The organism is Paenibacillus lemnae, assembly GCF_012933385.1.
Classification (GTDB): Bacteria; Bacillota; Bacilli; order Paenibacillales; family Paenibacillaceae; genus Paenibacillus_AQ; species Paenibacillus_AQ lemnae.
Window position 1 is genome coordinate 288358 of record NZ_JABBPN010000001.1, and the last position, 57671, is coordinate 346028.

The following is a 57671-nucleotide window of genomic DNA, read 5'->3' on the forward strand; positions in this document are numbered from 1 at the left end:
ATGTCTGTACCGGTTGAACGTGATGTGAAGGTGTTTGAGAAGATCAATCAAAAATGGAATCGCAAAAAAGTGTTACTTGTTGCGGGATCGGTGTTCTTGACGGCGCTGCTGTGTACTGCGGTATTTATGTATGTATTTTATTTTGAAAAACTGATTCCTTATTCGGAGGATTTGATTGTGATCGAACAGCAGAAAGATGGCAAGCTCATTTCTAATTATTACGGAAAAAGTCATGCAGGAATACATATGACCCATCCGATCGAGGTTGAAATTAACGGTGAGATAAAAAATATAACCTTGATGAATTATGTGCAAACCATAGGGAACTCGCCGACCAGCAATTTTTTGCAAAAAGATGAACGAATCGGTCCACTGACATTCCAGGTGCCGGAGAGCAAAAGTGTGGACGCTGTGTATTACGGACACTTTGATGTAGAAAAAGTCATGCTCACCCAAGAGCAGACCTGGAAAGAGCTGCTGCAGGAGATGACATTAATCTGGGAGAAGTAGAGTAGCTGGGTGGTTTAATTAGCAGAAGGATGTGAGGGGGCATTAACACTATCGTTAAAAAGATACTATGGATGTGTCTGATTGTAGCTGCATCTTTATATGCCCTGGTATGCTTGTTTGGCATTCTTTTCTTAGCAGGAGTATGGTATAAAGATGTTTTTATGTAATTGTGATGATTGCTCTGCTGTGCGGTGAATTGTACTTCAGATCGCAAATCGCAAATAGAGGCGAGAGAAATAAGCTTGAAAACCAAGCTTATTTCTCTCGTTTTTCTTGCTAAGTACAGTTTAAGCTTGAAAATCAGTCTTAAGTTAGCTGAAAACGTTACCAAAAGCCGAAAAATGGCTGTGAAGTGAGAAATAAGCCTGAAATTCAGGCTTATTCATATAAATGCTCCTATTTGAACAGAGATAAGCTTGAAAAACAGGCTTATTGCAAAAAATGCTACATTGCTGGGGGCGCCGCTGCGAAAAGCGCCCCCCCTAAGGCTGAAAGGGGCGGCCACTGGCCGCTGCTTTCCGGCCAGGTGCAGCCGCTTCATTGAAGTCAGCTGCCGCTGCTGACTGCAAGCCGTGCAAGTCCGTTCATATACGGCTGCAGGGCTGCCGGAATAAGGACGGAGCCGTCCTCCTGCTGATGGTTCTCAAGCAGGGGGATCAGGATGCGAGGCGAAGCCACGGCGGTGTTGTTCAGCGTGTAGCAGTACCGCAGCCGGCCCTCGTGGTCCCGGTAGCGGATACCGGAGCGGCGGGCCTGGAAATCGAGCAGGTTCGACGACGAATGGGTCTCGCCATAAGCACCGCGGCTGGGCATCCAGGTTTCGATGTCGAACTGCTTATATGTCTTCTGCGACATATCTCCGGCGCAGACAGCCACTACACGATAGGGCAGCTCCAGCAGCTGCAGCAGTTCTTCAGCATGTGCCGTCATTTCCTGATGCAGTGTCTCTGCAACCTCCAAATTGGCTTCGCAAATGATCACCTGCTCTACCTTCGCGAACTGGTGCACACGGTACAGACCGCGAACATCCCGGCCTGCCGAGCCGACCTCGCTGCGGAAGCAGAGCGATGCAGCGGCCAGCTTCAGCGGCTGGCTCACATCGACCGTCTCCCCGCTGTAGTAGGATACAAGCGGTACCTCTGCGGTTCCAACCAGCCATTTATCCTGCTCGGCCATCTGAATGGTTTGTTCCTGTCCGAGCGGAAAGAAGGCGGTATGGTTCAATGCCTCGGTGCGCACCATGAGCGGTACATCCAATAGGGTAAAGCCTTTATTCAGAAGCAGATCCAGCGCAAGCTGCTGCACGGCACGATGGAGCAGTGCCCCGTGTCCGGTGAGGTAATAGCTGCGTGTGCCTGCTGTTTTGACACCGCGCGGGATATCGACCAACCGGTGCATTTCACCGAGTTCCACATGATCCTTAAGCGTATAACCAAACAGAGGCTTCTCGCCAAATGTGCGCAGCTCCACATTGTCCTGATCACTGAATCCGTCCGGGGTATCCGGCGAGACGATGTTCGGTGCCAGCATCGCCAGCTGCTGCCACACTTCTTCAATTTCCCTGAGCTGATCCTCATAAGCAGCCAGATCTCCTTGTATTTCCTTCACCTGCAGCTTCAGCTTCTCTGCCTGCTCGCCTTGACCTTCTCGCAGCACTTTACTGATCTCGCTACTGTACCGATTGCGGTCCTGGCGCAGCCCTTCGACCTGCTGCAGCAGATTCCGCCGATCCTCATCTCTTTCGAGCCATTCTCCTACGTTGAAAGGAATTCCCTTCCGGTCTGCAGTCCGCTGCACTGCTTCCTGCAATTCCGCGTTTTCTCTTAGTTCCTTCATATCCAGCATGGTCACCGCGCTCCTTTATCATGGAAATAAAAAAAGCGTCCTCATCACTATGGGACGAGGGACGCTTTGAACGCTCGCGGTGCCACCCAAATTGACTGAACCGCAGCCAGAAGCATGAGTTCAATCCACTTTGATTTCGCGGTAACGGGCGATTGCCGGTAAACTTAGGGGTGTCATCACGATACAAGCGGGTACCAGTATGATGATCCCTTGACGAGAACGCCTCGGAGTTGGATTCTCTTCATCGGCCTGATTTCGATATTTCTAGCAGTATACCTCAAAGCGTTGTTTATATACAAGTGAGAATTCTTAATATAACGCCTCATTCTCGTTTCCCTGTGCTTCTGCTGGGCAATCATACTATAATGTGGTCAAGCAGAACCATAAGAAGTGGAGGGACGAGGGCGTGGAGACGGAGCTGAAGCGGGAGCATGAGATCATGAAAATCTGTCTGCTTGCCGGAAAAATCATGCTGGAAAGCGGTGCCGAAACCTACCGCGTGGAAGACACGATGATCCGGATCGCAGCTGCCTTCGGCCTGCATAACAGCCACAGTTATATGACGCCGACCGGGATTATTTTCTCTGTAGAGGAGCCGAAGCATATGACCCGGCTGATCCGCATCGCAAGCCGGACTACGAATTTGTACAAAATCGACCGGGTGAACTCCATTTCCCGCAGCATTCATCTGGGCGAATTGACGGTGACTGAAGCCTACCGGGCGCTCCAGGAAGCCGAGCGTCAAAAGCCCAACTATCCGCTGTGGCTCATGATATGCATGTCTGCCGTGGTAAGCGGCTGCTTTCTGATCATGTTTAACGGCACCTGGCATGATATATTCCCCGCAGCGCTTGCCGGCGGGCTGGGCTATATGTGCTCCGTCTATTTAGAGCGGGTCATTCCCGTGCGATTCTTTGCGGAGTTCTCCGGAGCCCTGGTGATCGGAATCACCGCTGTAGGACTGGTCAAAAGCGGCCTGGGCCGAGAGCTGGATATTATGATCATCAGCGCGGTGATGCCGCTTGTGCCAGGTCTGCTGATCACGAATGCAATCCGGGATCTGATGGCCGGGCATCTGATCTCCGGATTGTCCAAAGGCGCAGAAGCCTTTATTACCTCATTCGCCATCGGAGCCGGCATTGCATTTATGCTTACATTTTATTGAGGAGGAGTGTGGCCGGTATGGACCTGAACGCCTATCTTCAGCACTTCATCGCCAGCTTTGCCGCATCTGCCGGATTTGGCGTCCTGTTTAATGCCCCGCGCAGAGCGCTGCTGCAGTGCGGTCTTGCCGGCATGGCCGGGTGGATGCTGTACATCTGGCTTCAACAGATGCAGGTGCTGCCAGTGACGGCAACGGTTGTGGCCGCGTTCTGGGTCACGATTATCAGCCACTTTTTTGCCAAAACCTATAAAACCCCGATCATTGTATTCAGTGTATCCGGTATTATACCGCTGGTACCGGGCGGTCTTGCATATGATGCACTGCGGCATGTCGCCATGAATGAATACGACCGTGCCGTTTCGCTGGGTGCCCAGGCTTTTATGATCTCCGGAGCGATCGGGCTGGGACTGGTCCTGGCGGAAGTGACCAATCAAGTGACCCGCAAAATCCTGCCGGTACGTAACCGGGGATAACGATCTTCCTTACTTGATGCCGATTCGCATCCGGTAGCTGAACATCACCTGCTTCTCTTCCAGGCCGAAATAGGCTTCAACCTGCTGACGGAAGTCATGGATAGCAGCGTCAAGATCACTCAACCCCAGGCGCAGCACCGACTGGATGCCGCCCTGGCTGATGGCAAGGCCCGCATATCGATCAGCGGTACAGGATTCCATATTATGAAATACAATTTCTTTGGCAAAATGGAACAGGCCGCACTTCTGTATGTTTTTTAAATGTTCGTTTTTGTTCCATTTCCGGGCCTGATCCTGCTCCTCGACATGCTGGTCCAGCACATCCTCGGCCTGCTGAATCAGTCCATGATAAGCCTGCTCAATACCTGCATGCAGAGAAGGGGGCCAGTCACAATCATAAGCTGCGAAAATACCGCCTTCCCTGAGGATACGGGCTGCTTCCCTTAAGCTGCTGGAGGGCTCCATCCAGTGAAACGATTGTGAGCAGGTGATGATATCCGTGCAGCCGGAGGGGAGGCCGGTTTCATTGGAATACCCTGACTGAAAGGAAATATGGCCGGCGTCCGGCTTCATTTGCCGCTTTTGCTCTGCGAGCCCGCGCATATCCTCATTTGGCTCCATGCCGATGATGCGCCCCGCATGTTCCTTCCAGGCAAAGGTGGAAAGACCTGTACCACAGCCGAGATCAACGACCAGCCGGGGCTTGGCGCCAAGATACCCTGTCAGAATATCGATGACTTTCCCGGGGGCTTCCGGGCGATAGCGGTCATACAGATCCTGAAACCCGGAGAAACGGTCAATGTTGCTGACCCGGTTGCCCTCCGGGATGAAGGCTGGAGACGTCATTTCCGAAGCTTCCGGATCGGTTGAACTCTCGTGGCTGGTCTGTACATGTTTACGCATAGCGGCATCATCTCCCTGACATATTTTGATTGAATCATACCATAATGAGGAAAGTAGGAGAAACCTGTGAGCATGCATTCCAAAGCGGTTTTTTTTGATGTTGACGATACCCTGTATGATCATCTCGCTCCCTTTCGGGAAGCGGTTCAGGCGGTTGCGAACCCTGATCCTTCCTTTCCCTATGAAGAAGCGTACCATCTGATGCGGTATTACAGTGATCAGCTGTCTCTGGAGCTGGGCGGTGCCGGCACTTCGGAGTATGCAGAAGCATTGGAAAAGCTGAGAACACGCCGATTTCAGCTGACGCTGGAGAAATGGGGAATCATCCTCAGTGATCGTGACGCGCAGTCCATGCAGGCCGATTATCTGGCACGGCAGTACCAGATACATATGTTTGAGGGCGCCCCTGCACTGATTCAGCATTTGACACAGACTGGTCATGTCGTCGGGCTCATCACGAACGGTCCGCTTGAGCATCAAATGAATAAAGTCACTGCCATGAAGCTGGAGGAGATGATTCCCTCGGAGCATATCTTTGTATCCGGCGGTGTAGGCTGGGACAAGCCGGATCCGCGGATTTTTGCCCATGTGAACGAAGTGACGAATACGACCCCGGAACATAGTATTTATGTCGGAGATTCCTGGCGTAACGATGTCGTCGGTGCGCTTGCGGCAGGATGGCAGGTGATCTGGTTCAACCATCGTGGTGTTGAGCCGGAGAGTCAGCATGTTCCCCAACACACGGCGGACAGCTTCGAGGAAGTGGATCATATTATCCGTTCGCTGGTATAGCCGGGAACCAAACGTCCCCCAAGGCATATGCTGTAGGGAAAGGGGGCGTGCATCTTGAAAATTGATCTAGGATGCGGCAGCGACAAGCATGCGGACTGTACCGGGATCGATATCAAGCCGGGAGCTTCTGTAGATCTCGTCCATGATTTCGGACAGTCCATTCCTTTGCTGGAAAATGCCGTTACCTTTGTCATGGCGAACCGCAGCCTGGAGTATGCGCATGATCTGATGGCCGTGATGCGGGAAATTTATCGGGTCTGCCAGCATAAAGCACTGGTATGTATTGTAGCTCCGTATTCCCAGGCCGCCCTCCATGTGGCGAACCCGGCTGTAAGGACCTATTTTAATGAATATACACCGTTTTATCTGGCCTCCAAAGACTATCACGGGGATTTGAAAGCTGCCTTAGGATTTTCCCCTCATTATATTCCGGAGGAAGCGCCGGAGCTGCAGTTTCGCCTTTTGCGGATGGAGCTGTTTTATTTTCCGAATTATCTGGAGTCCGCTTATGAGGATCAGGACCGGGATGAGCTCAGGCAGTCCCTTTTTAATGTTGCAGACGAGATTATGTACCATTTTGTAGTCATTAAGGAGGAACTGTCTAATTTGGATTGCTGTGTGCTTGCGGCGGGCGAGCTGGAGGAGCCTGAGCGGATTACGAAGCGGAGACGCGTTGAACATTCGGCAGCGGCTTCAGGAGAAAAGACCAGGGAGGCGCTGGATAACCCGGTATACGTGGATCCTGCGGATGAAGAACCGGCTGAGATCCCTGTGAAACCGCCGTCTGCTGCTCCGCAGCCGGGCCGGCAGCCGGTTTCCTCTGACCGCAGAAAAGGAGCCTATAAAATGAAAAAAAGCAAAAGGCGAAACCGTCTGATCCGGGTTAAAAGTGTGGCCAGGCAGGCGAAGGAACGCATTCCGCTGCTTCGCCGGTCCTGGCCGGTATCCCGTATCCTCTTTGATATCCGTGACCTGTATATGGGGGCCGCCTGGCGGACCAAGCGCAAGACGGCGGAGGAGACAAAAGAAGCGGAAGGATTTCAGAACAGCGGTCAAGCTGCCGAATGATGGAATGAATTAAAGCAGCTTCTCAATATGACTTTGAATTTTCTCAGGTGTGTCTGTAGGAGCAAACCGGCTGACGACATTGCCGCCACGATCAACCAGAAATTTGGTGAAATTCCACTTGATCGCTTTGGTACCGAGGGCACCGGGTGCTTGTGAAGCCAGATATTTATACAGGGGATGCGCACTGTCGCCATTGACATCGATTTTGGAATACAGTGGGAACGTGACCCCATGATTGATCCGGCATGCTTCCGCAATATCGGCATCCTTATCGAGCTCCTGGTTCATAAACTGGCTGCTTGGAAAACCCAGAATGGCAAGTCCCTGATCTTTGTAGTTTTGATGAAGCTTTTCCAAACCGTCAAACTGAGGGGCAAAGCCGCATTTGGTAGCCGTGTTCACGATCAGCATGACCTTGCCCTTATAGTCGGACAGCGTTCCGGTCTCTCCCTGGATCGTTTTTACTTCATAATCGTAAATTGACATCATGTCAGCCTCCCTTAACTATTCATTATTCTTCTATCTCATGTATCATATCACGTTTATCTTTCCACTCAAAAATCCCTTCCGGCATGAGGTGCCAAAAGGGATTTTTGCATAAACTGCATGATGCTTCAATATATCATTAGTGTCTGTCTTTGAACTCGCCGACTTTTTCCTGAGCCTCGCCCTTGGCTTTATCTTTCTTGCCTTCCGCCTGCAGGGAATGGTTGTCCGTGGCGTTGCCGATCTGGTCTTTGACTTCGCCTTTAGCTTTGTTCACTCCACTTTTCACTTTATCTCCAAGTCCGTTATGATCACTCATGTGTAACAGCTCCTTTGTAATTAGGATACAAGAACATTACCCGGCAGAGGCTGATTCCAAACATCAGGCACTATTCGCCTGACGGCTCGACATCCTGCTCCGGGAGAGCCCATACCGAAACGCTTCCTCCATTTACCGGGAATTCCGCAAAACCGTCGTCCCCGATCGTGATCTGATCTTCACGGGTGTTGGTCAGATCGAGCCATACTTCTCCGGCACGTTCTTCCCCTACATTCATTCGTTTGCTGCCTGCCTCTCCATTAGAGATGACAACGGCACAGCCGGAACGCGGAATATCCTGAACGCCGCGGCGTACCCAGCCGATCGTATTGGGATGGTCGAAATAATCATCCTGCTGACCATAGGCTTTATGATGGCGTGCATAGAGCAGGGGATCGATCGCATCCTTTTTGCCGGGAATGGGCTGCTCCCCGCCGATTCCGTAATAATCTCCGTAAAACACAACAGGATAACCGTCTTGGCGCAGGAGGATGAGGGCATAAGCGCTCTGCTTGAACCAATCCTGAACCCAGGACTGCAGCGACTCCTGCGGCTGAGAGTCATGATTATCCACGAACGTCACGGCATTCATCGGATGGGATTGGACAAGCGTATCATCAAAAATCGTACTCAGGTCAAAGTCACTGCCTGCTTCTGATGCAGCGTGAAGCTTATAATGCAGGGAAACATCAAAGAGATCGATTTTATAATCCACCGTATCCAGGAAATGCTGGCAGGCCTTCAGCTCGGGATTCCAGAATTCGCCCACGATATAAAAATCCTCACCGTACTCGTGGGTGACCGCCTCTGCAAATTCCTTGATAAACGTATGGTTAATGTGCTTGATGGCATCGAGGCGGAATCCCCCGCATTTTACAGTATGGAGCAGCCATTTGCCCCACTCAATCATTTCTTTGCGTACTTCGGGATGACTGTAGTCGATATTGGCGAACATGAGATAGTCATAGTTCCCGAACTCGCTGTCTACCTGATCATCCCAGGATTTATGGTCGCCGACAATGCGGAAGATCCCATTTTTTTTGCCTGCCTCATCATAATCGGTACCGTTGAAATGGGTGAAATCCCATTTGAAATCAGAATATTGATCGCCCCGGCCCGGAAACGTAAACTTCGTCCATCCTTCAATATCGAATGGCTCTGAAATTTCTTTGGTCCGGTCATTCTCATCGACCTCAATGACCTGAAACCGTTCTGTCTCATCTGCCCCGGCCTTATGATTCATGACCAGATCGACGTAGACGTTGATGCCTTGTTCCCGGCAAGTTTCAATCGCACTCACTAGTTCATCTTTGGTGCCGTATTTCGTCCGTACGGTTCCTTTTTGGTCAAACTCTCCCAGATCATATAGATCATACACACCATAGCCGGTGTCCTCGGCGGACTGGCCTTTCGTGACGGGAGGAACCCAAACAGCATCAAACCCGGATTTTTTTAAATCTGCGGCCGCAGCCTTCAGCCGCTCCCAGTGAGAGCCATCAGCCTCCACATGCCATTCAAAAAACTGCATAATCGTGTGATTTCTTTGCACTATCTTTCATCTCCCTTGGATATTTCTATATATGTAGGCTGAAAGAAACACACTTGCCCATTTAAACTTACCCAAAGGTACCAGGGAACCAAACGCGTCTGGCGACAGAGCCGATATATTTATTTAGACTGCCCCGAGATTGTGTGATGGAATCAGACAATATACCCTTTTTTTTGTTTGTTCATCTGTGCTATAATAAATTTCGGCTAAGTCTGATGCATCTTGCAGGAGACTTAGGTATCAGATCGTTACGGTATGATCTGCAGACTATTGTTATACGGCAAATAAGCTTTCAAGTGCTCGTGAATATATAATCAGGGTAAATGAGTGAATCTATTCTCCGGGATATAAGTCACTTTCATGGCCTAACTTTCTGAACGGGAGAGTTGGGTCATTTTTTATTTCCAATATATTCTAACGGGTAATCTCCGTTTGAAATTCTGTGAAGCCGGACAACCTGAGTTTGCCGCTTTAAGTACGCTATAGGTCAGGAGGGGTAGGAGCATTCGTTCACAATTCGGTATTCGCTCTTTCTTCATTTAGATAAGGCTTGTACCATGGACGAGTCAATATTCATGAATCAATCAATTCATCAGTTACAGCAGCTAATTGCAAGTTTTACGGGGAAGCTTTTGCGTGAACATTTTGGAAAAGGGCCTGAATCTGTACTTGTCTCCATGGGTGGACAGTATATCACCTTGTACCTGAGGAACTTTTTGACGTCTTCGGAACGCATGCTGGTGCAGCAGGATCATACCATGATTGTGAATCAGATGCGGGAAAAGTTGATGCAGCTCGTAATCCCTGAGGTCAGTGGTTATATTCACAGTCTTACAGGGTGCCAGCCGTCGGAAATCTATTATGACTGGGCATTACATAACCAATCGGGGATGATTACGGTAATTTGTCCGCAGCCCTTTGCGGAAGTACCGGATCTTCGAGAAGATTACGACAAAAAGGCAGAGCTGGAGGAAGAAATTATCCTCATCAGTGAACAGGCGCAGAAAGTACCGGAGCAGCTTCAGTCATATGAAATCAATAACCGGACACTTTTATTTGTCCGTGAAGGTATTTTAGCACCAGTTGAAAAGGAATTCATACGATTGGGTCATGGAGAGCTTCTCAAAAATGTTAAACGTAATCTGGAGAAGCAGTATCTATATAACCAGCAGGTGTTCGAGCCGATTCTCAACCGCCGGATGCTGGATATTTTCGTGGACTGGAATTACGCGCAGGACAAAAGCATTATTGTTATGGTCACATCTCCAAAGTAATGTTCAGATCCCGATAAAATGTATAAAAAGCCACCGGATTTCTCAGAGCTAAAATGCCTGTGAATCCGGCGGCTTTTTCTTTTCTTTCTGTTGTGGTTCTATTATACTAGGTCAGAAGAAGTGTTAATGAAATAACGTCTTATCTATTATGAACAAGGGCGTGCCAAATGGAGCATACAATAATGCAAGCACATTATAATGGTTGGATTGTCGCTTTATCTGTGCTGATCTCGGTGTGGGCATCTTATTCTGCGCTTAATATTGCGAGCAGAGTATACCGCACCAGCGGAGTCCGCGAGCTGCTTTGGCTTCTCGGGGGCTCAACGGTCATGGGATTGGGAATCTGGTCTATGCACTTTATCGGAATGCTTGCTCTTCACCTCGGTCAGGAGATTACATACAAGACAGGCTTGACACTGCTTTCGGCCCTTATCAGCTGTGGTGGTTCGTTCGTTGCCTTTTATTTGGCGACACGGCTAAAAGCTGGTCCGGTCCGGATGCTGTTTGGAGGGTTTTGTTTGGCCAGCGGCGTAACCGTGATGCATTACATGGGCATGTCTGCGATGGTGATGAATGCCGAAATTACCTATGATCCCTGGTGGGTAGCCGCGTCTATATTAATTGCGCTGGTTGCTTCCAATGCAGCGCTGCTTTTATTCCGCGGGTTCCGGTATTCGGTCCGGTTCAGCCGCTGGAAGCTTTACAGTGCGATGCTGATGGGATTGGCCGTCTCCGGCATGCATTATGCAGGCATGAAGGCAGCTCAGTTCCATAATCATCAGTCCGTGATGGCCATTAAGGAATCCGGATATGCTTCATTTTTATGGATCGGCATTTCGGCTGCAACAGGTATTATTCTGCTCGTTTCCATTGCAGCAGTGTTTTTTGAACGTCACGTCCTTGAGAAGATGGCCTATCATGACTCTTTGACAGGCCTGCCGAATCGATACGGTATGGTTCGCTATATGGACAGCCGCCTAGATCGGAGCTGGACCGGAGCCGTGCTGTTTATAGATCTTGACCGGTTCAAGTCTGTGAATGACATGTATGGCCATGATATCGGGGATCTGCTGCTGCAGGAGGTGGCTGACCGGTTTAGACAGGCTGGAGGGCAGCAGACGCTGATTTACCGTTTAGGCGGTGACGAATTTCTGGCGCTGATTCCCCGGGCAGACAAAGGACGGGCAGAAGAAGTGGCACAGCGGCTGTTGACTGCTATTCAATCGCCTGTCGTTGTAGAAGGATATGAGCTCTCTGTAACCGCAAGCATCGGAATCAGCATGGCGCCCGAGCATGGATATGAGGGCAGTGTATTAATGAGAGCCGCTGATACGGCGATGTACCATGTGAAAAAAACCGGCAAAAACCGTTTTTGCTTCTTTGATGATATCATGGCCCGGGAGCAGGCCAGGAGACTCCGGCTGGAGCGGGATTTGCAAAAAGCATTGCCGAGACGAGAGCTGACCATCTTCTACCAGCCCAAATGGGATGCGGAGAAAGATCGTTTAACCGGGATGGAGGCCCTCTTGCGATGGGAGCATCCGGAGCTTGGAAAAGTGACGCCCAGTGAATTTATTCCAATTGCTGAAGAGAACGGCTCTATTCTTCCCATTACCCGGTGGATGCTGGAGGAGGTATGCAGCCAGAGTGTAAGGTGGCAGGAGGAGGGGCTGGCTGCGGTTCCGGTGTCGGTCAATATTTCCAGCCGTGTATTGGACAGTGCTCTGCTGGTCGATATGATTCATGAAGCGCTGACGGCATCCCGTCTGGCTCCTTCCGGTCTTGAACTGGAGATCACAGAGTCCATCGCCATGGCCAATCTGGAAGACACCATTGAGCAGCTGGGAAGGCTTGAGCAGATGGGTGTGCGGATCTCGATGGATGACTTTGGCACAGGCTATTCTTCCCTGGGGCGGATTGGTGATTTGCCGTTCCACACTTTAAAAATTGACCGTTCGTTCATTCAGAAAAGCAGTCTGTTTTTCAAACAGGCGATTATCCGGAATATGGTTGCCATTGCTGGAAATCTGGATTTGGGCATTATTGCTGAGGGTGTAGAGACCCGGGAACAGGCCGAGTTTCTGCTGTCCACCGGATGTCATGATATGCAGGGTTATTTCTTCGGCAAGCCGATGGCGGCGGATTCGATGAGCCGCTGGCTGTCTGAAGGAGGGGCCGCTGGCCGCCTTGCTGCTGCAGAAGCGGCAGGTGCAGTGGCGACCGTGGCTGCAGCTAGAGAGGATTAGGGTGGGGAGTGAGCTGTGCTCTGGCGTACTTGAGTGAGGCTGCTTTATTTTCGAGCTTATTTCTGGTTAAACCATCCACAATGCCAAGAGTGAGAGCAGGATGGAGGAGAGGGTCATGGCCAGCAGCGGGCGCCATGCTTTGGATAATGTCTTCAGATGAATCTGGAGCCCAAGACCTGCCATGGCCATAGCCAGTAGAAATGAAGCGGTCATTGAAGCGGACTCCTTAAACTGTCCGGAAAGCAAAGGCTCATCGCCCATCTCAAAGCTTCCAGCCAGACTTAGAGCGGTGAAGCCGACTAGAAACCAGGGAAAAGCAGGACGAGTGTCCCCAGAACCTGATGCCCCCCGGCGGCGCATGAGTATGACAAGAACGAAGCACAAAGGAATCAGCAGGAAGACCCGGCCCAGCTTGGCCAGAAGGCTGACGGTGAGAGCATCTTCCCCGGCTGGTGCTGCCGCAAGAGCGACCTGTGCCAGCTCATGGAGGCTGATGCCCGCCCACATCCCGTACTCTTGAGGACTCAAGGGAAGCAGTGGCAGCAGAATGGTATAGATAACGGCAAACAAAGTGCCTACAAAAGCAATCATCCCCGCACCAAGCGCAGTATCCTCATCCCGTGCTTTCAAGATCGGAGCAGCGGCCGCGATGGCTGCCGCTCCGCATACGCCTGTGCCGATGCCCAGCAGAAGAGATAAAGAGAAGTCTGCTTTAAGACGTTTTGCTATAAATAGAGTCACGCCAATCGCAAAGATCACAGCAGCAGCATCACGAAGCAGAAGGCCGGGACCTTGGCTGAAGAGAATGGACATGTTTAATTTTAAACCGTACAGAACAATGGCATATCGAAGCAGCTTTTTGGAAGAGAACTGAATACCAGATCTTAGAAGATCCGGATAGCCCCACAGCTGACGAAAAAGAGCGGCAAGAAGAATCGTCCAAGTCAGCGGCCCCAGTATACGTAATCCCGGAACAACTGAAAGCATAAGCCCCAGCAGGGCCAGAACAGCGGTGAACAGAATTCCCCCGGCTGTGTGCAGGGCCTGTTTACGAAAACTCGGCCGCAGACGCACAGCAGACAGGGACTGGAGAACACGATGTTTTACGATTCTTTGCATGCCTATAACCTCCGCAGGTTCGGTTGGTGTAGATATATCATATCTGTTTTATAATAATAAGAAAAATAATTTGTTGTGATCTATATCATAAGTAATTGCTTATGGTAATCTGAATACCTATATAATCTAAATCAAAAGGAGGCTGGATCATTTGGATATGGCTCTGGAAGTATTCATCAAAGTCGCCGATAAAGGCAGTTTTACTCAGGCAGCCGCAGAACTGAACATGACCCAGCCTGCTGTCAGTCAATATATTCGAGCGCTGGAACGCTCGGTAGGGGCGAAGCTTCTGGATCGTACCAATAAATACGTCAGACCTACGCAGGCGGGCGAAATCGTCTATCATCATGCCCGGATCATTCTCGGTACGTATACCCGAATGCAGACACTCGTCGACGATGTGCTGCACCGTGCAGGGGGCGAGCTGTCGATTGGTTCTAGCTATACATTCGGAGAGTATGTTCTTCCCCGGCTGCTTGCAAACTTGAAGAGTCGATATCCTCTGATACGTCCCAATATCAAGATCGGCAATACAGATGTGATTGCGGATATGATTCTTAACCGTGAGGCAGATATCGGCATTGTCGAGGATGAGTATCAACATGAAAAGCTTGCGGTTGAGGCTTTTGCTGAGGATGAGATGTTGATTGTCGTGCCGGCTGAGGATCGATTTAACAAGAAAAGTGAAATCGGGCTAGAGGTGTTAATGGAGGAGACCTGGATTTTGCGGGAGAGTGGATCAGGAACACGTCGAGTGACGGAGCGCATGTTCTCTGAGCGGGGGGTTCAGCCCGCATCCATCCTCGAATTCGGAAGCACCCAGCTCATTAAGGAGTCTGTTGAGGCAGGCCTAGGCATCACGCTTCTTTCCCGGTGGACTGTACAAAAAGAGCTGAAATTAGGAACGCTGCATGTGCTGAGGCTGTCCGGTGATCCGGTAAAGCGCCCTTTCTCTTTGCTGATGCAGCCCACACCCTATCATACTAAGGCGGTTCAAGTGTTTTTGGAACTGCTTAAAGAGCTGTCCGGCTTCCAGGGGTTGCCGTCTTCCAGTTTGCGGTATAATGAACATGGGTAATACGTAGTCACCATAACAGGTCTGGGGTGAGGAAGCCGGGAAGTGTCCGGAATCTATGGATATAATCAATGATGCAAAATCTAACCTTAATGATAGACGATGTCCTGCCTGCGGAATTCACCACCCTGTATCTCATTTTCGGCGAAGATCGGGAAAAAGGTCTTCCTCAGGCGCACGGAGAGGCATATGCCGGGATTGCCGGAACAGGCAGAAGTCAGAGGCAAGCGCAGCTATGAATGCTGAAACGTCCGCATCTTTGCCTGCAATCAAGGAGCTTCGTGAAGATTCGGCACAAGAAGATGTCTTGCATCAGGACGGGGGGCACAAGAAGTCGAGGTCGCAGAAACGGCGGGCGGCCCGAAAGCGGGCTAAAGCAAGAGCTCAGGCGTCAAAGGAGACCCCATTGAAGCAGGCAGTGCCTGCCAAGCAGCCCCCTGATGCTGTGATCAGGCATACCATTTTAAATACAGACAGAGCCTTGAATAAACGCCCGTCCGCTCCAGCAAGACCGCCCCTCATACCCGGCCAGCCGGATCCCTATGATCCATCGCGGCTGAAGCCTACACGTTCCGGCATGATCCGGATGCGGGGACGCACAGACAGGAATCGGCGCTGGCAGCAGGACATTGACCCTGTACTGGCTGAAATTCTGGTACGGGAAAGTGCAGCGGTGGTCGTGAACCGCCATACGATTCGTCGGCTGTATACGAACAAGGGGTTTCGAAGATATATTTTGGAGCGCGATCAGTACCGATGTTTTTTCTGTGGGGGCCGGGGTGATACGATCGATCACTTGCTGCCTCGTGCCAAAGGAGGACATACCACGCCGATGAATTGTGTATGCGCTTGTATGGAGTGCAATCAATCCAAGGCAGACCGGGATCTGGAAGATTTTATTCACGCCAGCCGCTAAAATTTATGTCATGTGTGTAATTTTTTGAAGATTATGACTAAAATAAATAAACTTCGGGAAAAATGGTTTGTAGAATGCCCATAAGGTTATATTACCTATGAGACACGCATCCATAAATCTCCAGCAAGGGAGGAATACACGTGAAAACATTTAACACGATTGCGCTGCTTCTGCTTATTATCGGGGGGATTAACTGGCTTTTGGTCGGGCTGTTCCAGTACGATCTGGTAGCATCTATCTTCGGAGGACAGGACTCTGCCGGTGCACGCGTGATTTATACGATTGTCGGAATTTGCGCACTTTACTCCATTAAATTTTTTGGAGATGTGACGGACGACCATCGCACGACAGCTCGCTAATACAAATAAAGGGTTCGTGGCAGTCTGCTTCAAATGCCACCCCTTGAAGAAGCTTTTAGTTGGCAGGATGTATCTGCTGATGAGAGCTTCTTTTTTTTGTGTTAGGGAGGGGATGGAAACAATTACATATGGATAAAAAAGGATAAAATGCTTCATTGGGATCAGTCATGCTTTAGAATGAATTACGTCATGTTATTTAACAAAATGGATTCGATATTTAGCAGTAAACCGGTTTCAATGTCATGTCCAACTTAAATTTTTCAATGAAAAAAGATAAAAATGATGTCAGTTCTCGATAGGTCAGATTTGATGTGAGCTGTAAATCAAGGCGCAAATATGACACATTGTCAGGTGTCATCTCTTATTGTCAAAGGCTGAAAACCCTTGATGCTATGCGGTTTTGAAGGTGAACAAAATGGACATATTTACGCTGCTGCGCGTCGTGGGGTATCGTAGGTGTAAGCGTTACCAGACAGATGAGCTTCCGTCAGGTAAGGAAAGCTCACATGATTGAGGAAGGGGTGGTCCGATGGAGAATGCAAAAACAGCCATCAACAGCAGTTCAGGCGCGAGCCCTGGCAGCGGCCAGAAAATCAATGGCACAAAAAAGGGTAGTCTTGGGAAGAGAATAGTTCAGAACTGGGAATTGTATCTCTTCATTGCACCTGCATTTTTCTACTTTTTAATCTTCTTTTACGGCCCCATGTACGGGGTACAGATCGCGTTCAAAAACTTCATTCCTACACTAGGGATCTCAGGAAGCCCGTGGGTCGGTTTCGATCATTTCACCCGATTTTTTGATTCCTACTATTTCTGGGATCTCATCTGGAACACATTAAGTATCAGCTTGTATGAGCTGGCCGTTGGGTTTCCGATTCCAATCATTCTGGCGTTAGCTTTTAATGAAATCAGAAATGGCTTCTTTAAAAAGATGGCACAGACCATCACGTACGCGCCTCACTTTATTTCTGTCGTGGTTATGGCGGGTATGATTATTACCTTCTTGTCACCATCGACAGGTATTATCACGATGATGATCAATGCACTTGGATTTGATGCACCGAACTTCCTCACTGACCCGGCTTGGTTTAAAACAATGTATGTCTTGTCCGGCGTCTGGCAGAGTGCGGGCTGGGGAACGATCATCTATCTGGCTGCACTATCCGGAGTCGATCCGGGGCTGCACGAAGCTGCGGTCATCGATGGGGCTACCCGTTTCCAGCGTGTGCGTCACATTAATATCCCTACCATCGTACCGACGATGACCATTCTGCTCATTCTGAACATCGGCACCCTGCTCGGTGTTGGATTTGAAAAAATCCTCCTGCTTCAGAATCCGCTCAATATGGAATCATCTGACGTCATCGCGACATTCGTTTACAGAGCCGGTCTGGTGGATGCGCAGTACAGCTTCTCCACGGCAATTGGATTATTCAATTCCGTCGTCAATGCCGTTATGCTGATTGTCGTCAATCAAATTGTCCGTAAGACCAGCGAGAACAGTCTATGGTAGAAGGGGGGAGCAAACAATATGCTGTCAGGTGTTAGAGAATCACGACGAGATAAACTGTTTCTGGCGTTCAACTACTTTTACGTATTTTTCGCTTTTGCCATTGTGGCCTATCCGATTATCTATATCTTAAGTGCTTCGATCAGTGATCCAAAGCTTGTCGGATCCGGAGAAATGTGGCTCCTTCCGAAAGGAATTACATTCGAGGGTTATATCCGAGTGTTTGAAAACAGCAGTATCTGGCTCGGATATTGGAATACCATCGTGTACACGGTCGTAGGTACTGCAATCAACTTGTTTGTTACGCTTCCGGCGGCTTATGCACTGAGCCGCAAGGACTTTGTCGGCCGAAACTTCTTTATGGCCATGTTTATGGTTACCATGTTCTTCAGCGGTGGTCTGGTGCCCACATACCTGCTTGTTAAGGAGCTGGGGATGATTAACACGATGTGGGCGATTGTTATTCCTTCGGCTGCATCGATCTGGAACATTATCGTATCCAGAACCTTTTTCCAGAGTTCCATTCCGAAAGAACTGCAGGAGGCTGCCCAGATTGACGGATGTACTAACCTGAGGCTGTTCATCAAGATTATCCTGCCGCTGTCCATGCCGATTATCGCGGTTATGGCCCTGTTCTACGGGGTCGGCAACTGGAACAACTACTTCTCGGCTCTCATTTATCTGAATGATGCCGACAAGTATCCGCTGCAGCTCGTGCTGCGTCAGATCCTGGTTCTGCAGGAAATGTCTGCTCAGGGCGGCGGAGCGATGGACAGTTCAACGGCAGCAGCCCTGAACAACAAGGCTGAGATTGCCGCACTGGTTAAATATGCGGTCATTATCGTAGCGACCGTACCTATTATTGCGATTTACCCGTTCCTCCAGCGTTACTTTGTACAAGGTGTAATGATCGGTTCCGTCAAGGGCTGATCTTGCCATAGCATTACCATAATTAAAAAGGGGAGTTGTTGTCATGAAGAAGCTTCGTAAAGCGTCATCCATTCTGCTCTGTCTCATGATGTCCGCCAGCGTATTGGCTGCCTGCGGTTCATCCGGCAGTGAGGGCGGTACCACGACTGAAGGGTCAAATTCGGCCGAAGGCGTAAAGAAAGAAGGCTTTCCCATTGTAGAGGAACAGATAACGCTCAAAGTCATGTCACAAGATGCAGGAATGGCTGATTGGAACACGATGCCGGTTCTGCAGGAAATGGAGAAGCTGTCCAACATCAAGCTCGAGTATCAGCTCTCACCGATCGACAGTTTTGCTACCAAGAAGAACCTGGTTTTCGCCAGCGGCGACCTGCCTGATTTCTTCTATGCAGCTGACCTGAAGCCTGCCGAGCAGGTAACCTACGGTACACAGGGCGTCCTGGTTCCCCTGGAAGGTTACATTGACGGCGGTTATGCTCCAAACATCAAGAAAGCGCTGGATGAGAATCCGGATGTACGTAAATCCTTCACAACACCGGATGGTCATATGTACGCACTGCCGTTTATCGATCCGACAGCTGTATGGTACAGAGGACCGGTATGGTACAACGGTAAATTCCTAGAAGCTTTGGGCAAAGAAGAACCTAAAACAACTGAAGAGCTGTACGCATACTTGAAGGCAATTAAAGAAGAAGATCCGAACGGCAATGGCAAGCAGGACGAAATCCCGCTGTCTTCCGTAAAGCTTGACGACATCCGTATGTACTTCTTCGGATTCTGGGGGATGTATAACGAGGACATCTATGCAGACAAGGACGGAAACGTTCACTATCCGTTCCAGGAAGAAGGATATAAAGGCTACCTGACATTCATGAACCGTCTGTGGGAAGAAGAACTGCTTGACCATGAAACCTTCTCCCAAACCGATGAGCAAAAGAAAGCTAAAGGTAAAAACAATCAAATCGGCTTGTTCAGCGATTACCATCCGTACTTCACCATGGGCGGCGAGCCAAATGCAGACCATCCGATGATGACACCGGTGGCGAGTGAAATCGAAGGCAGCCCGGTATACGGCAAGCACCCGGGTATGGCTGCGAACGGCACCTTTGCCATCTCCAGCGCAAACAAGCATCCGGAAGCAACCATGCGTTGGGTTGACTACCTGTACAGCTACGAAGGTAACACCCTGTTTGACCAAGGGCCGGAAGGCTTGATGTGGCAGTACAAAGACAAGGAAAACCTGGTTAAAGAATGGCTGCCTGTACCAAATGGCGGTGACCGTGAAGAATACCGCGGAACCATCACGCCAAACTATGGCATGCTGACTCCAGGCATCAAGATTCCTGAGCTGACGAATGGCCTGCGTAACGAGTTCGATGACTGGATCGACGAGCAGAACCAGGAGAAACTGGTTCCGATCGCGAAAACACCATTCCCGAACGTGTACCTGACCAACGAACAGCAAAGCGAAGCATCTGCACTGCTGTCTGATCTGAACACTTACGTGAAGCAGATGGAAGCGAAGTTTGTTACCGGACAAGAACCAATGTCCAACTGGGATAACTATGTAGCACAAGTGAAGAAAATGGGCGGAGATCGTCTGGTAGAGCTTTACCAGGAAGCTTACGACACTTGGAATTCTACGCCAGCAGCAGAGTAAGAATGAATCCATCATAAAATACAAAAGAAGCCAACATATCCCGGTCCTTTGCGGCCGGGCGTTGGCTCTTATTTTTATCACCGGGAAATCAGCATCAAGTTTCATCATCAAGCCGGATCGAGCCGGTACCATTTAACGGAGGTATATTATGAGCGAGAACAATCCCGAAGTACAAGAACAGGAAATGATCGAGCACGGCGTACATAACTACAGCAGCGAAGAGAACTGGGTCAAGCCAGAGGATCCGCTGCTGCTGGAACGCCTGGAATGGTTCAAGGACCAGAAGCTGGGTCTGATGATGCACTGGGGTCCTTATTCCCAGCTCGGCATGGTGGAATCCTGGGCGCTCAGCGATGACGACGGGGACTGGTCCCGGGACGGAATCGACTGGGATGTAGACAGCACGGAACTGAAGCGGCAGTATTTTGACCTGAACAAAACGTTTAATCCGATTCGCTTTCAGCCCGAGCTGTGGGCGGACCTGGCCAAAGACAATGGCTTTAAATATTTGAACTTTACGACCAAGCATCACGACGGATTCTGCATGTGGGATACGCATACGACCGATTACCGCACAACAGGCAAGGACTGTCCGTTCCATACACATAAATACGCAGATATCACAAAGCACCTGTTAAATGCGTTCCGTGACCGCGGTCTCGGCATTTCCGCCTATTTCTCCAAAGCGGATTGGCATACGCCATATTATTGGGCGCCGGGCATGAAGGCAGGTACCTTCACTTCCCGCGGACCAAGCTACGATCCGCAGGAATATCCATGGTTGTGGGAGCAGTTTGTTCAGTTCACCCATGAACAGATCATGGAGCTGATGAGCAATTACGGACGGATTGATGTCTTGTGGCTGGATGCCGGATGGGTCAATGACTACAAGGATCAGAATATCCGTTTGGGCGAAGCCGTAGAAAAAGCACGCAAAATCCAGCCATGGCTGTTGTCAGCTGACCGTACAGTAGGCGGCCCTTACGAGAACCTGATCACACCAGAGCAGACGCTGCCGGATCATGCGATCCATGTTCCTTGGGAGAGCTGCATCACGCTGGGAACTTCATTCTCATTCCGATATGAAGATAAATACAAGTCCGTGCGCGAGCTCGTTCATCTGCTGGTGGAGGTCGTTGCCAAAGGCGGCAACCTGGCACTGAATGTCGGACCGCAGCCGGACGGACGTCTCTCCGAAACCGCGATTGAACGCATTAAAGGTCTGGGTGCATGGCTGAACGTGTATGGCGAAGCCATCTACGGCACGCGTCTGTGCGCACCTTACTTTAACGGTGACGGTAATGTATTCTTTACGAAAAAAGACGACACTTCTTATGCGTTCCGTCTGTATGCCGAGGGTGAACAGGCTGCAGGTGGAGTTCATCTTCCAGTAGAAGGTGACGTTCAGCGTGTGGATCTGGTCGGAGGTCCGGAAGGACTGGCATTCAGCCGTACGGACAGCGGGATTACCGTCAATCTGCCGGCACAGGAAACGGAAGGCGCGGCACCGATTGCTCATGTGTTCCGCCTGATGTAAATCACAGCAAGGACAGAGGATATCCGGGCTCAGTTTGCAGGGATCCTGCCCAGAGCCTACTTAAATCGAGGTGCATTCTTCATGCAAACATGGTTCGAAAAAGCAAAGCTCGGCATATTCATCCACTACGGCATTTATGCCGTAGACGGTGTGGCCGAATCGTGGTCTTTTTATAACGGAAAAATCCCGTACGACCAATATATGAAGCAGATGGATGGCTTTACGGCTTCGAAGTTTGATGCGGAAACCTGGGCTGACCTTATTGAGAAATCCGGAGCCCGGTATGCGGTGCTGACGACCAAGCATCATGACGGTGTAGCGCTGTGGGATACCGAATACAGTGATTTGAATGTGGTCAAGAAAACCCCCGCCGGCCGTGATCTTGTGAAAGAGTACGCTGAAGCGATTACCGCCCGCGGTTTGAGATTGGGGATGTATTACTCCCTGATTGACTGGTCACACCCTGACTATCCGAGCGTATATGAAGGCGGGCGGGTTCCGGAGGATCTCAGCACGGTGAACCGGTTTTCCAGCCCTGTAGACGGCATACAAGATGAGGCCAAGTGGCAGCAATTCCTGGAGTTCAACAATAATCAGCTGAGCGAGGTGCTCGGTGATTATGGCCAGGTGGACCTGCTCTGGTTCGACGGAGACTGGGAGCGGAGTGCGGAGCAGTGGAATCTGCCGGCATTCAAGCAGTACCTGCTGACGTTTAATCCAAATTTGATTATCAATTCCCGGCTTCAGGGCCACGGTGATTACAAGACACCGGAACAGGGAATTCCGATCACAAGACCGGAAGGTCCATGGGAGTTCTGTACGACCATCAACACCTCATGGGGTTATGTGCCGGATGACAACAAATACAAGTCGCTGAATCAGATTATCCGCATGTTCTGTGACTGTATTTCGCTCGGCGGCAATATGCTGCTGAATATCGGTCCCCGTGAGGACGGAACAGTCGATGAGCGGCAGGAAGCTATTTTGCTGGGGCTGGGTGACTGGATCCGTACACATGAAGAGGCGGTGTTTGGTACCGAAGAAGGCATCATGACCCGCTATTATCCCGGCGGAAGCACGGTATCTGAGGATCGGAAGACGCTCTATCTGTTTGTGTACGATGATCCCAAAGAGAATGTATGCCTTAAAGGTCTGAGCAGCCCTATTAAAAAAATTACAGTGCTGCATTCAGGAAAAGAACTTCAGCATGATATTCACGGCGGTGTACCTTGGTTCAATATCCCGGGCACCACTTGGATTTACATGACATCAGAGGATACCCACGAGCAGGTTACTGTTCTGAAGCTGGAGCTTGAAGAAGAACTGGAGATGTACGGCGGATCGGGTGCTGTAGTCACTCATAACTAGCGAAATCATTTAAAACAAGCGGGGGATGAACATGAATCGAAGCGGTGTACCGGAGCCAAAGATACAATACGCTCCCAAGCATTATATTTGCCGGCGTGCGCAGGAGCCGCTGGAGCTGGACGGAAGGCTGGATAAGCCCTTCTGGAGCCAGGCGGACTGGACGGAAGATTTCATCGATATTGAGGGGGACGTCCGTCCGAAACCATCCAAGCAGACCCGGGTCAAAATGCTCTGGGATGACGAGTATTTCTACTTCGGCGCTGAGCTGATCGAGGATCAGATCTGGGCCACGCTGACCGAGCGGGACTCCGTGATCTTTTATGATAATGACTTCGAGATCTTTATTGATCCTGATGGAGATACGCATCAATACTATGAATTTGAAATCAATGCCCTGAATACGGTCTGGGATCTGCTGCTGGTGCAGCCTTACCGTGATGGCGGACCGCCGGTGAACAGCTGGGATATCAGCGGATTGAAGACCGCTGTCCATATTGACGGCGAGCTGAATAATCCATCAGCAGATAACCGCAAATGGAGCATCGAGATCGCGATGCCATGGACCAGTCTGAAGGAATGCGCCAAGGATGGGCGTCAGCCGAAAGCGGGTGAGTTCTGGCGTGTAAACTTCTCACGCGTGGAATGGCAGACCGAGGTCGTGGACGGGGAATACCGCAAGGTGATCAATCCCGACACCGGCAAGCCTTATCCTGAGGACAACTGGGTATGGTCGCCGCAGGGCGTTATTAATATGCACTATCCCGAGCTTTGGGGTTATGTCGTGTTTGATGATGAGCACGGCAAGAGGCAGATATTTCAGCTGCCTGCAGATGAAAAGATCAAATGGGAGCTGCGCAAGCTGTACTACCGTCAGCGGAATCACTTCGAAACGCACGGCAAGTTCACCTCTGACCTTGCGCTGCTGATGGGTGATGATGACTGGAGCATCCATCCGGAAATTGAAATCACCCGCGGGCTGTTCCAGATCACGGTACCGGCTTCAGACGGAACGTCCATATTCTGTATCCGGGAAGACGGAAAGGTGTGGAAGGAATGAGTAAGGATATGAAGGAGCAAATGTCGCAGCTGGACGCCAAGTTTGAGGAAAAGCGGCACATGGCAGGCCCCCGGGAACATGATTTGTTCCATATTTTCGATCAGGATCTGACAGAGGAAGAAGTAAGGGCTTTGAAATACCTGTACGCCTATATGCCGGTGAATGATATGGCGGATTACGATGGGGAGCTGTTCCTGAATCATGTCCGCCAGACGCTGGACATCCGCCGCCGGGTGCCTTGGGGCCAGCGGGTACCGGATGAGCTGTTCCTGCATTTCGTCCTGCCCTACCGGGTAAACACGGAAAACATTGAGGATGTCCGGGGCCTGATGTACAGCGAGCTTGCAGAGCGCACAGCCAAGCTGTCCATGCAGGATGCCATTCTGGAGACGAACTACTGGTGCCATGAAAAAGCAACCTATATCGGCAGCGATCTGCGGACCATGTCACCGCTGACCATTATGCGTACGGCGAGAGGACGCTGCGGGGAGGAATCGACCCTTGCGGTGTCGGCCCTCCGCAGTATCGGAATTCCTGCACGCCAGATTTATACGCCGCGCTGGGCCCACTGTGATGATAATCACGCCTGGGTGGAGGCCTGGGCGGATGGAGAATGGTATTTCATCGGTGCCTGTGAACCGGAAGCCCGTCTGAACCAAGGCTGGTTTGGACCTCCGGCACGCCGGGCAATGCTGATCAATACCCGGATTTTTGGAGATTATCCCGGTCCGGAGAATATCACGCTGGCTGATCCGTGGTTCACGGAAATCAATGTGCTTGAGAATTATGCAAGGACCCGTACGATTGAGGTTACTGTCAAGGATGACCTGGGCCGTCCCGTAACGGGAGCAGAAGTCCGCTTCGAGCTGTACAACATGGCAGAGCTGTATCCGATCGCCATTCTGCCGACTGACGAGCGGGGCGAAGCCTCGTTTAAAACCGGTCTCGGCGATCTGGTCATCCGTGCCGTGAAAGACGGCGTATGGCATGAAGTGAAGAACACCCCGGATGATGCCGGACAAGTGGTCGAGCTCATTCTGGATACCCGGGAGCAGCCGGTAGGAACGGAAGATCTGGATCTCGTACCGCCTCCCGAGCGGGAAGGTGAGCCTGTACCTGATCTGACCGATGCACAGATTCGTCGGCATAATGAACGTCTGGAAGAGGGAACCGGTATTCGGAATGCTTTTGAGGCGACCTTTCCGGGCAGGGGTACTGCAGCAGACATCGCGCGTACTGCCGGGCTTCCGGAAGACCGTGTATGGGATGTGATCCGCAAGGCAAGAGGCAACGGACATGAGATCGCGGCGTTTCTTCAGCAGTATGCTGAAGCATACGGAGAGTGGCCTTTGCGTCTGTTGGAAAGTTTGAATGAGAAGGATCTGGCAGATACGTTCATTCCGGTTTTGGAGAATCATCTGACCGGCGCTCTGCGCTACCGGGAGGAAACATCAGAGGAGATGTTCACCAACTACATCCTCTGTCCAAGAGTTCTGCAGGAAATGATCGTACCTTACCGACGTGAAATCCGTGAAGCTTTCACGTCAGAGGAAGCGGAAGGTTTCCGGGCCGACCCTCAGAAGCTTGCGCAGGTGCTGGAGCAGGATTATACCTTCAGGGAAGACATACCGAATCTGAAGGGCAGAGGGAATCCGCTTGGCACGTTCCGCATGAAAGCAGGGGATGAGATGTCGCTGGGCATTCTGTTTGTCGCTGCGGCCCGAAGCCTGGGTATTCCGGCAAGGCTGCATCCGAGCGAGCAGAAGCCTCAGTATGCTAAAGGCAGCCGCTGGATGGATGCCATGTTCGCTAATGCTTTCAAGCATAAGGAGCAGCCTGGCGAGTGGGGACGGCTTCAGCTTCTCCGTGATCCCGCTGCCGGACCGGATACGCCGGAGGCATCTTATGAACAAACCTTTACGTTTGCCCGTCTCGAGAACGGTGCTTATAAAACACTGGTTTATCCTCATGGTAAAACCGATGTGTACGATGAGCCGTTTGAGGTGGAACCGGGTGCGTACCGGATTACCTCCGGTGTACGGTTGAAGGATGGCTCCGTGTATGTCCGTTTCATCTATGTGACGGTACGTGCAGGCGAGCTGTGTGAAGTCATGCTCACCTTCCGTGACGTTCAGGAAGGCATTCCGGTGCTTGGCACGATCGACCGAAGCAGTGTGCTCACCACACTGGATGGCAGTGATGTAGGGCTCGGCGAACTGCTTGGCACCAAAGGCGCTTTGGCAGCCTGGCTGGAACCGGAACGGGAACCGAGCAAGCATCTATTGCGAGAGCTGGGTGAGCTGGCGGAATACGTTGAACAGCAGGGCATTCCTGTCATTTTGCTGATCGGTCATAAAGAATGGACATCTTCATTCTCCCCGGTACAGTACCCGAAGCTGCCGAAGGACACCGTGTTCGTCAAGGATGACAGTTATGCGGCACTCCCGAATTTCATTCCAAACAGCGCAGCCAGTGAAGCGGGATACCCGCATCTGTTCGTCATCGATGCTCAGGATGAAATCCGTTATACCGCCTCGGGCTACAAGATCGGGATGGGTAAGGAAGCGCTGCAGACTTTTATACAATTGAACTCATAAACCTACTCATGAACACATAAACCTACTTTCGAATGGAGCGATTAATATGCCCGCAACCTATATAGCGGCCGGTTATGCATCTGATCATGTGCTGCCTGATATTCCGATGGAAGATCTGCGCAAGCTGACGCATCTGAATGTAGCCTTCGGCCATGTTAAGAATGATGAAATCACCACTGCACACTTGAAAAATGGTGAAGTCCTGGAAACGATCAAGCGCGGCCATCCGGAGCTCACCCTGCTTCTGTCGGTCGGCGGATGGAGTGCCGGCGGATTTTCCGAAGCAGCTTCCACTGAAGCGGGAAGACAGTCCATGGCGGCATCTGCGGTCCGTGTGCTGAATGAATTTCCTTTTGACGGAATCGATCTGGATTGGGAATATCCCTGCTACGGTGAAGCCGAAATTGAATCCAGACCGGAAGACAAGCAGAATTTCACACTGCTGCTGAAGACGATCCGTGAAGCGCTGGATCAGAAGGGCAAAGAGGACGGACGGCATTATTTGCTGACGATTGCTGCCGGCGCCGACCAGTATTATATCGATGGTACGGAGATGGAGGAGGTTCAGAAGTATCTGGATTTCGTTCAGCTGATGACCTATGATATGCGCGGTGGATTTCAGGTGCTGACTGGTCACCATACCAACCTCTACACGCCGACAGGCGATCTGTTCCGCATCAGTGTAGAAGCTTCAGTGAAGCTGTTCCATCAGGCGGGTGTACCGAAGGATAAAATCGTGATCGGGGCAGCGTTCTATTCCCGTGTCTGGAACGGTGTTCCGGACCGCAATAAGGGACTGCACCAGATGGCGGGCACGACCGGCGGTTATGGCCCTGACTACACGGAGCTGGCGGCAGATTATATCGACAAAAACGGCTATACCCGTCACTGGGATGAGGAAGCTTGTGCGCCTTATCTGTTCAACGGATCCAGGCTCATCTCCTATGATGACGAGCAGTCCATCGCGCGGAAATGCGACTTTGTCAAAGAGCAGGGCCTCGCCGGTGTAATGTTCTGGGAATACAGCTGTGACAAGACCGGCAGACTGCTGCATGCGATGTACGAGGGATTGAAGAAGTAGATTTGTGTTATATAGACTGAAGTATTGAATAACATGTGAATACACAGTCGGTCATTAGCTTTATTGCTCCGGGATATACCCGTTTCATAAAGGCTGCGAGGTTACGGTGAACGAGTGAATGCGATTTCGGCTCGATTTCGCTCTAACGGACATACAGTCCGTTAAAGCCGAAAATACAGGGGTCTTCAGTTTCTAACGGACATAGAGTCCGTTAGAGCATGATTTAGGGCCGGATAGAGGCTTTCCAAGTGATCTAACGGACTGAGTGTCCGTTAGAGTTGGCTTAAGACACTGGCCATTAATGGGTTTTAGAAAATAACAAAAGACATGACAGTGTGTGAGGGAGATGATCCCGGCACAACGTCATGTCTTTATTTTTCTCTGCCGACAGAGGAAGCAAGAGTTTAGAAGTGCTTTTCTATAGCGGAGGTAACAAGTGATTTTGGAGGCAACAGCTGTCGTAAGAACACTTGCCATCGGAGCCAACTTGAGGGGTGACTTATAACTTCAATGGCCCGCCCTCAGGAATCCGTATCTTCCTCATCCTCGTCATCTCCGGAGACTGCGTTGGCACTATGCAGCTTGCGGTACTGACCGGGTGTGACGCCTGTTTCCTTTTTAAATTTACGGATAAAGTTCGGTGTATCCAGATAACCAACCCTGGTGATAATGTCCTTCAGCGGATCCTCTGTATGCAGCAGCTGGCGGGTTACCTCATCCATACGTTTCTGCCAGATGTACTGGGAGAAATTAATCCCTACTTTTTCTTTAAAGTACCGGCTGAAATAAGAAGAAGAGATCGAAAATTTGGAAGAGATGGACCCCAGACTGAGATCATAATCCGTATAATTTTCATCAATATATTCGACAACCTGATCCATGAGCGAGCTCTCTTCGGTTTCGCTCTTGTCTTTCACTTCTTCACAGATTTGGGCGGCGAGGCTTGTCAGTTTCCGCTCCAATTCCTCCAATGTCTCAAAAGAGGTAACCTGCGGAATCTGGTGAATGACATGATGGATCCCCAGCTCGGAAGCCGTCTTCAGCATTGTATTCAAAATATCAAAGCAGATGCAGCGCAGCAGAGCGACGGCCGGCTTCTCTTCTTTCAGGTTATTCAAAGCCGTAGAAATCATCTGTGCTGCCACATCGTAGCTTCCCTGCTTCAAGCTCTGTACCAGCTTCAGGAGAACATCCTTAGGCACCCAGAATGAGGAATCGGAAGTTTCGGACAGCAGCTTATTAAAGAAAGTGACACTGCCTTCCCCGTGAAGGATAGAGGCCTCAAAAGCGGTGGAGGCTTCAATATAGGACTGGTTCAACTGCTCCGAGCTGTCATATACCTTGCCCACCCCGACGGCTGGAGTCAGGTCAGTCTCATCGGCAACCAGGGTGATCAAAGCCCCAACGATCGATTCCATATGTTCGTTCACGGTATCTGTGTCATCCGAAGTGATATCGAATCCCACGATCATGGCAAGCTGGTTGGGCTGCGGCAGCTCCAGGCCGTAAGCGTGAGCGCCGTAAGACGGGAGACTGATTTCACTCACCAGATGCAGAACCGGTTCACGATCCGGATGTTCCGCATCGTAAGCGTCCTTGTTCTCCCAGCTCATGCAGATGACAAAATAGTGAGATTCGTGAAAACGGATGCCCAGTTTTTCTTTAAACTCCCGGGTGAGCTCCTCGGTATGTCCGTGCTTCAGCATAACAAGCAGCGCATGATCACGCGCATACGGCTCCTGAAGATCCACCCGCTGGCTGAACTCGCGAAGCGTGTTCTTGATCCACTCCAGCTCGTTGCCGGGCGGGGAGGCTTCGGTTGACGTGCTGGATTTGGCAAATTCCAGCAGGTCCGAGATCGGATGGTATTGTCTCCGTGCCAAAATCATAGCCAGAATGGTACCGATCACTACAACCATGGAAAAGATCAGTACAAACACAGTCTGGATATGGACAATACGGCTGAAAAACTGACTGCTTGGCATCGCGGTCACATACGTCCAGCCATTATCTGATTTTACAGAGACGACCGAATGCTGCTCATGATTTAGCATAAGACTGTGCGTGCCGGGCTGCAGCGTGAACAGGGCAGTTACATTTTCCGGAGTGATCGTTTCTCCATGATAGTTCGCAGCCAGAACCTGTCCATTATCATCATAGATTAGAGTTAATCCGTGATAATCACTCAGGATGGAATCAATCAGATTGGTCAGACTCGATTCATTAATCAAGAACATCACTGTTCCGTAAGGGGTCGTGCTGTTCGGTGTGATCGGGACGAGATAAGCCAGCATGGATTCATAGGAGCGTGAACCCTGATCCACCTGCTCTGCCGGACGAATCTGCGGAATAGGAACCGTATTCAAATCCCAGATGAGATCTTCGGCATCCCAGGTCTGAAACCGGTAATGATTGGTGAACACATCCAGATTCTCTTGACCGCGTGACGAGAAGATCTGGTCATCCCCCCGGAAAAACAGGAACAATTCATCAGCAATCGAGCTGGTCGCTTTATATTGGAATAAGGCATCGATCGCTTCCAGGCTGTAGTAAGGATGGTGAGTCCGGTAGCTGGTGAGCTGTTCATCATAAGAAATGCGGGAGGCGGTCTCCTGCAGTCCCTTGATGCCGTTATCAATAATGGTCTTGGCCTGTGTCAGCTGATTGACATTGCTCTGTTCGATTTCGGAACGGAGAGTATTCACCGCATTTTGATAGATAAAAAAGGTCAGAATGACAAGAGGTATAAGAAAAATCGCAATATAAGATAATGTGTATTTTAATAGAAGTTTGGATTTGAAATGATTCCATTTCATTGGGAAACCCCCTGTCGCGGCTCTTACTACGGACATAGGCCTATATAAAATTGTAAGTTAAACCATGCACTAAATCAATGGAAACCAGGAAAACGGTTTCCCTCGTAAGGTCCAGATGGCGGATAACAAGGGATATTGTGAGTCCAGCGTCATCCTACCAGAGAAATGGGTAATGTATCGGGATAAAGCATCTAAAACCTGCGCAATTATAATAGTAGGTTTACACGCAGAAGGAGGCTTTCAAAACAATGAATACCATCCAAGTGACGGTATGGAACGAGTATCGGCATGAGAAACAAAATCCCCTGGTCCAGCAAATATATCCGGAAGGCATCCACCAGGCGATTGCCGGTTATCTCAGGGAAGACGAACATTTGGAAGTGCGTACGGCTGTACTGGATGATCATGACCACGGATTGACCGATGAGGTGCTGGATAATACCGATGTACTCTTTTGGTGGGGGCATATGGCCCACGGCGAGGTGCAGGATGAGATCGTGGAGAAGGTCCGCCAGAAGGTACTCAATGGCATGGGACTGATCGTGCTTCATTCCGGTCACGGTGCCAAAATATTTACCGAGCTGCTGGGCACAAACACACAGGCGCTGAAATGGCGGGATGACGGCGAGAAAGAAAAGCTGTGGGTCGTGGAGCCCGGGCACCTTATTGTAAGTGGGCTTGGTGACTACATTGAGCTGGAAAAGGAAGAGATGTACGGGGAGCGCTTCGAAATTCCGGCACCGGATGAGCTGGTGTTTATCTCCTGGTTTGAAGGCGGTGAAGTATTCCGCAGCGGCTGCTGCTACCGCCGAGGTACAGGCAAAATCTTTTATTTCCGTCCTGGGCATGAGACGTTCCCGACGTATCACCAGCCCGAGATCATTCAGGTACTCCGAAATGCGGTGTACTGGGCTGCCCCTACAGAGGGCGCGGATGTAACCTACGGCAGGACTGCACCGGATCGGGAGCATCAGGAGAGTCATTAGAGCAAAGTGTCAGCGAAACCAGCAGGGCCCTGGAGAATAAACTTCTCCAGGGCCCTGCTTTCATGAGGTATAACGCTGTCTCAAGGAGCTTGTCATCTCTGACAGGACTTCCGGCGAAGGCAGCTGAAGCCGGGAAGCAGCATCCTCCATGGCTGATGGTCCATAATGGTCCTGCTGACCGCGGATAATTCCTTTGATCAGGTTAGTAAAGTTTAGAGAGGCGAGAGAACCCATGCCAGCCAGTTCCTGGAGGCTTGCGGTCGATTCGCTTACGACCTGGGGATAATCACCGAGGTCAACCGATTCGGCAGCTTGATTGTAGAAAGAGCGGACGAGTGCAGCTCTTTCTGATCCGGAACCCTCACATATGACAAAGGCTTGAACAATCAAGGCCTTGCTCTGCCGTCGTTGGGCGATGCCGCAAAATTTACGGCCATTTATGCTGAGATCGAATGTACCAGGACAAAAGGCCCCCTTGATTTCGCCCGTATCCACGCGCCTGCCGGTTTCCTTCAAAGCCTCGCTGATCAGTTCCGCCATCCATTGGAAGGCGGGATGGAAATCACGGTTCTCCTTGCCGGAACCCAAGGGGAGAATGAGCGACAGATTTACAACACCGGCATCAAGGGGGACGGCAGCACCTCCGGAATGACGTACAGCCGTGTCATACCCTTGACGGCGAAGATGCACAGCTGCCTGTTCCGCAAACGGCAGCCTGCTGTCCCGAACACCCATCACGAACGCCTGTGGATGCCGCCAAATATGACAGATGGCGGGGCCGCCCATACCGGTCTGTCTGCCCAGCAGTTCATCCAGTGCAAAGGAGCCCAGAACGTCGTGTACGTGCAGTTCTGTACTCCGGTCCAGAAGCAGGACGGGACCGGCTTCTTCCGGCAGCATAAAGGGTTGATTCATATTTCATCCTCCTCGATTACAACCTGCATGCCTATCCTGTGTGTAGTTATGATCAAGAATAGCATAATGGGTGGAAATCATAAATCGATTGACAAGCTTGATCAATATCCTTATAATCCTAGAAGGTTTATAGGGATTATATTAGAGGAGGAAGAAACATGAGAAAGAGTGCCCGAGGTTTAAGAGGGCTGACTATAGGTCTGCTGCTGCTTGCTATGCTGGCGGTCACCGCGTGCGGATCGAAAGAAGGAAGCGGTGGTAATGACTCTGGCGCAAGCGGGGACAAGACCGATTTTGTTGTAGGATACTTGAATGTCATGGATGATGCGCAGGCTATGCTGGCGTATGAAGCCAAGCTGTACGAGAAGCACGGTTTGAATGTCAAGATGCAGCAGTTCAAGAGCGGCACTGACCTGATTAAGGCGATGGTCGGCAAGCAGGTGGATGCCGGCGTTCTGGGCTTTACGAATGCGGTTTCCTGGGCTTCCAAGGGGGCTGGCGTGAAGGTCGTCGGCGGTGCACAGCTTGGTTTCCACAGTGTGCTTGTCAAGGAAGACAGCGGGATATCCAAGATTGAAGATTTGAAAGGCAAGAAGCTGGCCTCGCAGGGCCAAGGCAGCACAGCTGACATCGTGCTGAATGGCGTCGTTCTGGATGAAGCGGGCTTGACCAATAAAGATCTGCAGATGGTTTACGTGGATCCGGCACAGGCCATTCAGTCTCTGGCTTCCGGAGCGGTGGACGCCGCTTTTGTATTCGAGCCTTACGACAGCATTGCGACCCATACGATGGGTGCGAAGCAAATCTATGAAGTCGGCAAAGTCTGGCCGTTCCCATGTATGGTTGTCATCACGACCGATGAGAATCTGGAGAATAACCGGGATGCCGTAAATCAATTGCTCGACGCTCAGAAAGAAGCGATTGAAATGCTGCAGGACGATCCCAAGAAATCCGCAGCCCTGATCATGAAGCATTTCGTCGATTCCGATACGATGCATTCGCATCATGGCGGCACAATTGAATCTGTTGATGTGATTAAGCAAGCGATTGAAACCCAGGTATTTAACTGGGATATCACACCGGATCAAATGACCCGGATGCAGGAAATTTCGGATATGATGAAATCCCAGGGTGTCCTTGAGAAAGACGTGAACGTGAAGGACATTATTGATCTGAGCTGGCAGGACCAACAGTAAATTATAACTTGATATAAAGGAGAGTTTCGGGTGATTCCTTCCAACACGAAAGTGACGCGGACCCAGCCCAAACCAGGCTCCTTTTGGCGAAAAGTGCTCCCCTATCTGCTTGCAGTCGGGAGCCTTCTTGCCATCTGGCAGGTTACCGCGTTTTTTCTTCCATCTTTTCTGCTGCCGGATGTACCGGATGTGTTCGTCCGTCTGTTTAACAGCATTCAGGATCCCGAGTTTCGGGGTCATATTGGAGACAGTCTGTTTCGCTTATTGTGGGGCTACCCGCTGGCCTGCCTGTTCGGTGCACTGCTCGGCTTAATTGGCGGTGTCTCCAAAGGCTTTGCCGTATATCTTCGCAGTTTGATTTCGATTCTGCAGGCGATCCCGCCGATCACCTGGGTGCCTTTTTTCGTTATTTTATTAGGCTTTGGAAGCAAGACGATCATTACAGTCATCATCATTGCCAGCTTCTTTCCGATGGCGCTGTCGGTGCTGAATGCTACAGAAGGCGTTAACCGGACACATCTGGAGCTTGCACGGGTGATGGGGGCAAACCGCCGTCAGCTGCTCAGCAAGGTATTTGCGCCGGAATCCCTTCCGGCTTTCGTTACAGGAGCCCAGGTGGCGTTTGGAAATGCGTGGCGTTCCCTGATTGCCGCAGAGATGGTAGGCGGCGCTATGGCCGGTCTCGGCTTTTACTCCAAATGGCGTGGTGAGGTTGCCGATATGGAAGGCGTGCTGATGAGCATCATTGTGATCGGGACGATTGCAGCCGTGCTGGATCTGGTTCTGCTGGAGGGGCTGAAGAAGCGGCTGCTTCGCTATCGTTATGTCAAACCGGGAGGTGAGGATTAAGATGCAGACCATTGCGATCGACAACGTATCCAAATCCTTCGGCTCCTTAAACGTGCTGAGCCAGGTGGATTTTACGATTGCCCAAGGTGAATTTGCGGCCATCGTTGGCCCTTCCGGATGCGGGAAAAGCACAGTGCTGCGTATGATTGCGGGGCTGGAAACCGCGAGTACAGGAGCCGTCAAGGCAAACGGAACGCCGATAACAGCTCCTGATCCCAGCCGAATGCTAATTTTTCAAGAGCATGCACTGTACCCGTGGCGGACCGTCGCCAAGAATGTAGCTTTCGGACTGGAGCTCTCCGGGGTCTCCAAGAAAGAGTGGAGTATTCGTGTGAATGAAGTGCTGGATAAAGTCGGATTGTCAGGCTTTCAAAAATATTACCCTCACCAGCTGTCTGGCGGTATGCGCCAGCGCGCAGCCATTGCCCGGGCGCTGGTCACCGATCCGGAAGTGCTGCTGCTGGATGAGCCGTTCGGTGCGCTGGATGCGATCACCAAAATTTCGATGCAGAACGAGCTGCTCCGTTTGTGGGAAGGGACGGGTAAAACCGTCCTGCTGATCACCCATGATATTGACGAAGCCATCTATCTTGCAGATACTATTTATGTAATGAGTCCGCGTCCCGGACAGATTGTGGAGAGGATCTCTACGGAGATGCCTCGCCCCCGCAACCGGAATGGTGCCGATTTTGTTGCAGTTCGAGAGCGGATTATGAGCCATCTGGATTTGGCAAATCACTAAAGGAGATTTTTAGGCTATGAAAATATACAACAGTGTGGCTGAGTTAATTGGCGGAACCCCCATGGTACGCCTGGGTCGTATGCTGCCAGAGGGATCTGCTGATGTTTATGTGAAGCTGGAGATGTTTAACCCGTCAGGCAGTGTGAAGGACAGGGCTGCCTATAATCTGATTCATACGGCAGAAGAGCAGGGGCTGCTTCAGCCTGGAGGCACGATTATCGAGCCGACCAGCGGAAATACCGGGATCGGCCTCGCGATGATCGCGGCTGCCAAAGGCTACCGGGCGATTCTGATCATGCCGGATAACATGTCCAAGGAACGGATCAACATTCTGAAAGCGTACGGAGCAGAAGTGGTGCTGACACCAAGCAGCCAACGGATGCCGGGTTCGATTGCCAAGGCTATGGAGCTCAAAGAGCAGATTCCAGGGGGCTTTATTCCTCAGCAGTTCGAGAATCATGCCAATCCGGACATTCACCGGGTCACGACCGCACCGGAAATTCTGGAGCAGATGAACGGACAGCTGGATGCGTTTGTGGCCACTGCCGGCACCGGAGGCACCGTCACAGGTACCGGAGAGGAGCTGCGGCGGCATCTGCCGGACCTGCATATCGCGGTTGTGGAGCCGCAGGGCTCGCCTGTGCTGTCCGGTGGAGAGCCGGGGCCTCACAAGCTGGTGGGAACCAGCCCGGGGTTTGTGCCGGCCATCCTGAACACCGAGGTGTATAACGAGATTATTCAAATCTCGGATGAGGATGCCCTTCAGACCGTGCGGGATCTGGCGCGCAAGGAGGGAATCTTGGTTGGCCCCTCGTCCGGCGCGTCTGTATTTGCAGCCATGACGGTAGCAAGACGTCTGGGTCCGGGCAAACGTGTGGCATGCATCGCCCCGGATACCGGAGAGCGTTATCTGAGTATGGATATTTTTTAAGCGGTTGTAGGGGTATAGGTGAGGGGTAAGGTAAGGAGTAAAGTAAGGAATAAGGCAAAGGTATAGCAAAGCGGCAAAGGGGCTGTCCTCCAGGAGGATGGCCTCTTTGCTGCTGTTTATGAGGCGGGAGGTGTGATTGCCGAAAGTATGGCGAACAACAGGAGTTATGGTAAATAACTGAGGCGATGGCGAACATACGAGGGTACGGCATACAACCGGCACGTATGGCACATACCCCGGAAAGTATGGCTATAACTCCGAGAGTATGGCAACAACCGGCAGGTATGGAGAACTCATGAGGGCATGGCACACAACCGAAAGGTTGGTAAGCAAACCAATATGGCATGCAGCCGAAAGTATGGCGAACAATCGGGGGTGTGGCACATACCGAAGTATGGTAAACCAACTATAGTATGCACCTGGTATGTCACCATGTCAGTGAAGCGGCGGCGCTAATAAATAAGCTTGAAAATCAAGCTTATTTACCCCATTTTTTCCCGCTGAGCAAGTTTAAGACTGAATTTCAAGCTTAAACCTTCTCAAATGCTTGCTTCAGGCAAGATTTTCCTGAAAAAAGAAAAAATAAGCCTGAAAAACAGGCTTATTTAGAGAATTGGCTTTGTTTTTATAGAAATAAGCTTGAAAAACAGTCTTATCGTGAGAACACCTGAACAATGACTAGACGATACCCTGCGCGAGCATCGCATCTGCAACCTTCAGGAAGCCGGCGATGTTAGCACCAACAACCAGGTTACCCGGGCAGTCATATTGATCAGCAGCTTTTACACTGCTCTCATAGATATTTTTCATGATTTCATGCAGCTTGCCATCAACTTCCTCGAAGCTCCAGGACAGTCTCATGGAGTTCTGGGACATTTCCAGAGCAGATACAGCCACACCGCCAGCATTCGCTGCCTTAGCCGGTCCAAACAGGACATCGTTCTTCAGGAACAGGTCGATGGCATCCAGCGTGGAAGGCATGTTGGCTCCTTCACCGATCGCCTTAACACCATTCGAGATCAGAATGGCTGCAGAAGCTTCATTGATCTCATTCTGGGTCGCGCATGGCAGGGCAATATCACAAGGGATGTTCCAGATTTCCTGGCATCCTTCGGTATATTGTGCACCTGGACGCTCTTTTACATACTCGCTGATGCGCTTGCGCTCGACTTCTTTCAGACGACGCAGCGTTTCCAGGCAGATGCCGTCCGGATCATACACATATCCGCCGGAGTCACTGCATGCAACCACTTTTGCGCCAAGCTGCTGTGCCTTTTGAATAGCAAATGTGGATACATTACCGGAACCGGAAACGACCACGGTTTTGCCTTCAAAGCTGGTGCCTTTGGATTTGAGCATTTCTTCCACAAAGTACACGCAGCCATATCCGGTAGCTTCAGGCCGGCCCAGGCTTCCGCCGTAGTTCAAGCCCTTACCTGTCAGCACACCTGCTTCATGTCCGCCGCGGATTCGTTTGTACTGGCCAAACATAAATCCGATTTCACGTGCGCCAACACCGATATCGCCTGCAGGCACGTCGCTGTCGGGTCCGATATACTTGCAAAGCTCAGTCATGAAGCTTTGACAGAAACGCATGATCTCCCCATCGGATTTGCCTTTAGGATCAAAATCAGCGCCGCCCTTGCCGCCGCCAATAGGAAGGCCTGTGAGGGAGTTCTTCAGAATCTGCTCAAAGCCCAGGAATTTGATAATGCTAACGTTTACGGAAGGATGGAAGCGAAGACCGCCTTTGTACGGACCAATCGCACTGTTAAATTGAACACGGAAACCACGGTTAACCTGTATTTTGCCTTGATCGTCTACCCACGGTACGCGGAAACTGATCACTCGTTCAGGTTCAACCAGACGCTCCAGAATGCCAGCCTCTTGATATTTAGGATGTTTAGAGAAAACAGGAATCAGGGAGTCCACGATTTCTTTTACGGCCTGATGAAATTCAGACTCATTCGGATTGCGCTTTTGAACGGTTTCAAATACGTTCTGAACGTACGATACCGCTTCTTGAGAAATCTCAGCTGTAAGATTCATTGTACAAGTCCACCTCGCTCATAAATATGTAATACGTTGTATTTTACAAAAAACCTGACATGATGCAAGTGAAAATTTATACATTGTGATTAATTATTTGTACTATTTAACTACTGATGGCATAATTACGAATATGAAAATAGTACAAATAAGACGGTCCATATTTGGACCGCCTGATGACATTCTCCAGGGACTATGGATTTTTACTGTGCTGTTTGGTCGGCAGTTGGGCACTGGGATTGCCTTTTCCATTTTTTTCTTTGTTATGACGGGCTTTCTCGGCATTTTCATTCATTTTTTTAACAAAATCACGAGTGCTCTCCATGTGTGGGATTCCTCCTTTCAAATCGACTTTTAAGGTTAGATGCATAGGTTCAGCCTATAGGTTATCCATGTGAAGGATAATATATAAAAGATCATGTTAACGGATATACTTTACATGAAGTTTACATCACTCATAAAAGTTTCCTATCAAATGCCAAAAAAAGTCTGATGATAAGCAAAATAGCCAATTTGGCGTTTTTTTGGTCTGATAAGGGGGTGTGTATATACAGGAAACATGCATAGAAAGTAAAAATCCCGCCTCAGCGTGAGCCGAAAACGGGATTAGCGGGATGTGATTACCATTTTATAAGCTGCAGTTCTTCAAGTTCATCGTTACTCGGCCGCCGGATGGCCCACCAGAAGCTCATATTTGTTCAGGGAAGCACCCATGATGTACTCGCTGCTTCCGCCGCGGTGGGATTGACGGAAGGATTCGCTGGATGTCCAGCCTTTGAACGCTTCTTCGTTCTCCCAGACCGTGCACACTTTTAGCTCTTCGTGATCCGCGTCGTCCTTCGCTTCATGCCACACTTCCAGCCGGATAAATCCCGGCATGTCCTGAACGCCCTTGTTCTGCGTGAAACGCTGGGACAGCTCCTTGCCGTGACCCGGCTTGACCTTGATGGTATTGGTAACTACTAGCATGTTAAACCCTCCTTCTTATTCACTCCTGACCCGCACCTTGCCCGGGCGGATGTGCAATCCTGTCCATTATACCGCGTGAGCTGGGGGATTTCATGTTGGGGGACCCGGGCCTGCCGGACCAAGACCAGTAGGTGAATATCCGCAGCAGCTTCTCCAGTGGGCCGCAGCGGAATCTTTTCAGTGTCCACAGACTGAGAGCTGCCTGAAGGGCATAAATGACCAAAGTCAGCAGGACCCCAGGGAGAACTCCGAGCTTTCCGAAGAGACCAAGGCCAAACCCATAAAAGATGAAGATACATATGACGGTCTGAAGCAGATATTGAGTCAGCGACATGCGGCCGACGGCTTCAAAGGATCGGATCAGGAGTGAGCGTTTGGAAGAATATGCATACATCACAGCTAACGCATAAAGATATCCCAATGCCAGAACCTGGCCCCCTGCGCTAAACAGCATGGAACTCCAGTCATGAGCCGGACCCAGCAGAACGCCAGCCGATTTGGCTGTGAACCCGATTGGCACCATCACCAGGGCGGCGCGAAGGTACAGCCTTTTCTCCCTTCCTGGTGATTGGAATCTCCCTCGTTTGGCAGCAGCCATCCCGAACAGAAACATCGGTGCCAGCATGAAAGGAGATGCCAATACGACCACAATCATCACCCATCCCGGAAGACCCAACGGGTCGGCATGCATACGGTGATCCATAATGTCAAGGAATGAGCCAGAACTGAAAACGTTCATCGTATCCAGTACATACTGCTCCATATGCCGGGTCTCCTGTGAGGATGCTGCTTCAGGTCCGTAGGTGATGGCCAGACTGAGCAGCAGGAAGAGTCCAGCCCAGATCAGCAGCGTTTTGACCCGCCGGTTCACAAACAGCAGGAGAAAGAAGCTGATACCTCCATAAAACAGCAGAATATCACCCTCCCACAGGAAGAAGGAATGCAGGAAGCCCAGTATGATCAGCAAAAGGGAGCGGCGAACCAGGGTGCGTTTGAATTTTAACCCTTTAGCAGTTAAGTGCTGCTTCATTTTGATAAGTCCATACCCGAATATAAAAGTGAAAATAGGCATAAAGCTGCCCTCCACAAAAATCTTGAGCATATCATGGCTGATGCGGTCCAGGAATGAAGGTTCATACAAATGCAGCTCATCTTTGCCGAATATACCGTATTGAAAAATCAGCATATTGGCCATCAGGATGCCCAGCAGGCTGAACCCCCGAATCACATCGACCACTTTCGATCTAGCTGGGGATGTTCCGTATTGCGTTGTCATCACGTTAACCACCTCTCTAAACCCAGTATAGGAGGTCAAGTGAAAGAGAATGGAAACAGAACCTTACCATTGACTTAAGCTTGTAAAGATCAGAAAGAGCAGTTGTTTAGCTGCTGTTAAGCTGGATGTGCTAGCATAGTAACGGGTGAGGAAAACATGGAACATAACAATATCAAAATATTAATTGTAGACGACGAGCCAGCCATCATCAGCATGCTGCAGATGGTGCTGCGCAAGGAAGGCTTTGACCGCATATATACGGCAGCCAATTGCAGCGAAGCGCTGAGCGAGATGGAGAAGCGCCGCGCAGACATCGTGCTGCTGGACGTGATGCTGCCCGATGGCACGGGATTTGAGATTTGTCCGCAGCTGCGGGCTCTGGGCAGTCCGCATATTTTGTTCCTGACGGCCAAAGCATCGGATCTCGACGTATTGACCGGGTTTGCCATGGGTGGTGATGATTACATCACGAAGCCTTTTAATCCGCTGGAGATTGCAGCGCGCATTAAAGCACGCATGCGCCGCGGTGCATGGGGAGCCTCATCAGGAGCCGGCCAGCCGGAAGCCAGGCCGCAGCGGGTATGGGAATATGGGCGTTTTGCGATTGATGAGACCGCTGGAGAGCTTCGGGTGCTCGGTCAGCCTGTACCTTGTCCTGCACAGGTATTCCAGCTGCTGCTTTATTTTTGCAAGCATCCCGGCGTTGTGTTCTCCAAGTCTCAGCTGTATGAGGCAGTCTGGGGAATCGACGGCATGGGGGAAGACAATACGGTGATGGTACATATCCGGCGGATCCGGGAGCGAATTGAGGAGAACCCGAGTGATCCGCGGCATCTGGTCACGGTGCGGGGGCTGGGTTACAAGCTGGTCAAGGAGAATATGGCATGAAGCTCCGCAGAAGATTAGCCTTCCATTTTACCTACCAGCTGATCGCATTCTCTCTATTTATATTTATTTTCCTCATTGGACTGCTGTTTGTGTTGATCAAGCATCTGGCGAACGAGGAAATGCAGCAAAATCTTCATGCAGGGGTGCTGGAAAGCATCACCACGGAAACCGTAACCGATCAGGGCGAAGTACAGCTGGGAGAGCACTGGAAGCAGCTGCTGGCGGAGCAGGAGATGTGGCTTCAGGTGGTGGACATGAGCGGCCAGGTGATCTTCAGCTCCAACACACCGGAAGATGTGCCTGACTCCTATTCTGTCAGCAGTTTGATGGAGATTAAGGAAGAGGGACGGCTTGGGCAATATACGATGGACTCTCAGATGGATCTGATCTACGAGGATCCGCTGCTGTATTTGCTGGGACGCGTAGATGAGAGCTCTGACCGGCTGCGGTCATGGTTCAGTACGTATGAGCAGGCTGGCCTGCCGAATCCGGAGCAGCTGAAATCCTTTGAAGACGATATTAATCAAGCCGGCGGCTATCTGCATGTTATTAATGAAGAAGGCTCGATTCTGAAGACGGTAGGGAAATCTCCAGACGGCAAAAAAGCCTACCATCCGCTGGAGCTTATGACCATGCAGGAGCAGCCGGGAACGTATTCAACCCATGTTAACGTGTACCGTGATAAGGATAGCGGCAATACCTGGGTGTATCACACGCCGCAGAGTCAGGTCATCGAGAAGCAGCCGATCATGAATCAGCTGCTTCAGGTGGTGCTGTGGGTGGGAGCGGCTGTACTGGCACTCGCTGTAGGCATGTCCATCTGGCACGGGTATCGCTACAGCCGTCCGCTGCTGTTGTTTACAGGCTGGTTTGAACGGATGCGCAGCGGATCTTATGAAGAGGTGCTGACCCCCAAGGACCGTAAGAAGCTGTTTCGTAAGAATGGGAAGCTCCGCACGAGGTACCGGCTCTACAAAGAAGTCATTCACTCCTTCTATGATATGGCCGAGCAGCTGGCTGCGACAGAGCAGGAGCGCAAACGGCTGGAGCGCAGCCGGGAGGATTGGATGTCGGGGATTTCCCATGATCTTCGCACACCGCTGTCCTCCATTCAGGGGTATGGGTATATGCTGGAGAGCGCGCCGGAGGATTGGAGTGCGGCTGAGCTGCGTGAAATGGGCCATGTGATCCGTGAAAAGGGAGATTATATGCTGGAGCTGATTAACGATTTCTCGCTGGTGTTTCAGCTGAAGAATGCGGCCCGGCCGCAGGAGATGCAGCTGGTGGATCTGAATGAACTCGTACGCCGCTGTGTTTTGAAATATGTGAATGATGCTACCTTGGGTGAGATTTCCTTTCAATATGAAGGCGGAGAGCATCCTGTTATGACCGCTGCCAGTGCCAAATGGCTGAACCGGCTGATGGATAACCTCATATCCAATGCCGTCAAGCACAATCCGCCGGGGATTACGGTCACCGTGGCTGTGAAGTCTTCTGCTGATAGCGTCAGCATCCTCGTTAAGGACGACGGGGTCGGGATGGATGAAGAAACACAGCGGAACCTGTTTGAGCGCTATTACCGGGGCACGAACACCGAGGAGAGTATGGACGGTTCAGGTCTTGGCATGAGTATTGCCAAAGCCATCGTAGATGCACATCGGGGACAGGTAGAGATACAGTCATCACCTGGCCGGGGCACGTCGATTGAGGTGCGGCTTCCGAGAACGGAGACGTCAGAGTCAGAGGGTAAGAAAAAGTTGTAGTCATATCCACCCAAAACAGGATATAATGCCCTTTGTTCTTATTTTGACACAGGAGTGGGCGGTACATGGGGTTTACACAAGCTAAAAAATTAACGGGAAATGCGCGGGGCTGTCTCATATATGAGCCGCTGTTCCTGATTCCTTACAGCATGTTCAGCACGTATTCATCCATTTATATGTATCAGCTCGGTGTAACGGAGACGGGGATTGGGCTGATTACCTCCATCGGATTGATGGTCCAGGTGCTGTCTTCATTTCTAAGCGGATACTTGACGGACCGGATGGGCCGAAAAAGAGCGCTGCTGTATTTTGATATCCTCAGCTGGACGGTGGCGACGCTGCTCTGGGCCGTGTCCCAGAACTTCTGGTTTTTCGTAGTGGCCGCGATTGTCAACGGGTTTCAAAAAGTGCCGAATACGGCTTTTTACTGTCTGCTGGTTGAGGATACGGAGCCGAAGGAACGTGCTTATGTGTTCACATTGCTGCAGCTGATTGCCGTTGTCGGCGGACTGTTTGCGCCGCTGGGGGGACTGCTGGTGTATTATTTTTCACTCGTACCGGCCGTGCGGATTATGTTTGTTCTGGCTTGTATATTGATGACGATCCAGTTTTACGGCAGGCACTTTGCCACTCGTGAAACGGACATTGGTTATCGAAAAATGGAAGAATCGAAATCCATGAGCGTGGCTGAAGGCATGAAAGACTATATCAGTGTCATGAAGGACATGCTGGGCAATCCGGCGCTGCTGATGATTTTTGGCGTGTACATTCTGTTTCATTTTCAGACAACGGTGAAGACGACGTATGTGTCGATTTTTATGGTGGAGTATTTGCAGCTGGACAGCGGACTGATCTCGGTATTTCCCGCATTCTCGTCCATCATTATGCTGGTATTTATGAAATGGCTGATGCCCCGGATTCAAGAACATCAGATTCAGCGCACGATGATCTGGGGATTTATCATCTCGGTGATCTCGAATGTCGTGCTGATTCTGGCTCCAGAAGGCGATCTGCTGCTGCTCAGCCTGAGTACTGTTATTGCTGCGGTGGGTACGATGATGACCTATCCATACTTAGAGACGGCGGTCGCCAACGCGATTGATGATGAGAACCGTGCAAAAGTGTTTGCGCTGTTATCCGTGCTGATCCTGCTCTTTATCTCTCCGTCCGGTGTGATTGGCGGGTGGACGTATGGCATCGATCCGCGTCTTCCGTTCCTGCTGGTTGGCGGCGCGTGTGCTGTCAGCATTCCCCTGATGGCGGCTTATGGACGAAGAAGCGTGCAGTAGGTGAGCGTGGTGGAGCGGGTGCGTTTTAGATGTACTTTTTACCACAATCTTGACTTGGCGGGCAAAAGGACTATAATTCATACAACATTGATTTTATGTATATGCCCGGGAATATGGCCCGGGCGTCTCTACCGGGTTACCTTAAATGACCTGACTACATGAAAGAGAAGAGAAGGTTGTATGGCGAAGTACGTCTTTCGTGGACGGTTGGTTTTTTCATCCTCTTTTCTCCTTTTATGGTAGGTTAGGTCACCGGGCAGAGCGCTGTCCGGTTTTTTTTTGCGTCCAATTAGGGTTAGAGAGACCTGGAACGGGCATACAATGCGTTAATATTCAATAGATGACAAAGGGAGAGTGCCAATCATGAAGAAAGCAAACAGACAACCACGTTACGAGGTCAGCCGGCATTTGGCGCAGGTGGCTTTGGGGCAGGCTCCCGCCGATCTGGTCATCAAGAACGGTATACTCGTCAACGTCTTTACCGGGGAACTGCAGGGGCATATCGATGTGGCTGTAGCTAAAGGAAGAATTGCTTATATCGGCCAGGCCGATCATACGATAGGGCAAAGTACGCAGGTGATCGAGGCAGAGGGGCGTTATATCACGCCGGGTCTGCTGGACGGCCACATGCACGTAGAGAGCACGATGCTGACCGTGACGGAATTCGCCAAGGCGGCAATGGTAAAAGGTACAACTGCGGTATTCATGGACCCGCATGAGATTGCAAATGTATTCGGTTCGGACGGGGTGCGCTGGATGCATGAAGAAGGGCAGCAGCTGCCGCTGAAGGTGTTCACGACCTTTCCTTCTTGTGTACCGGCAACGCAGGATCTGGAGGATGCAGGCGCTGCGCTTGGCGTAGAGGATATCGCTGCAGGTCTGACGTGGGAAAACGTAGCTGGTCTGGGCGAAGTCATGAACTTCCCCGGCGTGGTGCATGGAGATCCCGTGATGTGCGGAGAGATCGAAGCTACGTTAAAAGCGGGCAAGACCGTGACCGGTCATTTTCCGTCGGACGATGACCGGGAACTGCAGGCTTATCTGGCTTCGGGTGTCAGCTCCTGCCATGAGACCGTCACCCGGGAGCAGGCGCTGCAGAAGGTCCGGCTCGGCATGCACCTCATGATCCGTGAAGGCTCCGCCTGGCATGATGTGAAGGAAGTCATCAAGGTCGTGACCGAGGATAAGGTGCGCACGGACAACATCTCGCTCGTCACAGATGATGTGTACCCCATGACACTGCTGGAGCTGGGGCATCTCAATCATGTCGTCCGCCGGGCGATTGAAGAAGGTGTAGATCCCGTGACGGCCATTCAGATGGGCACGATCAATGTGGCCCGCTACTTCGGCATGGAGCAGGAGCTTGGCAGCATTGCGCCAGGCAAGACAGCGGATCTGCTGTTGATCAGCGATCTGCAGAAGATGGAGCCATCGGTGGTCATTGCTGACGGCAGCGTGGTTGCCGAGAACGGTGAGCTTGTCGCCGAATTCCCGGTATATGCCTATCCGGAGCAGGCGCGCAGCTCGGTGAAGCTGCAGCGTCCGCTTGTGGCAGACGATTTCCTGCTGCGCAGCAAAACTGGCGGTGAGGAAGCTCACGTTAACGTGGTGCGTGTCATCGAGAACAGCGCCCGCACCGCGAAGATGACAGCGGTGCTGCCGGTGTCCGGCGGCATCATTCAGCCGGATTCTTCGCAGGACATTGTTCGTATCGCCTGCATCGAGCGCCATAAGGGCACAGGGCAGATTTCGCTGGGCTTCGCCAGCGGCTTCCGGCTGGAGCATGGAGCGGTCGCTTCTACAGTGGCCCATGACAGCCATAACCTGCTGGTTATGGGGACCAATCCGGAGGATATGGCCCTGGCAGGGAATGAGCTGGCGGCCTGCGGCGGCGGCATGATCGTAGTTCGGAATGGCCAGGTGCTGGCCAAGGTTGAAATGCCGATCGCCGGCCTGATGGCCGACCGTCCGCTGAACGTCGTCGCCCATGAGGTCAGCGCGCTGGAGGCAGCGTGGAAGGAGATCGGCTGCAGCCTGAATGCGCCGTTCATGACTTTCTCCCTCATAGCGCTGCCGGTTATCCCGGAGATCCGGATTACGAACCGCGGCCTCGCCGATGTGACGGAATTCAAGCTGATCGAAACTGAGATCGTGCCAGCTCCTGGCGAGCCGGTGTAAAATAGAGCATGGCAGCAGCCCGCACGCAGTGCGGGCTGTTTTTGCTGTGAGGGTGTGTGGGGTGCCGCCACACGAGCTGCCTCGAAAGAAGTTTTTTTGTGTAATAATGAACTTTTATAACATCCAACGCCTCTTATCTGTGAAAGGGGGGAAGACATGAACCCGAGACTTCTAGTCAAGCAAGCCAAGAAAGGCAGCAAAGAAGCTCTGCTGCAGCTCATTCTGGCCGATCAGGACGCCTATTATCGTCTTGCATATACGTACATGGGGAACGAGCATGATGCCATGGATGCTATGGAGGATATGATCGTGACCCTGTATGAAAAGATTGATCAGTTAAAAAAGAGCGAGGCCTTCTACAGCTGGAGCAAGACCATTTTGGTCAACCGGTGTAAAACACTGCTGCGCAAGCGGGGGCGATTCCTTCTACTGGAAGAGGAACAGGAAGCAGCCACGGCTGCTCTCACCGAAGAGCACCCCTACCTTCATATCGAATCAGAGATGGACATGCAGGAGCTGCTATCTCATCTGAACACCCTTCAGCGGGAAGCGATCGAGCTTCGATATGTTCATGACCTTCCATACCAGACCATAGCAGACATGACAGGTGCGCCGCTCGGTACGATTAAATCAAGGGTCTCGCAAGGGATCCGAAAACTGAAAGCCGTGATCGGAGGTGATCGTTATGACAACGATACAGGAGAAACTGCGGAAGCATAAAGAGAGCTTATCCAATTCAGTACAAGCGCCGCCAGAACTTGAAGGAAGACTGCGATCTGCACTCGAGAAAGTCCCCACAGTCCGAAAAAAGAAGCATAGAATTAAGGCGTGGGCTGTATCTGCCGCCGCAGTGCTGATATTGATGGTGGGCATGTATCAGTATCCGGCCTTTGCATATTATGGAAGCAAGCTGCTTGGTACAGGTGAGCTGTACTCGCTTAATTTTTCGGAGCTTACGGAGCAGGGTTACGGACAACCGGTAGACAAAAGCAAAACACTCCCTGACGGTACCGTCATTACAATTACGGGTGTCATTGCGGATGATAATGGATTGCTCATGTATTACTCGATTCAGCGGCCGGAAGGTTCTGTTTTTGATGACAATCGAATACTTCGTTATCACGTAGATAATATACAAGGCTTTTTGACGGACTCTAGTTCAAAGAGTGGATCTGGTAATCTCAGTGAGGACGAGACTCTTTTTGAAGCTGTTGCAAAATTCGAGCCTGTGAGTCCCTTTTCTAGGACACTAACGGCTACGTTCAGCGAATGGCTGGGTGAAGGGGAACTTGCATCTTACCCGATATCCTTCAAGTATGAAGCCAATAAAGCGATGAAAAGTATCATAAAACAGGATATTTCACAGGCTGTACGTATGGATGAGGGGAGTATTCACTTTGATTCCATTACCGCTTCTCCAACCGCTACCATCGTAAAAGGTCACTTTGAAATGCCTGATGATGAATATCCTAGGCATTTTGGCTCCACGAAGCTTTTGGTAAATGGTATTGAAGTGAAATCCTGGGGGGGAGGGTCAGATCGCTATATAGAAGAGGGGGTTCTGGGATTTATACTGGAATTCGACGTGCTTCCGACTGATCAACTTGAAAGCATTGAGCTTCTATATGAAAGAGGTGAGGGTTTTCAAAAAGTGGATGCTCCCGTCCCGCTGGACTCACCTTCAGACCGCTCCATTAAGGTGGGGAACGAGAAGCTGTGGATCAGAAGCGTGACCAAAACGGCTGCCGGTTATGATGTGGTCATTGCAAGAAAGCAATTTACGATACTGGACAGCGATCAAGTATTTGTCAGGGCTGGAGGTAAGCAGGTTCCGGTAGCGTCCGTGTCGGGGTCACGCCCATGGGACCTGAACAATGGAAATATTTTATGGGAGAACACCTACTCTTTCAACACCACAGACAAACCGGAGTCCCTACTTCTGGACGGGTTTTATTATCTCAAGACCTACAATGAGACGGTAACAATACCGTTAGATAACAAGAAATAAGATAACTTCAAACTCACAAGGAGCCGCGGGAAACCGCGGTTTTTTGGAGTTCGATAGCCTCGGCGGTGCTTATTGTTATAGACAGGTTTATCAAGCCAGTGAATATAGTATCTATTCATTTATTTCTGGAAGCAGCTCCTGTAAAAACCATCTGGACACCAGTACCAAAAGGTCAACACTCCCCCAGCGCGAATGCACCTAGTGTCAGCGTATCATTGCATGTGACTGACTGCCGTCATGTGAGGCCGAACGCTGCGCGATAGGAACTTCGCGCGCGGTGTGGAAACTGTTTTGTACGATTTGTCGTACAAAACATGTCCCCGTTCAGTGTATTTGCCCCACTTTGTACGATTTATCGCACAAAGTTAGAGGCTTTTATGGGTAGTTGAAGGGATTTGTACGACGAATCGTACAAAGTGCCTCGAATAATAGATTTAGCATAAGTTTTGTGTGATAAATCGTACAAATTAGCGATGTGGCAGTGCACGCCAGCGTGTCGCGCCTTGCTGTCAGAGCAAAAAGGCGGACAACTATCCGCCTTTTTTTCTTTTGGAAAGAGATTGTGCCATAATAGGAGCATATGGAATTTTAAAGCGTTTTCCAAAATGTCAGGGCGGGCATGCCCAAGGAGGAAGATGAGATGGATTACCGGATTGAGAAAGATACATTAGGCGAGATGAAGGTGCCGGCGGACAAGCTGTGGGCGGCACAGACGCAGCGCAGTCTGGAGAATTTCCGGATCGGCACGGAGACAATGCCGCTGGAAGTGGTGCAGGCCTTTGCCATGCTGAAGAAAAGCGCGGCCTTGGCTAACCGCCAATTGGGCAAGCTGGATGAGCATAAAGCGCAGGCCATCGCAGATGCAGCGGATGAGGTGCTGGCCGGGAAGTGGGATGAGCATTTCCCGCTGGTCGTCTGGCAGACAGGAAGCGGCACCCAATCCAATATGAACATGAACGAGGTGCTGGCTGCCCGCGGCAACCAGCTGCTGGCGGAGCGGGGGATTGCTGCATCCATTCATCCGAATGATGATGTCAACAAATCGCAAAGCTCCAATGACACCTTCCCCACTGCAATGCATATGGCTGCACTGATCGCCCTTGAGGACAGAGTGCTCCCTGCGCTGCAGAAGCTGAAGCATACGCTCAAAACAAAGAGCGAGGAATACATGGATCTGATCAAAATCGGCCGAACCCACCTGCAGGATGCTACGCCTCTGACGCTGGGCCAAGAAATCAGCGGCTGGCACCGCATGCTGGAGAAGTGTGAGCGGATGATCGGTGCCTCGATCGAGCCGATCCGTGAACTGGCGATCGGCGGTACGGCGGTCGGCACCGGCATCAACGCACATCCGGAGTTTGGCGCGATGACCGCTTCGGAGATCAGCGCAGCTACCGGCAAAAGCTTCTCTACCGCGGAGAACAAATTCCACGCACTGACCAGTCATGACGAGCTGGTATTCGCCCATGGCGCACTGAAAGCGCTGGCGGCCGATCTGATGAAGATCGCGAACGATGTGCGCTGGCTGGCCAGCGGTCCGCGCTCCGGGATCGGCGAGCTGACCATACCGGCAAACGAGCCGGGCAGCTCCATCATGCCGGGCAAGGTGAACCCGACCCAGAGCGAGGCGCTGACCATGGTCGTATGCCAGGTGATGGGCAATGATGCCGCGGTCGGTTTTGCAGCCAGCCAGGGCAACTTTGAGCTGAATGTGTTCAAGCCGGTCATCATCTACAATTTCCTGCAGTCCGCGCGTCTGCTTGCGGATGGCATGACTTCCTTCGATGAGAACTGTGCAGTCGGCATTGAGGCCAATCTTGAGGTGCTTCGTGCCAACATGGAGCGGTCCTTGATGCTGGTGACAGCACTCAATCCGCATATTGGCTATGAGAATGCGGCGGCCATTGCGAAGCAGGCTCACAAGGAAGGCTTGACGCTGAAAGAAGCGGCTCTCGCCAGCGGCCTGCTGACCGAAGAAGAGTTCGATCAGTATGTCCGGCCGGAAGACATGATTCAGCCTAAAGCGTAGCAAGAGGGAGTGAACGCATTGGATCACAATCACAATCGTGATTTGAGGAAGCATCAGTGGATTGCTATTTTACTGTCGCTTATATCAACCGGCGGAGGAATGTTTTATATTGGAACGCCCTGGATGATCTTCTGGGCGGTACTCTTTATAGCGGCCCAAGGGTTCGGGGTTATTGCGTTTTTCTATACACTCGGTTTTTTGGGCCTGATCATTCTTCCCCTGATGCTGGTGGTTCACCTCACCGGCCTCATTGTTACGGCGGTTTATTTCGGAAAGCGGCCGCGGGATGGTTATGCACAGCAGAAGCGGCAGCAGCGGTTTGACCGCCCGGGGAGGCTTTTGTTCCGTGCCATCCTGGGTGTGGCCCTGTTTGCGGGTACCGTGTATGCCAGCTATACGGTAGGGATGCTGCCTTTTACGAAGACGAAATCCGAGAGGCAGGCAGTCGCGGATGCGGCTGCCCGGCACCTGCAGCAGAAGTATGGTGAAACGTTTGAGATTACTGAAGTGAGATATAACTGGGCTAACGGCTCCTATGAACTTCAAGCCCAGCCGCTCGACAAGCCGGAGCTGAACTTTAACATGAACGCGAGAGATGATGATCCGCCGAACTTCGGTAATGATTATTACCTGGCTATCTGGTGGTCTGCCCAATTGAAAGAGAAGCTGACACCGTATGCGGAGGCATTTCATCCTGGCAAGGCCTACTTGTATACCGAAGTCTCTTCTGAAAGAATTGGAGACAAGAATGAGAATGTGCCGCGGTATGACGAATTAGTCCGGAGCGGAGACGACCGGATCGAGAGCCAGCAGGTGGAGATAGCCGTTTTTACGGATCTGTCTGAAGACAGTCTGCCAGAGGAGCAGGAACGGATTGTTACCCTTGTGAACCAGTTGAAGGAGAATATGATACCATCGGATATCAAATTGAAGATTGAGTATTATCCGTCAGCCATGGACACGGATGAGAACCGGTCGCTTGTGCAGAAGGACTTCGAGGGCTTTCAAAGAGAGTTCTTGGACCAGCAGTCCCACAAAGTTCAGCTGTATAATCTGAATGATATGGATGCCATAGGACCAGTAAAGATCGAGAAGATTCAACGGAATGTAGAATAGATACAAAAAGATCGAAGACAAAAGCTCATGTGAGCTGTCTGTCTTCGACCTTTATTTTTCAGCAGGTTTACGTTAAGCCTCCAGATTGTGCTGCTTCGAGCGTCGTCCGAGGGACATCTTGTTAACAAAGAACGTAATCAGGAATGAGCACAGCAGGCTCGCAGCCATGCAGAACAGAAAACCTGTTGCATTATTCGAGGAGATCGGGCCAAGGAAGGAAGGAACATAGGCCGTTCCCCGGACTCCGAACAAGCCGATGAGCAGTCCGCCCAATCCCGCAGAAGCAATCGCTCCGCCAAAGACCAGCTTGTTGGAGAACATGAATGGATAAGCGGCTTCTACGAACGTACCAAAACCCATATTAATGGCAAAACCCGGAGCAGCTACAGCTGCTTCTCCTTTGTCTCTCGGTGCGACCATATTGGCCAAGGTGATTCCGGCAGATACCATAACCAGACCCACCATATCGACGGCACCCAGGAAGCTGTTGCCGGTACGTTCCATTTCCAGCAGAACAATCGGCAGAATAGCTGCATGATATACGCCGCCGATAATGGCAGGCCAGATCAGGAGACCGGCGATCAGACCGGCGATGGCAGGGCTCCAGGATACCAGTGTCTCGATCAGGTAGCGAACTCCCTCGCCTGCGGCCAGCGCGACGGGTGCGATGAGGAAGTACACAAACAACCCGGCAATCAGGCCGGAGACACCGCCGGCGATAATGTTCACTGTTGTTGCCGGGAAGCGCCATTCCACACATTTGCGGAAAATATAATGCACCAGAATGCCGGCGCCAATGCCTCCGATCATGCCCCCGATGATCCCGCCCTCCACAGAAAGGACCCCTGCCACAATCCCTGCTACAATCGACACCTCATCCAGCTCGGACACTTGCTTCGCGGCGATGACGGCCAGAATGACCGGCAGTGCCTTGATCATGAGATCAAAGACCGCGGAGAGCGATGATAGGCCGGGGATCTTGCTGGCTGCGAGAATTAGAGCCATGCCGATAAAGCCGGGCAGAGAAGCCATCATAATCCCGCGGAGATTGATACGTTTCCAAGGGGACACCTGGGAACCCGACTGAGCCGCAGCTGCTGCCGAGCCTCCGATCACCGGACGGTACGGAATGCGCCAGTGCTTACACAGGGAGGTGACAAAAGCGACGGCGCGTGTCCGGTTCGTCGTCCCTGTTGTTCCGGATGCGGAAATCACATGGACTCCCCTGGATTGAATCATGGCCATGGATGTACCGCCGGTGCCTGTGACCGGTATTTTATGAAGGGCTGCCGCTTCAAAGGCCTGGCGGTTGCTGCCTTTCGGATCTGCACTCATGACGATGATCCCGTCAATCTCCCCGAGCTTGATCTGCTCGGCGATGTCCTGGTCCAGGGTGAGGGCGGCCTTATTGACTTCTTCCAGCGTTCCTTGTGCAATAATGACAGGTTCGTTTTGAGACATCTTCCAGCTGTATAAAGCAGCCGGCGTGCCGGGTTTAGCACTGTCCATAGATGTTTCAGCGGCAATAAACTGAAGGGCAGCACAACTCAATCCTGCGCTCTCCATTTGAAGCAATATTTCGTCCAGCAGCTTGCGCGGGTCCCGGCCTCCGAGATTAAACAGGTTTCCGCCGCTGCTTCCAATGATGGCAATTTGTCGACTCATCTGACTTGATCCTCCTAGTGTTTACAATACGCATACCATCCTATATTACAGCAGTGAGATAACACATTAAAGTGTTTCTATAAAAAAAAGCGGCATCCATTTAAGGATACCGCATACATGCTGCATGGATTAGTCCTGCTCTTCCGCGGCTGCTGCCGCTTCGGTGTCGGAGACTTCTTCCTCGGACTTTACAATCTCCAACTTCGTATAGCGATGGGTCTTTTTCTCCAGCACCGTGAAGGTGAGGTTGTTATACGTCCAGCTGTCCCCTTTGATCAGTTCAGAATTGTGGCCGTAGAGCCATCCGCCGATCGTATCCAGTTCTTCCGTGCTGAGATCGGTAGCGAGGGCATCGTTGATCCGGTTAATGGAAACTTTGCCGTCCACAATCAGGTGGTTGGGTTCGGGCTGAACCAGTTCATGCTCTTCATCATCATCAAATTCGTCCCGGATTTCGCCGACGATCTCCTCCAAAATATCCTCGATGGTGATCATACCGGAGGTTCCGCCGTACTCATCGATCAAAATAGCCATATGCGTGCCTTCCTGCTGCATTTTCTTCAGCAGCTTCTTGACCGGAATGGCTTCAGATACAGTCATGGCCGGATGGATCAGCTTCGAGAGATCAATGTTTGCATTGTCGTCAAATTCCAGGAAGAACTGTTTCGTATTGACCATACCGACCACCTGGTCTTTGTCGCCGCGGACCACCGGGAATCGCGTATATTGTTCCCGCTTGATGGTCTGCAGGTTCGCCGCGAGCGGCTTATCCACATACAGACAAATCATGTCGGTCCGGGGAACCATAATTTCTTTAGCAAGCAGTTCGTCAAAAGCGAAAATCCGGCTCACGTAACCGTACTCGCTCTGATTGATTTTGCCGCTCTCATAGCTTTCGCTCAGAATCATCCGGAGCTCTTCCTCGGAATGGGCTTCTTCATGCTCGCTGGCAGGATGAAGACCAAAAATGCGGATCAGGCCATTAGCAGAACCGTTCAGGAGCCAGATAAAAGGATACATGATGCGGTAAAACCAGATAATCGGTGTTGCGGTCAGCAGACTGATCTGTTCTGCTTTTTGAATGGCCAGCGTTTTCGGAGCCAGCTCACCAATAACTACATGAATATATGTCATAAAGATAAATGCAAACAGGAATGACATCGTACCGGCAAGAGCGGTGGGCAGTCCTAATGCATCGAATATCGGATGGAAGATAGCTTCAAACGTGCTCTCACCCAGGTAACCGAGTCCGAGAGCTGTAATAGTAATACCCAGCTGACAAGCGGACAGATATCCGTCAAGGTTGGTGATCACCTTTTTGGCGGCCAGGGAATTTTTGCGTCCTTCAAGCACCAGTTGGTCGATCCGGCTGGTACGGATTTTAACAATAGCAAACTCAGTCATGACGAAAAAGGCTGTAAAAGCAATAAGTAATACCACTAAAAATAAATTTAAGCCTATACTGTCGTCCAAACAAAACACATCCTTTATCATTTTCTGGTCCGAATCCGCATTTAACTAGGTTACTGCAAAGCATAAGGGAAATATGCATGCAGTCTCACATAATTCGACCTGAATTTCAAAGGCTCCAGCAGCATGTGCTTAAGGAGCAAAAAGAGGCGGGAAGCCTGTTTATGCATGTTCTGTCTGTCAGTGGATAAGGTCAGCAGATAATACTGCAGTCCACTTATCCTTCGAATGGGGTCTTCCAAGACGTCACTCCTAAGGGATCGTAATAGTTATATTTAAACGTGAACGTGTGTTTTGACTAAGGTTATATGTAGATTTATATGTTATATGTTACTTATCATAAGAAAAACAAAGGGATTGTGTCAAATGGATGGCGGCCTGTTCTATGTTAGGAGATTAAAAATGGCTCACGAGCAATGTTTGCTCGTGAGCCATTTTTGTTTCTGCAGGATCTGTTTATTCCGGACTGTGCTCAGGAAGTTGGCGGATATAGCTGTCTGAGAGGTGCAGCAGCTGCAAGGCACGGTCGAATTCCTGATAGGAGGCCGAAGTTTCATCCTGGGTCCGTCCTGGAAGCGGATGAAGGGTTCCGTCCTCATAGCTGTTTCCTGGCATAAACAGTGTCGTGTTATTGATAAAAGAGCCGGAAGGGAGATAGTAACGTTCCGGCAGCAGGTTGCTATCCTTCTGATTCAGCAAATCCTGTCCGAAATGAAGCTGCTGGTCCAGAGAAAAACCCGTCAGATTCGCGATCGTTGGCAGAATGTCAATCTGGCCGCCGATTTGTTCCTCGGTACCCGGCTCTATGCCTTCTCCGTGAATCATCAGCGGAATGTTGATCATGTCGGATGTGACGTACTCCCGCCCATAGATTTCCTTCATCAGTTCATGGTCGTCATTGTCCAGTGAGTAAATCGGCAGACCGAGATGATCTCCATACAAGATCACAAGGCTGTTGTCCCAGATACCGTCTGCCTTGAGCTGATCGATAAACTGGCCCAGCGCGTAATCCGCATAGTTCTGCGAACGAATATAATCACCTACAAAAGTGCCTTCATAGCGCTCCGGCAGGGTCATTTTATACTTATTCTCCGGAATCGTGAACGGGTGATGCGCAGTCATGGATATCACCTGGGCATAGAACGGCTTATCCGAATCGTTCAACTTCTTCAGCTCAACCGCCGTCTTGTTATATAGGGTTTCATCCGAAGCGCCGAAGAACACCTGATCTTCTTCTCCGAAAAATGTCTTGTCAAAATACTGGTCAAAACCCAGTGCCTTGTACAGCTCTCCGCGGTTCCAGAACTCCACCACATTCGTGTGGAAGGTTGCAGACTGATAGCCTTCCTCTTTCAGCATTTTAGGCAGGCTAGGGAGCTGTTTATCTGCATAGTGCTGGGTAGCGGCCCCGCGCGGCGGGATGTAAAAGGAGGTATTGACGACGAACTCTGCATCGGAGGTGTTGCCCTGACCCACATTTTGATAGAAATTAGGGAAATACAGGCTGTCCGCTGCAATCTTGTTCATGGTCGGCGTTACTTCCTGGCCGTCAATCTTCAGATTCATCAGAAATTCCTGAAACGATTCCATCTGGATAATGATCACATTCTTGCCTTCTGCAATCCCGTGATATTCCGATGCAGCGGCTGGTGTAATCTGCTTCAGTTCATTGATGCGGTCCTGGGTAATGGATTTTGCATCGACCAAAACGGTCTCTTCCTGTTTCAGAATCGTATAGATTTCATAATTCAGAATACCCATACCCTGTGCCTGAACGATCTCATTCATTGCTGACCGGTTCGGAACAATCTGGAAGATGCAGACCATCAGAGAGAAGACGAAGACGATGGACGCTAGAGAACGCTTGGTCTTGCGAGCGTGCTTCTGCTTCCATGCCTTGACCTTATCATTTCTCCAGAAAAGGAAGAACAAAATTACAATATCTGTGAATATCAGCAGGAAGTATGGATCCATGAGAGAAAATACACTGTTGCTGACAGCGGTAACCTGGTTGACCTGCTCCAGCGCATGATAATTGACCATAACCCCGTAGTACTTGTAATACATAATCGCAGCGAAAAAGATTGCGGTAAGCAGCAGATTAACGGTCATGTAGGCCATCATTTTGCGTTTGGAAGCAAACGCCTCGATAAGGCTGAAGATAAGCCATACAAAGGGGATTTCCGCCAGCAGCGGGCGCCAGGGCATCACGTCGTCGAAGATGACGGCCCAGGCCAGGTAACTTTTAAGCACCATAAGGACGGAAAAAAATATAAAGGGCTTCGTCAGGGATATGCGAAGCCGGTTTTTTGCAAACACGGGAAACCGCCATCCTTTCGTCCATAAGCAGCAGACCGCGTCCCACGCGTTCTGTGCTATTTTATTGTCGATTTTTTTGTAAGGGATTAACAAATGTATTATGCATCGTTTTAAGAGTGAAGTCAAAAATCAAAAAGAACCCGCCATTTGACCGGTTCTTTTTGAGGCTGCTGCAGCTATAGGAGATAGGACATGAGCCATGGCGCAATACCGAGGGTGAGCAGGGCGGCGAGAATCATGGAAATACTGGAAATGGTGCCTGTAAGGGCGCTGAATTCAAACGCTTTGGACGTTCCTGTACCGTGTGCTCCGGTCCCGAACAGGACCCCGCGGGCAATATCGCCCCTGATCCGAAACACCTTGACGATCGAAGGCCCG

The 57671-nt window shown here is 50.9% G+C and carries 48 protein-coding genes and 1 riboswitch (2 of these 49 only partly in view); of the genes, 32 read left to right on the top strand and 16 right to left on the bottom strand.

Annotation, left to right across the window (positions count from 1 at the left end; translation table 11 throughout):
• Window positions 1-510 carry the 3' portion of an anti-sigma factor family protein gene (locus HII30_RS01310; protein ID WP_169503113.1) on the top strand. It extends 147 nt beyond the left edge of the window, so the window shows 510 of its 657 coding nt (coding positions 148-657); the start codon falls outside the window, past its left edge; it ends in the stop codon at window positions 508-510.
• A gap of 546 nt (window positions 511-1056) precedes the next feature.
• Here HII30_RS01310 and serS read toward each other — a convergent pair.
• Window positions 1057-2355 (bottom strand): serine--tRNA ligase, encoded by a 1299-nt coding sequence (gene serS, locus HII30_RS01315; RefSeq protein WP_169503114.1) that lies wholly within the window; start codon window positions 2353-2355, stop codon window positions 1057-1059.
• A gap of 406 nt (window positions 2356-2761) precedes the next feature.
• On the opposite strand from serS, the gene HII30_RS01320 reads away from it, so the two are divergent.
• Window positions 2762-3520 (top strand): threonine/serine exporter family protein, encoded by a 759-nt coding sequence (locus tag HII30_RS01320; RefSeq protein ID WP_343045034.1) that lies wholly within the window; start codon window positions 2762-2764, stop codon window positions 3518-3520.
• Window positions 3521-3537: 17 nt separating this feature from the next.
• Entirely contained in the window at window positions 3538-3993 is a 456-nt protein-coding gene (locus HII30_RS01325) for a threonine/serine exporter family protein (protein WP_169503115.1), read from the top strand.
• A gap of 9 nt (window positions 3994-4002) precedes the next feature.
• On the opposite strand, the gene HII30_RS01330 is transcribed toward HII30_RS01325, so the two are convergent.
• Window positions 4003-4839 (bottom strand): class I SAM-dependent methyltransferase, encoded by an 837-nt coding sequence (locus tag HII30_RS01330; RefSeq protein ID WP_211184377.1) that lies wholly within the window; start codon window positions 4837-4839, stop codon window positions 4003-4005.
• 129 nt (window positions 4840-4968) lie between these two features.
• Between HII30_RS01330 and HII30_RS01335 the strand changes: the two genes are divergently transcribed.
• Together HII30_RS01335 and HII30_RS01340 are read left to right on the top strand one after the other, a co-directional pair.
• Entirely contained in the window at window positions 4969-5688 is a 720-nt protein-coding gene (locus HII30_RS01335) for an HAD family hydrolase (protein ID WP_169503117.1), read from the top strand.
• Window positions 5689-5742: 54 nt separating this feature from the next.
• Entirely contained in the window at window positions 5743-6756 is a 1014-nt protein-coding gene (locus HII30_RS01340) for a methyltransferase domain-containing protein (RefSeq protein WP_169503118.1), read from the top strand.
• 9 nt (window positions 6757-6765) lie between these two features.
• Here HII30_RS01340 and HII30_RS01345 read toward each other — a convergent pair whose 3' ends face one another.
• From HII30_RS01345 to HII30_RS01355, 3 genes are all read right to left on the bottom strand, one after another.
• A complete protein-coding gene (locus HII30_RS01345; protein WP_169503119.1) occupies window positions 6766-7242 on the bottom strand; it encodes a glutathione peroxidase in 477 nt (158 codons plus the stop codon).
• A 139-nt stretch (window positions 7243-7381) separates the two neighbouring features.
• A complete protein-coding gene (locus HII30_RS01350; protein ID WP_169503120.1) occupies window positions 7382-7561 on the bottom strand; it encodes a CsbD family protein in 180 nt (59 codons plus the stop codon).
• Window positions 7562-7631: 70 nt separating this feature from the next.
• Entirely contained in the window at window positions 7632-9110 is a 1479-nt protein-coding gene (locus HII30_RS01355; RefSeq protein ID WP_169503121.1) for an alpha-amylase, read from the bottom strand.
• Between the two features lie 575 nt (window positions 9111-9685).
• Between HII30_RS01355 and HII30_RS01360 the strand changes: the two genes are divergently transcribed.
• Complete coding sequence (locus HII30_RS01360) at window positions 9686-10384, top strand: Na-translocating system protein MpsC family protein (RefSeq protein ID WP_169503122.1); 699 nt, start codon at window positions 9686-9688, stop codon at window positions 10382-10384.
• Between the two features lie 182 nt (window positions 10385-10566).
• A complete protein-coding gene (locus tag HII30_RS01365; RefSeq protein ID WP_169503123.1) occupies window positions 10567-12630 on the top strand; it encodes a putative bifunctional diguanylate cyclase/phosphodiesterase in 2064 nt (687 codons plus the stop codon).
• A 66-nt stretch (window positions 12631-12696) separates the two neighbouring features.
• On the opposite strand, the gene HII30_RS01370 is transcribed toward HII30_RS01365, so the two are convergent.
• Window positions 12697-13749: a YeiH family protein gene (locus tag HII30_RS01370; RefSeq protein WP_169503124.1), complete on the bottom strand. Its 1053-nt coding sequence runs from the start codon at window positions 13747-13749 to the stop codon at window positions 12697-12699.
• A gap of 151 nt (window positions 13750-13900) precedes the next feature.
• On the opposite strand from HII30_RS01370, the gene HII30_RS01375 reads away from it, so the two are divergent.
• The 12 genes from HII30_RS01375 (at window position 13901) to HII30_RS01430 (ending at window position 27839) form a co-directional block, all read left to right on the top strand.
• A complete protein-coding gene (locus HII30_RS01375) occupies window positions 13901-14827 on the top strand; it encodes a LysR family transcriptional regulator (protein ID WP_169503125.1) in 927 nt (308 codons plus the stop codon).
• Window positions 14828-14916: 89 nt separating this feature from the next.
• A complete protein-coding gene (locus HII30_RS01380) occupies window positions 14917-15063 on the top strand; it encodes a hypothetical protein (RefSeq protein WP_169503126.1) in 147 nt (48 codons plus the stop codon).
• The gene (locus HII30_RS01385) at window positions 15060-15740 is read left to right on the top strand and encodes an HNH endonuclease (RefSeq protein ID WP_169503127.1); all 681 of its coding nucleotides are present in this window, start codon (window positions 15060-15062) and stop codon (window positions 15738-15740) included. The genes HII30_RS01380 and HII30_RS01385 overlap by 4 nt, the downstream gene beginning before the upstream one ends.
• 140 nt (window positions 15741-15880) lie before the next feature.
• Window positions 15881-16099 (top strand): DUF378 domain-containing protein, encoded by a 219-nt coding sequence (locus HII30_RS01390; protein ID WP_169503128.1) that lies wholly within the window; start codon window positions 15881-15883, stop codon window positions 16097-16099.
• A 529-nt stretch (window positions 16100-16628) separates the two neighbouring features.
• Window positions 16629-17612 (top strand): ABC transporter permease, encoded by a 984-nt coding sequence (locus HII30_RS01395; protein ID WP_169503129.1) that lies wholly within the window; start codon window positions 16629-16631, stop codon window positions 17610-17612.
• An 18-nt stretch (window positions 17613-17630) separates the two neighbouring features.
• The gene (locus HII30_RS01400; RefSeq protein WP_169503130.1) at window positions 17631-18539 is read left to right on the top strand and encodes a carbohydrate ABC transporter permease; all 909 of its coding nucleotides are present in this window, start codon (window positions 17631-17633) and stop codon (window positions 18537-18539) included.
• Between the two features lie 43 nt (window positions 18540-18582).
• Entirely contained in the window at window positions 18583-20199 is a 1617-nt protein-coding gene (locus HII30_RS01405; RefSeq protein WP_169503131.1) for an extracellular solute-binding protein, read from the top strand.
• A gap of 148 nt (window positions 20200-20347) precedes the next feature.
• A complete protein-coding gene (locus tag HII30_RS01410) occupies window positions 20348-21736 on the top strand; it encodes an alpha-L-fucosidase (protein WP_169503132.1) in 1389 nt (462 codons plus the stop codon).
• 81 nt (window positions 21737-21817) lie between these two features.
• Window positions 21818-23104 carry an alpha-L-fucosidase gene (locus HII30_RS01415; RefSeq protein ID WP_169503133.1) on the top strand — a complete coding sequence of 429 codons (1287 nt, stop codon included), beginning with the start codon at window positions 21818-21820 and terminating at the stop codon, window positions 23102-23104.
• A 31-nt stretch (window positions 23105-23135) separates the two neighbouring features.
• Entirely contained in the window at window positions 23136-24161 is a 1026-nt protein-coding gene (locus HII30_RS01420; protein ID WP_169503134.1) for a carbohydrate-binding family 9-like protein, read from the top strand.
• Window positions 24158-26758 carry a transglutaminase domain-containing protein gene (locus HII30_RS01425; RefSeq protein WP_169503135.1) on the top strand — a complete coding sequence of 867 codons (2601 nt, stop codon included), beginning with the start codon at window positions 24158-24160 and terminating at the stop codon, window positions 26756-26758. The genes HII30_RS01420 and HII30_RS01425 overlap by 4 nt, the downstream gene beginning before the upstream one ends.
• A 46-nt stretch (window positions 26759-26804) precedes the next feature.
• Window positions 26805-27839: a glycoside hydrolase family 18 protein gene (locus HII30_RS01430; protein WP_169503136.1), complete on the top strand. Its 1035-nt coding sequence runs from the start codon at window positions 26805-26807 to the stop codon at window positions 27837-27839.
• Window positions 27840-28360: 521 nt separating this feature from the next.
• Here HII30_RS01430 and HII30_RS01435 read toward each other — a convergent pair.
• Window positions 28361-30655 (bottom strand): helix-turn-helix domain-containing protein, encoded by a 2295-nt coding sequence (locus HII30_RS01435; RefSeq protein ID WP_169503137.1) that lies wholly within the window; start codon window positions 30653-30655, stop codon window positions 28361-28363.
• A 248-nt stretch (window positions 30656-30903) separates the two neighbouring features.
• Here HII30_RS01435 and HII30_RS01440 point away from each other — a divergent pair, with 248 nt between their 5' ends.
• Entirely contained in the window at window positions 30904-31641 is a 738-nt protein-coding gene (locus tag HII30_RS01440) for a ThuA domain-containing protein (protein WP_169503138.1), read from the top strand.
• Between the two features lie 60 nt (window positions 31642-31701).
• Here the strand turns inward: HII30_RS01440 and HII30_RS01445 are convergent, their stop codons facing one another.
• Window positions 31702-32556 (bottom strand): lipoate--protein ligase family protein, encoded by an 855-nt coding sequence (locus HII30_RS01445; RefSeq protein WP_169503139.1) that lies wholly within the window; start codon window positions 32554-32556, stop codon window positions 31702-31704.
• 158 nt (window positions 32557-32714) lie between these two features.
• Between HII30_RS01445 and HII30_RS01450 the strand changes: the two genes are divergently transcribed.
• Genes HII30_RS01450 through cysK form a run of 4 tightly spaced genes read left to right on the top strand, consistent with a single transcriptional unit; the run spans window position 32715 to window position 36274 of the window.
• Window positions 32715-33752 (top strand): ABC transporter substrate-binding protein, encoded by a 1038-nt coding sequence (locus HII30_RS01450; protein WP_169503140.1) that lies wholly within the window; start codon window positions 32715-32717, stop codon window positions 33750-33752.
• 30 nt (window positions 33753-33782) lie between these two features.
• Complete coding sequence (locus tag HII30_RS01455; protein ID WP_343045036.1) at window positions 33783-34601, top strand: ABC transporter permease; 819 nt, start codon at window positions 33783-33785, stop codon at window positions 34599-34601.
• Window position 34602: 1 nt separating this feature from the next.
• Window positions 34603-35343 carry an ABC transporter ATP-binding protein gene (locus HII30_RS01460; RefSeq protein WP_169503141.1) on the top strand — a complete coding sequence of 247 codons (741 nt, stop codon included), beginning with the start codon at window positions 34603-34605 and terminating at the stop codon, window positions 35341-35343.
• A 16-nt stretch (window positions 35344-35359) separates the two neighbouring features.
• A complete protein-coding gene (cysK, locus tag HII30_RS01465) occupies window positions 35360-36274 on the top strand; it encodes a cysteine synthase A (protein WP_169503142.1) in 915 nt (304 codons plus the stop codon).
• A gap of 678 nt (window positions 36275-36952) precedes the next feature.
• On the opposite strand, the gene gdhA is transcribed toward cysK, so the two are convergent.
• From gdhA to HII30_RS01485, 4 genes are all read right to left on the bottom strand, one after another.
• On the bottom strand, window positions 36953-38323 hold the full coding sequence (gdhA, locus tag HII30_RS01470; protein ID WP_169503143.1) for an NADP-specific glutamate dehydrogenase: 1371 nt from the start codon (window positions 38321-38323) through the stop codon (window positions 36953-36955).
• A 193-nt stretch (window positions 38324-38516) separates the two neighbouring features.
• Complete coding sequence (locus tag HII30_RS01475; RefSeq protein ID WP_169503144.1) at window positions 38517-38648, bottom strand: DUF4023 family protein; 132 nt, start codon at window positions 38646-38648, stop codon at window positions 38517-38519.
• Between the two features lie 332 nt (window positions 38649-38980).
• Complete coding sequence (locus tag HII30_RS01480) at window positions 38981-39292, bottom strand: antibiotic biosynthesis monooxygenase (protein ID WP_169503145.1); 312 nt, start codon at window positions 39290-39292, stop codon at window positions 38981-38983.
• Between the two features lie 19 nt (window positions 39293-39311).
• Window positions 39312-40568, bottom strand: coding sequence for a DUF418 domain-containing protein (locus tag HII30_RS01485; protein ID WP_169503146.1), 1257 nt, complete (start codon window positions 40566-40568; stop codon window positions 39312-39314).
• 156 nt (window positions 40569-40724) lie between these two features.
• Here HII30_RS01485 and HII30_RS01490 point away from each other — a divergent pair, with 156 nt between their 5' ends.
• From HII30_RS01490 to HII30_RS01525, 8 genes are all read left to right on the top strand, one after another.
• The gene (locus HII30_RS01490) at window positions 40725-41456 is read left to right on the top strand and encodes a response regulator transcription factor (protein WP_169503147.1); all 732 of its coding nucleotides are present in this window, start codon (window positions 40725-40727) and stop codon (window positions 41454-41456) included.
• Complete coding sequence (locus HII30_RS01495) at window positions 41453-43219, top strand: sensor histidine kinase (RefSeq protein ID WP_169503148.1); 1767 nt, start codon at window positions 41453-41455, stop codon at window positions 43217-43219. The genes HII30_RS01490 and HII30_RS01495 overlap by 4 nt, the downstream gene beginning before the upstream one ends.
• Before the next feature lie 65 nt (window positions 43220-43284).
• A complete protein-coding gene (locus HII30_RS01500) occupies window positions 43285-44508 on the top strand; it encodes an MFS transporter (RefSeq protein ID WP_169503149.1) in 1224 nt (407 codons plus the stop codon).
• Between the two features lie 75 nt (window positions 44509-44583).
• A riboswitch (purine riboswitch) is annotated at window positions 44584-44685 on the top strand.
• Window positions 44686-44871: 186 nt separating this feature from the next.
• Window positions 44872-46686, top strand: a complete 1815-nt coding sequence (gene ade / locus HII30_RS01505) for an adenine deaminase (protein WP_169503150.1) — start codon at window positions 44872-44874, stop codon at window positions 46684-46686.
• A 156-nt stretch (window positions 46687-46842) separates the two neighbouring features.
• Window positions 46843-47406 carry a sigma-70 family RNA polymerase sigma factor gene (locus HII30_RS01510; protein WP_169503151.1) on the top strand — a complete coding sequence of 188 codons (564 nt, stop codon included), beginning with the start codon at window positions 46843-46845 and terminating at the stop codon, window positions 47404-47406.
• On the top strand, window positions 47372-48694 hold the full coding sequence (locus HII30_RS01515) for a DUF4179 domain-containing protein (RefSeq protein ID WP_169503152.1): 1323 nt from the start codon (window positions 47372-47374) through the stop codon (window positions 48692-48694). Before HII30_RS01510 ends, HII30_RS01515 begins: the two co-directional genes overlap by 35 nt.
• A gap of 640 nt (window positions 48695-49334) precedes the next feature.
• Window positions 49335-50723: a class II fumarate hydratase gene (gene fumC / locus HII30_RS01520; RefSeq protein ID WP_169503153.1), complete on the top strand. Its 1389-nt coding sequence runs from the start codon at window positions 49335-49337 to the stop codon at window positions 50721-50723.
• Between the two features lie 18 nt (window positions 50724-50741).
• Window positions 50742-51839 (top strand): hypothetical protein, encoded by a 1098-nt coding sequence (locus HII30_RS01525; RefSeq protein WP_169503154.1) that lies wholly within the window; start codon window positions 50742-50744, stop codon window positions 51837-51839.
• 72 nt (window positions 51840-51911) lie between these two features.
• Here HII30_RS01525 and HII30_RS01530 read toward each other — a convergent pair whose 3' ends face one another.
• The 4 genes from HII30_RS01530 to HII30_RS01545 form a co-directional block, all read right to left on the bottom strand.
• On the bottom strand, window positions 51912-53504 hold the full coding sequence (locus HII30_RS01530; protein WP_169503155.1) for a PTS sugar transporter: 1593 nt from the start codon (window positions 53502-53504) through the stop codon (window positions 51912-51914).
• Window positions 53505-53633: 129 nt separating this feature from the next.
• Window positions 53634-54977 carry a hemolysin family protein gene (locus HII30_RS01535; RefSeq protein WP_169503156.1) on the bottom strand — a complete coding sequence of 448 codons (1344 nt, stop codon included), beginning with the start codon at window positions 54975-54977 and terminating at the stop codon, window positions 53634-53636.
• A 453-nt stretch (window positions 54978-55430) separates the two neighbouring features.
• The gene (locus HII30_RS01540) at window positions 55431-57230 is read right to left on the bottom strand and encodes an LTA synthase family protein (RefSeq protein WP_211184360.1); all 1800 of its coding nucleotides are present in this window, start codon (window positions 57228-57230) and stop codon (window positions 55431-55433) included.
• Window positions 57231-57469: 239 nt separating this feature from the next.
• Window positions 57470-57671 carry the end of a CidB/LrgB family autolysis modulator gene (locus HII30_RS01545; RefSeq protein ID WP_169503158.1) on the bottom strand. It continues 488 nt past the right edge of the window, so 202 of the gene's 690 nt are visible here — the last part of the coding sequence; its start codon lies beyond the right edge, outside the window — the gene reads right to left on this strand; its stop codon occupies window positions 57470-57472.

Coding starts and splice junctions, on each gene's coding strand:
- serS (WP_169503114.1), bottom strand. CDS start 2,355: ATGCTGGATATGAAGGAACTAAGAGAAAACGCGGAATTGCAGGAAGCA.
- HII30_RS01325 (WP_169503115.1), top strand. CDS start 3,538: ATGGACCTGAACGCCTATCTTCAGCACTTCATCGCCAGCTTTGCCGCA.
- HII30_RS01330 (WP_211184377.1), bottom strand. CDS start 4,839: ATGACGTCTCCAGCCTTCATCCCGGAGGGCAACCGGGTCAGCAACATT.
- HII30_RS01335 (WP_169503117.1), top strand. CDS start 4,969: ATGCATTCCAAAGCGGTTTTTTTTGATGTTGACGATACCCTGTATGAT.
- HII30_RS01345 (WP_169503119.1), bottom strand. CDS start 7,242: ATGTCAATTTACGATTATGAAGTAAAAACGATCCAGGGAGAGACCGGA.
- HII30_RS01350 (WP_169503120.1), bottom strand. CDS start 7,561: ATGAGTGATCATAACGGACTTGGAGATAAAGTGAAAAGTGGAGTGAAC.
- HII30_RS01360 (WP_169503122.1), top strand. CDS start 9,686: ATGAATCAATCAATTCATCAGTTACAGCAGCTAATTGCAAGTTTTACG.
- HII30_RS01365 (WP_169503123.1), top strand. CDS start 10,567: ATGCAAGCACATTATAATGGTTGGATTGTCGCTTTATCTGTGCTGATC.
- HII30_RS01370 (WP_169503124.1), bottom strand. CDS start 13,749: ATGCAAAGAATCGTAAAACATCGTGTTCTCCAGTCCCTGTCTGCTGTG.
- HII30_RS01380 (WP_169503126.1), top strand. CDS start 14,917: ATGATAGACGATGTCCTGCCTGCGGAATTCACCACCCTGTATCTCATT.
- HII30_RS01385 (WP_169503127.1), top strand. CDS start 15,060: ATGAATGCTGAAACGTCCGCATCTTTGCCTGCAATCAAGGAGCTTCGT.
- HII30_RS01395 (WP_169503129.1), top strand. CDS start 16,629: ATGGAGAATGCAAAAACAGCCATCAACAGCAGTTCAGGCGCGAGCCCT.
- HII30_RS01400 (WP_169503130.1), top strand. CDS start 17,631: ATGCTGTCAGGTGTTAGAGAATCACGACGAGATAAACTGTTTCTGGCG.
- HII30_RS01405 (WP_169503131.1), top strand. CDS start 18,583: ATGAAGAAGCTTCGTAAAGCGTCATCCATTCTGCTCTGTCTCATGATG.
- HII30_RS01410 (WP_169503132.1), top strand. CDS start 20,348: ATGAGCGAGAACAATCCCGAAGTACAAGAACAGGAAATGATCGAGCAC.
- HII30_RS01415 (WP_169503133.1), top strand. CDS start 21,818: ATGCAAACATGGTTCGAAAAAGCAAAGCTCGGCATATTCATCCACTAC.
- HII30_RS01420 (WP_169503134.1), top strand. CDS start 23,136: ATGAATCGAAGCGGTGTACCGGAGCCAAAGATACAATACGCTCCCAAG.
- HII30_RS01425 (WP_169503135.1), top strand. CDS start 24,158: ATGAGTAAGGATATGAAGGAGCAAATGTCGCAGCTGGACGCCAAGTTT.
- HII30_RS01430 (WP_169503136.1), top strand. CDS start 26,805: ATGCCCGCAACCTATATAGCGGCCGGTTATGCATCTGATCATGTGCTG.
- HII30_RS01435 (WP_169503137.1), bottom strand. CDS start 30,655: ATGAAATGGAATCATTTCAAATCCAAACTTCTATTAAAATACACATTA.
- HII30_RS01440 (WP_169503138.1), top strand. CDS start 30,904: ATGAATACCATCCAAGTGACGGTATGGAACGAGTATCGGCATGAGAAA.
- HII30_RS01445 (WP_169503139.1), bottom strand. CDS start 32,556: ATGAATCAACCCTTTATGCTGCCGGAAGAAGCCGGTCCCGTCCTGCTT.
- HII30_RS01450 (WP_169503140.1), top strand. CDS start 32,715: ATGAGAAAGAGTGCCCGAGGTTTAAGAGGGCTGACTATAGGTCTGCTG.
- HII30_RS01460 (WP_169503141.1), top strand. CDS start 34,603: ATGCAGACCATTGCGATCGACAACGTATCCAAATCCTTCGGCTCCTTA.
- cysK (WP_169503142.1), top strand. CDS start 35,360: ATGAAAATATACAACAGTGTGGCTGAGTTAATTGGCGGAACCCCCATG.
- gdhA (WP_169503143.1), bottom strand. CDS start 38,323: ATGAATCTTACAGCTGAGATTTCTCAAGAAGCGGTATCGTACGTTCAG.
- HII30_RS01475 (WP_169503144.1), bottom strand. CDS start 38,648: ATGGAGAGCACTCGTGATTTTGTTAAAAAAATGAATGAAAATGCCGAG.
- HII30_RS01480 (WP_169503145.1), bottom strand. CDS start 39,292: ATGCTAGTAGTTACCAATACCATCAAGGTCAAGCCGGGTCACGGCAAG.
- HII30_RS01485 (WP_169503146.1), bottom strand. CDS start 40,568: ATGACAACGCAATACGGAACATCCCCAGCTAGATCGAAAGTGGTCGAT.
- HII30_RS01490 (WP_169503147.1), top strand. CDS start 40,725: ATGGAACATAACAATATCAAAATATTAATTGTAGACGACGAGCCAGCC.
- HII30_RS01495 (WP_169503148.1), top strand. CDS start 41,453: ATGAAGCTCCGCAGAAGATTAGCCTTCCATTTTACCTACCAGCTGATC.
- HII30_RS01500 (WP_169503149.1), top strand. CDS start 43,285: ATGGGGTTTACACAAGCTAAAAAATTAACGGGAAATGCGCGGGGCTGT.
- ade (WP_169503150.1), top strand. CDS start 44,872: ATGAAGAAAGCAAACAGACAACCACGTTACGAGGTCAGCCGGCATTTG.
- HII30_RS01510 (WP_169503151.1), top strand. CDS start 46,843: ATGAACCCGAGACTTCTAGTCAAGCAAGCCAAGAAAGGCAGCAAAGAA.
- HII30_RS01515 (WP_169503152.1), top strand. CDS start 47,372: ATGACAACGATACAGGAGAAACTGCGGAAGCATAAAGAGAGCTTATCC.
- fumC (WP_169503153.1), top strand. CDS start 49,335: ATGGATTACCGGATTGAGAAAGATACATTAGGCGAGATGAAGGTGCCG.
- HII30_RS01530 (WP_169503155.1), bottom strand. CDS start 53,504: ATGAGTCGACAAATTGCCATCATTGGAAGCAGCGGCGGAAACCTGTTT.
- HII30_RS01540 (WP_211184360.1), bottom strand. CDS start 57,230: ATGGTGCTTAAAAGTTACCTGGCCTGGGCCGTCATCTTCGACGACGTG.